The organism is Mesorhizobium sp. M0018 (genome assembly GCF_040323955.1).
Classification (GTDB): Bacteria; Pseudomonadota; Alphaproteobacteria; order Rhizobiales; family Rhizobiaceae; genus Mesorhizobium.
On sequence record NZ_JAMYVL010000001.1, the window covers coordinates 1 to 55300 of the forward strand.

Here is a 55300-nt window from a genome sequence, read left to right on the forward strand (position 1 = left end):
CGGGGCGCAGTTGCACCGATCCGATCTCGTCGCGGCAACTCCATCGCGCGGTTCAGGAAGCCGCCGAAGTCGCCGGCATCCGCAAGCGCGTCAGCCCGCATACGCTGCGGCACAGCTTCGCCACCCACCTGCTCGAGCAGGATGTCGACATCCGCGTCATCCAGGTGCTGCTCGGGCACAGCAAGCTCGAAACGACAGCGCTCTACACCAAGGTCTCGACCCGGACGATCCACGCGGTCGCAGGGCCGCTCGACCGGCTGATGGCCCTCATGGAAGGCAAGACGCCGTCCGGCTGAACCGGTGCGCGCCGACCTGGAGGTCGCCGATATCTTCCGTGCTGCCGGCCCCGGATACCGGGTCTCCCACGCCGGGCATCTGAGCCTGCAGCAGCTCAAGGTGTTGCAGCTCTGAGCTTCTGAAAGGTCCTGCACGAGGCGCGTCATGCCCACCGATAGCCAGTACATTTTCGAAAGTATCAAGCAGGGGTGCGTGATGCTTTCCGATGACGAGTTCGTCATAGACAGGTTGGTGAAGTATGTCGGCAATGGCAGGATCCGCTGGCACGTCGAATTCCGTGAGCATCGCATCGAGCTGTCGACCGGCCAGCTCAAGAAGCAGCCTGCCTTCCGCAGGAAGATACTCGAACAGGCTGGCGTGCTGCCGCCCCGGCGTGCCGGGGCCAGTTACAGGCGATGGGCACTCAATCTGAGGAAGAATGCCATCGAGCTTCCCTGGCGAGACAGGCCGGTCGACGCCGATTTCGCCATCGACAGGCTCACCAGCCACGGAGATGGGCGCTGGACGGTTGAATACCAGGGCAAGTCAATCAAGTTCACGTCAATCAAACTGCGCAGGCAAGTCAGTTTTCGCAAACGCATGCTGGCCAAGGCCAAGGTGCTGCCGCCCGAGTTGGCACCGTCCGCTTATCGAAAGTGGATGGACTGGCTCATTCACAACGCCTCCGAGGCTGCGCCGCTAGCCGGCGAGGCCTCGATGCCAGAGAAAAGCTGGCTTGACGATCTGCCAGAGCTAGCCGGCTGGTAAAATGAAGCACCGCCCCAAGCGACCAGCTAGCCTGAATATCTCAAAGTGAGGGGTGCATCGGACCCCGTCCTTGGATCTGATGACTCTTTGTTGCAAAAGCAGTTTCTCAGATTCTCGGGGCCGATGCACCCCTCACTTTGAGATATTCAGGCTAATACTTATCTTGGCGTATCTCGCTCGGTGCGGCGCACTTGCGCCTTGCACCGTCCGACTGGCATGTGCCATCCGGATTGCCGCTAGCTCACGCAGTCCGGGGCCTGGTCAGTCCAGAGCGGGATGCAGCTTCTTCGCTTCTTCGCTTCTTCGCTTCTTCGCTTCTTCGCTTCTTCAGGTTCGACATTGATCTTCGATTTTTCGATTGCCAGGGTATGTCGGGCGTTCCACGCACGACGAGTCGAACATCGGGATGCTTGCGCACCTCGATGGCAAATTTCGCCAGCAGGTTGATGCCGGAAGAGTTGAGAAAGGTCCCTCAGAGAGGGGCGACATGGGACCGCGACGGAAAAACTGAAATATTGGACCGTTTTCACTCGAGCCCGATCCACACAAAGCCGTCCTGCTTTCGGCAGGGATATACGATCAGCTTTGCGCGGTTTTTCGAAATGTCACCCAAATATTCAAGGCCCGCCCTGGTACCATCGTGCTCCAACTTCGCCCACTCCCTGATTTCGCCGGTAAGCAGGTCGAAACAACTCTGATGCCAGCGGCAGACCAGGCCAAGATCTGCGGTGATCGTGCTCTCCATGTGTGGGAGCTTCAGCTTTTCGGCCTGAGCGGAACTTCGGCGCTCGTAGAGCGGCAGATGAAGATGCGGGCAGGCATTGTTGAAGGCGCAATAGCTATCGGATCCGCGAACGACGACGATGTCGTAATCTTCAAAATCGAGAATCCGGCGTTCGTGGGGCTGAAGCTCGTCTTCGGCGAAAGCGCGAATCCACCTCCTGCCGCCCTGACGGATGGTTTCGCGAGGCCGTCTGGCATTCAGCTCGGCGTCAATTTCGGGCTTCAGCCTGACGATTTCGAACAGGCTTGTGCGCTCGCCGGTACCGCGAAGGCGTACCCTGACGAAGTCGCCGATTTCCACCTTGTCGGCGATCTGGTCGCGGAGGGCCTCGGATATCAGCAATCGCGTACCGGCATCTTTATTGGCGGCCTCGACCCGGCTGGCCAGATTTACAATGTCGCCGATGGCCGTGAGACGTTTGTGTCCAGCAAAACCCAATGTGCCGATGACGGCTTCGCCATAGTTGAGGCCGATGCGAATATCGAAATCGATGCCATACATCGAGGCAAAGAACGGCTTCAGACGATCAACTGTGGCGAGGGTCTGAAGTGCGGCGTTCACGGCGCGGAGCGGAGCGTCGGGCTGGTCGTCGATGCCGAATATTGCCATGAGGCCATCGCCGATCAGTTTGTCGATGAAACCGCCATTCTGCTCGATGATGTCGCCGACCTGGGCGAAGTAACGATTGAGCAGATACATCACGTCGTAGGGGGAAAGCCGCTCCGACAGCGCTGTGAAATCTACAATGTCGCTGAAGAAGACCGCAACATGCCTTGCTTCGCCGCAACGCGTCGCGGCAGAAGCGCCAAGCTGGCTGGTGATCATCATGTCGGTTTCGTCTAGCACCAGGCGTCGGACGCGAAGCTCGCCTTCCGGTCTGAGCTGACAGGCCAGCCGAACCTCATCGGCCAATCTCAACCGGTTCGCCATCAGGGTTTCGTCCGGATTCCGGTCCGGGCAAGCCTCAATGCCGTCGAGAACCCAAACGCGGCATGTCGAGCATTTCGCCCTGCCGCCGCATGCGTGGGCAAATGGCACGCCCGATCTGAGAGCCGCCTCAAGCAAGGTCTCATCTGCGGCCACGTCGAAACCCACTCTGTCGGGTAAAGCGGTTACTTTGGTCATATCACCGAACACAGGTCCGTCGCGTTAACTGGCTTGCCAGTGTAGCACCAATCGGCTCAGGCAATAGAATCATGCAAAATTCGAGCACCGACGAAGCCGAAATGGTTTCGTTGCGGGGACCGGACCATAAGACCGCTTGCATCGGCAGCGACCGCTTGCTGAGCGGACAACGAGGGTTCATCACGGCGCGGATCGTGTTGGTGTCCTCGCAGAGCAGAATCGGGCTTAGTCCAGATGCAACAACCACGCAGCAACGATGTACGCCCGCAATCAGCGCGGGAAGCGGATCATCTCGCTCTAATCGTCGAACTTCCGTCAATGGCGCGTCCCGCTGGTTCAAACACATGAGCCGGAGCAAGCCCGAAATGAGCATAACGACTGGCTGGGGTGGCAAGCGGAAGTCCAGCGTGAACGCGCGGAATAGTTGATTTGCGGACTTGAGCCGGCATTAGGTTGCGCAAGCTGTAGCGGCTGACCTTGGCGCGACCGAGACCAACGTCGGCGCTGACGCGCAGGGCCCGCTCTTGAAGCCAGTGGCCAGCGGGCTCTACGCCAACAATGGGCGCTTTCCAGAATGACTGGAACCGCACCATCGCTGACCAAACCTAAGCTTGGCCAGCGGAGCAATCACCTTTACGATTCGACCAGGATCACCAAGGACTCTGGAACCACTCCATCGAAGGCCATCGCATCCGCGGCTTCCTTGCTCTGCATAGCTTTCATCATGGCGTCCATGTCCGGAACGTCCATGAGAACGGCCACCCGAGTCGGATTTTGTGGATCTACAAATGTTCGTATGTTGGTCACGCCGAGCGGACCAAAAAGCTCTTTGCGCTTCGGCGAGTCGAGCCAGTGTTTTGCGCCCTTTGTGATGTTATGGTAGCCAATGACTGTCGGCATTGCATCCTCCCTATCGTAACGGCGAAGGCCCGGCATCAACCAAAAGTGCCAAGATCCATCCCGTCGAACGACGGAGCGCCGTTTCGGTTGGACTGTCAATTATTTCGTTAAAGGCGCGCGGAAGAACGATTCGGAGTGGGCGTTTCTTACGGACCGTTCGACCTCAATGAACCAGGATCGCGGTCACGCGGCTGTGGCTATTGACATGTGACAAGCGCAAACAGCCGGACAACAACAGCAAGGACTCGCGTGGCACATATCGGGATCCGGCGCTGGGGTCGGAAAGGGCAGTTGGGCGTAGGTGCCTGTCATGACCCGGCGGGCCAAGCTCGGGGTTATCGCTGAGGTGGAGGCCTCGGATGAGCGTTCTTACGAACGGGCGACCCAGCAACGTGACTGCCCACGAGATTGTTGAAGAGCTGATCCTACAAGCCCGTCGCGGTCAAATCATCTCCGTCAAAGAGACCATTACAGTGGTGCGCCGAGACGGGCCGCAAGTGGAAAGTGACTGCGCGCCGGTCGAGCTTATTGTAGAGATTGCCCAGCCTTTAGCCTGTTTGTCGCGTTCGACCTCCACGAATAGCGTCATGGCAACCCACTGGTTCAACCCCGAGAGGGCACTCTTTGCGCCAGCCAGTTATCCGATCCCGCTCAGAAATTTCTACCAACATTCCCGCCTTCCAAGGAACCAAGGAACAAATCTTCTCGGCAGGAGGTTCTATCCTCGACCATGGTTGAGGTCGACAGAAGGAAACAGAAGGCTATCGCCGACCTTGTGCGACGGTGGGGTCACATCAGATGGTCTCGGGCCGCTTCATTCCGCGGCCTCCAGCAAGCCGGCTTCTTCCTGCAAGCCGTGAAGAAAATCCGCGGCGCGCTGCGCGTGGCTGGCTGCGGTGAAGATCGCCCGCTTGTCGTTCTTAAGCACCTTCAGCCATGAGCCGATATAGGCGGCATGGTCGGGCCGGGTTTCGGGCGTCAGGTCGAGATCGGCGGACAGGAAGATCGAAGCAAGTTCAGCAACGAGTTCTTCCATCGCGTAGCCTTCGTCGCCCCAGCGCTTGCGGCCAAAATCCCGCTCCAGCCGCGAGGGGTGGCGCGTCCAGTGCGTGCACTCGTGCGCCAGCGCTGCGTAATAGCTTTCGGCATTGCGGAAGGTCTCGAACGGCGGCATCTGCACATGGTCGCTGCCCATGCTGTAATAGGCCTGATTGCCGCCGTGACGGATATCGGCGCGCAGCGCGGCGAAGAAAGTTTCCGCATGCTCGATGCGTGCTACCGGATCGAGGCGCTGTTCCGCCGGGGCATAGAATTGCGCCGGTAGGCCCTCGATCTGCTCGACATTAAAGACGGTGTAGCCCTTCATAAACGGGATATCCCGCTCCTGCTCCTCGCCGGTCGCTTCGTCCTTCTCTGTCCTGCGGATACGGTCGGCATAAACGACAAGATTGCCCCTCTCGCCCTTGCGGACATGCGCGCCCATCTCTTGCGCCTGTTTGAAGGTCATCCAGATCGGCGCGGCAAAGCCCTGCGCCATGGCTACCGACCAAAGCATGATGATGTTGATTCCCTGATAGGGCACGCCGTTATGACGTAAGGGCGGCGAAATCCGCCCGGCGGCGTGCTCCGCGTTCCAAGGCTTCAGCCATGGGCGCAGGCCCTGTTCCAGTTCGGCAACAATGCTCGCCGTCACCTTCTCATAAACATCTGCTTTCATTGGTTTTTCCTCCTAGTTTACGGTTGCGCAGCAGCTGCTGCTGCAACCGGACTAGGCCCCGCGCCAATGAGCGGGCGGAATGCGGTCAAGGCTGAAAATCAAAGGGTGGTGCGGCCCACAGCGGAGTGAGCACACGGCCTTTGATTTTCACGCGAATAGCGCCCGGCCTTGACGGCAGGGGGCGGCAGCCCCGGATCAAAAGAGAAAAGGTTGCACGGGCCGAAACGGCCCGTTCAGGTCACGGCCTGAAAGGGCGTGCTTGCGCGAGGGATGGAAGCCGGATGGCCGAAATCCCGGCGTAGCGCGGCGAAGCCGGAGTTCGGTTTACGAGAGCCCGGTCCTGCGTAGCTTCAGCGAAGCAGTACGCGCCCAGAATCCGGCGCCGTAATCGGGTTCGGTCGCTGTTCCGGTTTTTGCTGCGCCGCATGCGCCTTCCCTGAGGCCATGCGAGGTCACTGCGTACGGGAAAGCTGGCATTGGTGTAGCTGAGGAAGTGCGGCGCAATCGGTGGAAGTTTAAGATAACTGCCAAGGCATGAAAAGCATTGAAGGCACTCCCTGGCGGCTTGGCGGTCAGCTGCTCCTGGAACTTGGCGAAGTCGGCTACCTCCCAGTGCTCGGCGAGCTTTCCGTCGGCGATCCGATAGAATTGAAAAGCAGCGAAATCGACGCGATTGCCGGTCGCCTTGATCTCACCGAAGTCATTTTCACCTGGGTGCCGCTGACGCGATTCATGACCGCCACCCGATCGCCCTCGCCGATGATCTGCTCGATGGTCCAAGTGAAATCGGGAAAGCTGGACTTTAGGCCCTCGAGATAGCCGCGGATGACGTCGATGCCAGAGGATTGTTCATTCAGCTTGTCACCATAGTCCTGCGAAACAATGTCGGCGAGCTGGGTCAGATCACCGGAACATATCGAAATAGCGGCGGACGATGGCTTTATTGGCATCAGAATCGGACATGGGCTGCTGTACCCGGTTCCATTCGCTGGCAGGCTGCATCGTCGGCAGTGACCGTGCTGAGCCGCCTGTGACTCGAAGAGTCGAGTAGATGAACGAGCGCTGGCCACGGCGAGAGGCGGTCGCTTGGAGGGCGGTAGGTCTGGAAGGTTTGGCTTTTGTCTCGCTGGCCGAGAGGGACTTCATGCACGAGCGCAGCAACGGTTCAGGTGGAAAGCGTTTGGTCGTTGCCAAGACCATCGGCGACTTCTGAAATAGCGAGCGGGCGTGCTGGTCCTTCAGGGGATAATTCCCCGAGGGCCCCGGCGTAGCTGAATCTGGCGGGTACCGCAGCATTTCTTGAACTTCATACCTGAACCGCAAGGACATTGATCATTGCCGCCGAGTTGCAGCCGGCCGACCAGGGGCAGCAGCGCTGCTGAAGGCAGGAGCGCTGCCGCAAGGGCAGCCAACTTGCCCGAGATTCCCGGTACGACGAGGCGACGACCGGATTTGAACCCTCGCCACGCCCGTTCGGCCACATACTCCGGATCCACCTTGGGCAAGATGTTGAAGAGCGCCGTCTGATTGGCGCCTGATCTTGCGAGAAACTCCGTCGACACCGGGCCTGGTGCAACGCATGTGACCGTCACACCGGTTCGGCGCAATTCCTGGTGAAGCGCCTCTGAGAAGAAGCGCACGAAAGCTTTGCTGGCGAAGTACAGAGCCATATAAGGCCCGGGAACGAACCCGGCCACGGAACTGAGATTGAGCACCCCGCCCCGTCGGCGCGCCACCATTCCCGGCAGAAAATGGAGGGTCAGTTCTGTGAGGGAATGTATGTTGAGATCGATGATGCCCAGTTGATCATCAATAGGCAGCGCCGTCGTCGCGCCCCGCAGGCCATAGCCGGCGCTGTTGACCAGGACATCACAGACCAGGCCGTGTGTGGACAGAAAGCCCTCCATGCGCGTCGGCGCATCGCCTGCCACGAGATCCAACTCGAGCGTGAATGCCTCGCCGCCCGCCTCCCTAACCTCAGACGCCGCGGCGGCCAAACCCTCGGGCGAGCGGGCAACCAGCACAACCGCACCGCGCTCCCTTGCCGCGACGCTCGCAATCGCCCGGCCAATTCCACCCGAGCCGCCAATCACGACGATAGCTGGCCGGTATTCACAGTGCGAAATCACGTCGCGTTCCTCTGTCTTGCAGGAGCGGAAACTCCTTGACCGAGCAGCATCACTTCATTGGCGACAGTGCCGTTCAGGATCTTTTCGAATCTCTCCAGTGCTCGTGCGACGTTCGCTCCATCCATGACCCGGTGATCGTAGTGGATGCGGACATTCACCGATCCGTCTTTGCCGATCGGACCGTAGTTCAGAAGCGTGGTCAGTGGTGTCAGCGGGTTGAGTGATTCCGCACCGAGACCAGAATAGACCGACAGTTGGAAGGTACCGAAGTAATTTGCCCTTTGCCGGGCGATGTTCAACCCTAGCCACATAAGCAGCCACCTGACTGGCGCGGGCGCACCTGCCACCCGCAAGGCACGCCGAAACTCCGGGACCTCCAGGATCGGCCGTGATCGAGCCGCATGGATGGATCCCTCAAGTTCCGTGATGGAGTAGCGCTCCGGGCACTTGATGCAGCTCAGCAGAACGGCCGGCTCGCCATCATATTCGCGCTCGTGGGCAATCGAGGCTACGCTTGCCGGATACTCATAAAGCTGCGGCCAGGGCAACTTGACATAGGCGCGCCGCAGCTCCGGCATCTCTAGGGCAAGAAGCGCATATCCTTTCAGGAAGATCGCGGTCCAGGAGGGCCTGGTCTGCTGCGCCATTCTAGCCCTTACGAGTGGGCTGAGGTTCATCTGACGCTGCACCGCGACCCGTGGCACGCCGATCGAAAACCTCATCAGATCGCCAACAAGGCGCCGGGGCGCGGAAAGCTTGAGGGCTCGGCCTCGCATAAAACGTACCTCTAATAAAGATAAGGGACTATTCGCCTGGTCTTTTCCATATAGGCACGGTATTGCGGGCCGAAATTCTCCAGCATCATACGCTCTTCCTCGTCCACTCTCAGCAGGAAAAGGACTGCGAACCCAATCAAACCCGATATGCCCGCAATCCAGTTCGCCAGCAAAAAGACCTGGCCGAGGCCCATGAGCAGGAACGAGGTATACATCGGGTGGCGGACCAAAGCGTATGGTCCGGCGCAGATGAGTTCATGCCGTTCGCGAATCTCCAGCGTAATCGACCAGTTCCGGCCAAGTTCCTTATGGGATCTGCGAAAAACCCATAGCGCGGAGCAGAAGATGATTGTGCCGAGAGCCACGGCCCAAACGCTGGCCGGGTGGTCAGCCGCTGCGGGCATGCCGGTGACAACATAGAAGGCAGGCAGGATTGCGAGGCCAAACAGAGCAGATGCAAGCCCGACGATGTCGGAACGTGAGCGGTAGCCAGTTACAATTCGCACGCGCCTTGCCCGGCGCTCGAAGGGATACCGAATCACGTACCAAGCAACGATGCCGATCACCCAAATGACCTCGCCAAGTGAGGCTGCCGCAATGCTCACTTCAGGTCACCAGCGCCCTTTCTGCGATCGCGACTGTAGCAGCTGCCCCTGAGTATGGCCACTTCACCCATCGTCTCGATTTCGTCACCGGCCGACCTTCAGGCGCAGCGATCCTCTCCGAGTTAGCCCGCAGACGCGAAAGCCGGAGGGGCAGTACCGATCGCATTCGGTCCCATTCATCCCTCGAATCTTGGTTATGTATTCATCTCCCGAAGCTCGGTTATGAATTGTTGCGGCCGGAGCTGAATGGCGGGAGTCTTATATCCCATGGAATGAGCGATGTCCGCCACGAAGCCGTTGCAGTTCAAGACCGTCGCCTGCCAGACATGCGAGCTCGCCTGCAGCTTGCGGATGTAGGCAACGACTTTGTCGTATTCGGCCCGGGTCAATATGATTTGCCAGCTTGCGGATCTGTATGGTTCTTCCAGATCACCGTCGCTCCACCCGGTTTCGGCTGGCACCGGCACGATATGGCCCAGAACATAGGGAACCGCACTGTTCGAAGCCGGGTGAAGGCCCGCGACTTGGGGATCGATCATTCTCCCGGCCCGGTCCAGGCGCCCAAAAACTGCGTAGGTGTGGCCGTAGCTTAGGGCGTAGCGGGAGCGGAACTCGATGAAGTACCGCTCGTCGTTTTTTTGAGGCGCAGCTCCGCCATCGGCATAAGATACGAAATTCGGCTGGGGCGGCAGGTCTTTCGTCTGACATGCCGCTGCCGGGAGGGCCACCAACGCCACAAGCAAGAGACGGCTACTTAGAAGCGTCATCGCCGCGTCCATTCCCGAACTTCACAAAGCACAGACCTAATAACGGCCTATGCTCGCCAACCGCTATGAAGCCGGCCAAAGCCCCGGCTGCGTATGTATGGGGAAGGGCTTGGCACCCCTTCCCCATACAAGCCGGTCCTTACTTAATCACTGGTTGCTCTACCGGAGCGGGTGCCGGAGCCTTACCCTTTCCTTTGCCGATCCAGTCGTTCGCGCAGCCGCTCAGGCTGGCAACGGCGAGCACAGCAACCATTGCAATCAATATCCTGTTCATCAAGCAATCCTTTCCCCGGGGGCGGAATAGCCTATGGAATCGCCACAACTAAAACGATATGCAGCCCCGCGAAGTTAGCTGCGATCTACACCAACGCCTAGTGCAGAAATGACACAGTTGGCACCCGGTTGCCGGCGGCACCTTTGCGGTGACGTGCTGGCAGGGTTCACCATCCAACGAAGATCAGGCCTGCCCACCATCAAACAACCACCACCGTCGTGCCCAAAGGAGTACGGTCGTAGAGGTCAATGACGTCGTCATTTATCATACGGATGCACCCGTTCGATACCGCTGTGCCTATCGTCCATGGCTCGTTTGTACCATGTATCCGGAAGTGGGTGTCGCGCCCGTCTCGATAGAGATAAAGGGCACGCGCACCAAGCGGGTTGTTTGGTCCGCCAGGGACCCCCCCTGCATACTGCACCAGGCGCGGCTTGCGCTGCATCATGCTGGCGGTGGGTGTCCACGACGGCCAGTCCGCCTTGCGGCCGACGGTCGCTGTACCCTTGAAGGAAAGTCCCTGCTCGCCGACGCCAACGCCGTAGCGCGTCGCCCACCCGTCAGACTCGACGGCATAGAGAAAACGGTGCGAAGTATCGACGACGATCGTTCCGGCCGGCTCGTTTCCGTCGTACCGCACATGCTGCCGTCGGTAACGAGGATTCAGGCCACGCCTTGGTCCGAACGCGGATGAAATCGACGTGCATCCGGAGATCATCAGAGCCAGACTACCCAGCACGAGCCCCCGGCGCGCAATGTGGTGTTCTTCCATTTGTACCTGCTAGGAAACTGGTCATCTACCGCCGCCCTCGTCTCTACCATTCCGAGGCCTGCGGGCCAAGTCTCGCTGTGTGGTGGCAAAAATGAATTCACAGGATTAAACAAGCGAATTGGAGCGAAACTTCTTGCGATGACCGTCTGCCTCTGTTCGGTTATGTCAGAAATGGCATAGGACAGAGCCGATGAAGCCTGACTTCCATGGTAAAGTCGCGATTGTGACCGGCGCAGGCTCCGGAATAGGTGCGGCTGTTTCACGGCAACTCGCGCAAGAAGGAGCCGAGATTGTTGTCGCCGACCTTGATGCCGAGGCCGCGCGCTGCACAGCCGCCGAAATAAGCTCGCAAGGAGGCAGGGCCTACGACTTTGCGGTAGATGTCACGGATGCGGCAGCAGTGGAAAAGCTGATCGAGTTCACTGTCCAGAAATGCGGCGGACTGGATATGGCGGTAAACAATGCAGGTATCGACGGCATTCGAAAAGCAACGGCAGACTATCCGCTCGACAACTGGCACAAACTGATAAACGTTAATCTCAATGGCGTTTTCTACAGCATGAAGTACGAAATCGCCGCGATGCTGGATCGAGGCGGAGGTGCCATCGTGAACATGTCCTCTGTTCTCGGTTCCGTCGGCTTGCCAACTGCGTCCGCTTACACGGCAGCGAAACACGGGGTCGTTGGATTAACCAAGGTTGCGGCGATTGAATATGCTAGGATGGGCATCCGGATCAATGTCGTCGGCCCCGGCTGGATCGAAACGCCTCTTTTATCGGAGCAAATGGAGGCATTAGCCAGCCGGCGCATGGCGGGTCTTCAGCCGATGGGCAGGCGCGGGAAACCGGAAGAGGTAGCGGCTCTTGTGTGCTTCCTGTTGTCCGACCAGGCCAGCTTTATCACTGGGAGCTACCATCTGGTGGACGGAGCTTACACCGCCCATTAGTGCAGTGGAGACCGGTAACTTCTCTGGGGTGAGCGCGGCCACGATTTGTTAGCGTCGACTGGGCCATCACCATCTCTTTGGTTTCGGAGGTAGTGATGGGAATGGAGTGGACGATTTCGATCGAAGGGACGAACGAATTCGGCGACATCTGTCGCCGAGAGGTCCGGATCGACAAAAGCGATGAGCGTCTGCGTGAAGGAGACCTGGGCCTGTCGATCGACGACGGCAAGAAGATCATGGCCACCCTGCAAACAGCGGTTGTGACCCAGGAGGCGGAAGCCTACACCCTGTTTCGACGGGTCTGTCCGGATTGCCACAATCTTCGGCAACCGACAGCAAGTTCCACGTGCGGCTGTCGGCGGCGTGATGCGGCATCCGTCCGCGGCAGGGTATGAAATCGCGCAAAATCGTAAAGTGGCGCACAGCACGCGATTCGAACCGCCAACAGGCGCAGGGACTCAATTTAGCAAGTGAATTCAGTAGCAGCACTGTATTGGCGGTATCCCTCTCCCGCTACCATCACTACCTTTGTCCAACCCGGAGACATGGGTAACAGATTGTACTTAAGACATGGGTGACAACCTCGTGCCGAACGGGTTGTCGATGGTCTGCAAGGTCCTCTGTTCCAAGTCGATATACCCGAGATCGTAATGCATGATGAGCCAAATGCCGTCGTCGACCTCCTTGATTCCCAGCCTCTGACCGGCGAGCACGGTCGAGACGTTGATCTTCTTCCTGTGCATGCAGATGCGGCCGCAAGCGGTAACCAGGATGTCGCGGTCGTGGAAGGGGTATTCCAGTTCCGGCAGGCCGTCATAGGCTCTTGAGGACGGCGTGTAGAGCTCGGCCGGGGTGCGCATGGCGAGCGCCTCGTGTGGCCTTTCCTCATTGAATTCGCTGATGAAAGCGTCGAACCTCGCCTGCTGCTGGAGGATGTTCATGCCGGGCGGCCTGGTCGTCTCTTTCTTTAAGGTCAGATGCATGCGCTCGTGGCGGCCGTTCTGTTGCGGGTTGCCCGGCTGGATGCGCTCGATGACGATGCCGGGCCTGAGCCAGAACACCGACAGGCGCGAGAGATTGTAGAGGCCGTTAGGCGAAGCGAAAGGGAGCCCGTTGTCGGAGCGGATGGCGGCGGGCAGGCCGCGCTCCCTGAACAGCCGCACGAAGGCCTCGATGACCGGCGTCTCCTTTGTCGATTCAAGCGCTTCGCAGGCGAGCACATAGCGCGAGATCTGGTCGGTGACCGTCAGGGGGTAACAGTAGCTACCGTTGCCGAGCCTGAACTCCCCCTTGAAGTCGGTGCACCACAGATCGTTAGGGGCGGCGGCTTGCGACAATGGCGTGCCCACGGCCTTGCTCGCCCGGTTCCTCTTGCGGGCCTGGCTCACAAGGCCGTGACGGTCGAGCACGGCATGCACGGTGCTTTTGGCCGGGATACGCACATCACCGGCGAGCTTCCTGACCAGCAACTCCCTGATCTTGCGAGCGCCCCAATGCGGCTTCTCGCGCTTGGTCTCGACGATCAGCCGCTCGATCTGCTCGGGCAACTGGTTGGCGTACCTCACCGGCCGCCGCGAGCGGTCGCAAAGCGCCTCCAGCCCTTCCTCCCTATAGCGGTTGAAGATCTTGTAGCCAGTCTTGCGCGAAATCCCGAAATCCCGGCACACATCGCTCATGCCTTCTCCCGCGAGAAGGCGGGCAACGAAACGTAGACGTTCCTCCATCACCGAACACTCTCTCCACGGCATCAACACCTCCGGCCAAAAGCCAAAAGTGTTACCCATGTGTCCGGTACAAAACGTCACCTATGTCTCAGGCCGCGCAGGATAAGCTGTTGAAATAACAACAAAAAACTGAAACTTTGGTAGCGCCCTGTCCAAAAATCTTCAATGATTTCAGGGGCCGAGCCTGCTATCTGGTGGTGCCAACGAACGTCGCAGAGGCGCCGTAAGCGGTCTTTACCAAGCAGATGTCCTGATGTCGCCTTTGATACGCAAGTTCGAGACACCGCTGGTCATGCCGGCTGTTTAGCCAAAGCGGGTCAGCCCTTGAACGCCGGCAAGATAAGGCCCTTGACGCCGACATCGAGCGCGAACAATCCGCCCGGATGCTTCTGGCGGACGAAGTGACTGGCCGGACGCCGGAGTACGGCAGAGGTGACGTAGAGGATATCGAGGTCCTTGCCGCCGAATTCGCAGCAGGTCGGCAGGTCGGTCGGCAAGATCACGGTTTCCATCAGTTCGCCGTCGGGATCATAGCGGCAGACTTTGGCGGTCACTGGGATGGTCACCCAGTAGCAGCCTTCGGCATCTACGGTGGCACCGTCGGCGACGCCGCCGGTCGCCCTCATGTCGATGAAGGTGCGGCGGTTCTCGATCTCGCCGGTGGCGGCATCGAAATCATAGGCCCACACCGCGCCGGCATGGCTGTCGGAAAAATACATGGTTTTCGAATCCGGGCTCCAGGCGAGCCCGTTGGAGCATCCGATGCCGTCGATCATCTTGTGGACCGAAAGGTCTGGATCGAGCCGGTAGAGCGCGCCGATGAATTCGATCGGCTGGCCCGGCACCTCGAACATCGAGCCCGACCAGAAGCGGCCCTGGCGGTCCGGCTTGCCGTCGTTGAAGCGGGTCTTCGGCATATGCGCTTCCGGGTCGACGATCGCCTCGAACCTGCCGGTTGCCGGGTCGAAGAAATGGAAGCCGTTTGTCATGGTCAGCACCAGGCCGCCCTTCTCGCGCAGGCCAAGGCAGCCGAGATATTCCGGCGTCTCGAAGACCTCGTCCTTGCCGGTCGATGGATCGTAGCGATGGATCAGCTTCTTCCAGATGTCGATCCACCACAGCACGCCGGCCTTGGGGTCCCAGAGCGTGCCTTCCCCGAGCTCGGCCCTGGCATCGACGACACAGGTGATTTCGACCATGGTCAGCTCTCCTTTCTGCGCATCTTGCCGCCGAGACCGGCGAAGGTCTCGCTGCCGATCGACACGGTGAGCAGGATCACCGCGCCATAGACGATGAGCAGCGCTCCGCTCGACAGGTTGAGCGCCGGCAACAGGCCGGTGAGGATGGTGAGCACCATGGCGCCGGCGACGGTGCCGAGATAGTGGCCGCTGCCGCCGAGGATCGAGGCGCCGCCGATGGCGACTGCCGCGATCGAGGTGAACAGATAGGCGTCACCCATGCCGAGATAAGCCTGGCTGGAATAGCCGGTGAGCAACATGCCGGCGAAAGCGGCGGTGAGGCCGGAGATGACAAAGGTCAGGATGGTGGTGCGCGCCGTCGGCACGCCGGAGAATTCAGCGACCGTGGCGCTGGTGCCGAGCGCATAAAGATGGCGGCCGAATGCCGCCTTGGACAGCAGCAGCGTCGCCACCAGTGTCAGCGCGAGCCAGATCAGCGCGATGACCGGGAAGCCGCCGATGCGGCCGACCGACAGGAACTGGATCAAGGCCGGTGCCGAGGGTGTCGGCGAGCCCCCGGTCAGCACCAGGATCAGGCCTTGCAGGATGACATTGGTCGCGAGTGTCATGATGATCGGCGGCACGCCGAACCGGGCGACGCCGACGCCATTGAACAGCCCGATCAAGGCGCCGCCGGCGAACAGCAGCGGCATTACCCAGACCAGCGGCAGATCCCGACCGCCGCAGAGCAGCGCCATGACGATTGCCGCCGAGTTGAGCACCCAAGGCACCGACAGGTCGATGCCGCCCCCTATGATGACAAAGGTCTGGCCGAGCGCGACGATGCCGACAAAGGCGGCCAGCACGATAGTCGAGCGCATGTTGGATACTGAGAGGAAGCCCGGCGAGAACAAAGCCGTGACCAGCAGCAGCACAACCATGCCGGCATAGGCGAGTACGATGAGGCGGTTGCGGGCAAGGAAGGCGCTCATTGGACACGGTTCCTTGCGGCTTTTTCGGCAACGGAACTGGCAAGCACCGAGAGCAGGAGGATGATGCCGGAAGCGACCGGCTGCCAGTAGCTCGACACATGCAGGACGAAGACGAGATTGCCGATGAGGGTGAGCACGAAGGCGCCGATCACCGTGCCGGCAAGATGGCCGCGACCGCCGAACAGGCTGACACCGCCGATGACCGCGGCCGCGACCGAAGGCAGGATATAGTCCTTGCCGATGGTCGGCGAACCGGCGCCGGTCTGCGTCACCAGAAACAGCGCCGCGCCGGCCGCGAACAGGCCGGACAGGCCGTAGGTGACGAGGTTGACGCGGGTGATCGAAACACCGGACAGGAAGGCTGATTTCTCGTTGGAACCAGTCGCCTGGATGGCTATGCCGACACGCGTCGCGCGAAACCACCACCAGAACACGAGCAGCGCCAGCAGCATCCAGACCGGGCTCGTCAGGCCGACAAGCTGTGCCGAGGCGAAGCCGACCCACCAGCCGGGAACGCTGCCGCCATCGGTCGGCAGGATGATCATGGCGACGCCGTTGAGGATCGACCAGGTGGCAAGCGTCACCAGGAAGGGCTGCAGCTTGAGCAGCGAGATCAGCAGGCCGTTGAGTGCGCCGATCAGGAAGCCGAGTGCTAGGATGATCAGCGCCCAAAGTGCTGTGGCCGACGGATCATCGGTGAAGCGCGTCGCCGCGATCACCGTGCCGAGGCTGATCATGCCGCCGATCGACAGGTCGATGCCGCCCCGCACCAGCACGATGGTCTGGCCGGTTGCCGCCAGCATCAGCGTCATAGCCGCGGCCGTGTCGAGGTTGAGTTCGTCCAGCGAAAAGACACCGGCCTGCAGGCTGCCATAGATGGCAACGATCAAGGCCAGCATGAGGGAGGCGACAAGGAACGGCGCGCGGTCGAGCAGGCGGCCGCGCCAGTCGATGCCGGGCCTCGTCCATTTCATTTCGGCAGGTCGTTGCGCCATCCCCACAGTTTGCTCCGCGGACATCACCATGCCTCAAGCCGCCTCGCTGTCGAGCATGGCGGCGCGCAAAATGCCCGCCTCCGAGATGCGGTCGCCTTCGAGCGTCGCCGCGATGCGGCCATTGCGCATCACCAGCACCCGGTCGGCGACATGGACCAGTTCCGGCATGTCGCTGGAATGGAACAGGATCGCATAGCCCTTGGCCGCGAGGTCGCGCATCAGCTGAAAAATCTCGCCCTTTGTGCCGACATCGACGCCGCGCGTCGGATCGTACAGCAACAAAACGCGCGCCTGCGTGAGCAGCATCTTGCCGAAGATCACCTTCTGCTGGTTACCGCCGGACAGCGTGCCGGCGAGCTGTTCCGGCGTGCCTGCCTTGATGCGCAGGAAGTCGACCATTTCCTTGACCAGAGCCAATTCCTTTTGTCGGCTGAGCAAGCCATTTTCGGTAAAACGCCTGATAACGGACAGGGTCAGGTTCTCGCGCACGCTCTTGGTCAGGAGCAGGCCCTGCCCGCGCCGGTCCTCCGGCACCAGCGCAATGCCATCCTTGCCTGTCAGCGCCTGGCGCGGATTGCCGATCGAGACCGGCTTGCCCCAGAGTTCGAGGGTGCCGCTCGCCTTGCTGGCGCCGAACAGCGCCTGGAACAGGTCGCGCTGGCCGTGGCCCTGCAAGCCGCCAACACCCAGCACCTCGCCTTCGCGCAGCGTGAAGTCGACGCCGGAGAGCCGGCTGCCGCTGGAGAAGTTCCTGACCCTCAGCGCGATGTGGTCTGTCGCTGTGGACACACGCTCCGGATAAAGCCTGTCCAGATGGCGGCCGATCATCTGCGTGACGATCTCGTTGTCCGACACGGCGTTCGCCTCGTGCGCGGCGACGGTGCTGCCATTGCGAAAGATGGTCAGCCGGTCGGCGATGGCGCGCACCTCGGCCATGCGGTGCGAAATGAAGATCACCAGCCGGCCTTCGGCCGCCAATTGCCGCGTCAAATTGAGCAGCCACTCCGCCTCCCGCGCCGGCAGCGCCGAGGTCGCTTCGTCAAGGATCAGGATGCGCGGGTCCTTGGCCAAGCCCTTGGCAATCTCGACAATCTGCCGTTCGGCCAGGGTCAGCCGCCGCAATTCCTGGTCGGGACGCAATGCCGGAAAACTATATTTGTCGAGCAGCGCCAGCGTCTTGCGGCGCATCTCGCCGCGGTTGACGATGCGCAGCAATGTCCGTGGTTCGTGACGGAACCAGATATTCTGTTCGACGCTGAGATCGGGGATCAGCGACAGTTCCTGGAAGACGGCGGCGATGCCGAGCGCCTGGGCGGCGTCCGGATTGGCCGGGCGATAGTCCTGGCCATCGACCAGGATCGAGCCGCCGTCGTGCTGCACGGCGCCCGACAGGATCTGGATGAAAGTGCTTTTGCCGGCGCCATTCTCGCCGAGCAGTGCGTGCACCTCGCCGGCGCGGGCACTGAACGTCGCCTCGCTCAGCGCGACGATGCCGCCATAGCGTTTGGACAAGCCTTTGACGGTGACGAGGTCCATGAATGCGCCTTCGAAAAGCTCTCCCGACACCTTGCGCCGCCGGGAGACAGGGGCGTTTGACAGGAGTTTACTTGGTACCGGCGGCTTCCGCAGCGGTGATCTCGACCCAGTCGGGCGTGATCGGCAGCGTCAGGCCGGGCGCCTGGTCCGGAAATGCATTCTTGCCGATCGCGATCTTGATCATCTTGGTGCCCGGGTAAAGCTTGGACTCGAAGGGATCGGTGGTGACGAAATCACCCTTGACCGAGACGGAGCGCTCGGCGGGCTTCTTGCCGGTGTCGAGAATGTCGACCGCGAGCTTGATCGCTTCCGAGGAGAGATAGGCAGGATTGGAGCCAAGGATGCACTTGGCGCCTTGCGTCTGCGCGCAAGTAACGGCGGCGACATTGTAGGAGAAGCCGACGACCGGGACGATCGGGCGGCCGGCATCCTTCAGCGCCTGGATAGCGCCGGAGCCATAGCCTTGCGTCATGATGCCGTCGATCTTCGGATTGGCGGCAAGCAGGGCCGCGACACCCGACTGTTCCGGACCGAGTGCATAGTTGCCGTTGTAGTAGCCGACGACCTTGATGTCGGGATATTTGGCCAGCACCTTTTCGTAGCCTTCCTGCAGCTGTGCCGAGATCGGCGCCCCGGCGAGGCCCCGGTCGAGGATGATGTTGCCCTTGCCGCCAAGCTGCGTGGCCATCCACTCGGCCATCACCGAGGGAATGCGATCCCAGTCGGAAGCGACCGCAAAAGCGCAGGGTTCGGTCACCACCTGGTCGAAGCTGATGACGACGATACCGGCGTCGCAGGCCTTCTTGATGGTCGGATTCAAGGCCGAGTCCGAACCGGCATCGACAAGGATGGCGTCCGGCTTCTGGCGGATGATGTTGTTCAGCGAATTGATCTGCGCCTGGACGGTGTTCTCGACATTCTCGATCTTGAGGTCGACGCGGCCCTTCAGCGGCCCCTTGTTCACCGAAACGTTGGCGACACGCTCCATCTGCTGGCGCCAGTCATTGCCGACGAAATTGTTCGAGAGATAGATGGTGTAGGTCTTCTTGTTCTCGGCGTGGCTCGGCGCGGTGCTCACCGCGATTGCGGACATGGCAAGAGCTGCCAATCCGCCGCAAACTGTCTTCAGTTTCATGATCTCTCCTCCTTCGTGTTTCCTGCATCAGCCGGTGACGGACTTCGCCATCTTGATGGGTGCTGCACATAAATTGATACCGGTACCAATGCGCCTTGTCAATTTAAGCCAAGGCGCATTGGAGGAGCCTCGAGGCGACCATTTCGCCGCCGATCGGCAGACGTCGTTCATTTGGCGCCGGCGGCCTCGGCAGGGGTGATTTCAACCCAGCCCGGGCTGACGGGAAGAAACAGGCCTGGCGCCATGTCCGGAAAGGCATTCTTGCCGACCTCTATCTTCTGCATGGTCGCGTCGGGATACAATCCTGACGGGACCGGATCGGTGGTGAGGAAGGCGTTGCGCAGCAGGATCTTTTTCTCCGCCGGCTTCTTGCCGTCGAGTATCTCCACCGCCAGCTTCAAGGCCTCGGCCGACAGATAGGCAGGGTTGGGTGCAAGGATGCACTGGGCGCCCTGGGTCTGCGCACAGGTCGTCGTCGTCAGGTTGAACGGACTGCCGGTGATGGGAACGATCGGACGACCGGCGTCCTGCAGCGCCTTGATCGCTCCGGCGCCGTAGCCCTGGACGAAGATGGCGTCGACTTGCGGGTGCGCCGCCAGCAGGCTGGCGACGCCGGCTTGTTCCGGTCCCAGCGCATAGTCGCCGTTGAAATAACCGACCACTTCAATGCCGGGATATTTCTTGATGACTTCCTCGAACCCACCCTGCAGCTGGGCGGAGATCGGAGCACCGGCAAGTCCGCGATCAACGAGGATCTTGCCCTTGCCGCCGAGTTTCTTGACCAGCCATTCGGCCTCCACGCGCGGTGCGCGGCCCCAGTCGGACTCCATCGTGTAAGCGCAGGGCGCGCTGACGATCTGGTCGAAGGCGATGACCACGATGCCGGCCTTGCAGGCCTTCTCGATCGTCGGGTTGAGCGCTTCGCCGGAGCCCGCGTCGATGACGATGGCGTCGGGCTTGTTGCGAACGATGTTGTTGAGGGAATTGATCTGCGCCTGGACCGTGGTCTCGACCACCTCGACCTTGAGGTCGACGCGACCGGCAAGCGGCGGCTTCGTGACCGCGATGTCGGCGCTGCGCAGCATCTGCTGGCGCCAGTCGTTGCCGACGAAATTGTTGGACAGATAGATGGTGTAGGGCTTCTTGTCCTGTGCGTTGGCCGGCACGGTATCGATCGACAGCAAAGTCGTCGCGATCACCGCAAGGCCGGCGAAGAATGCGCCTGCTTTCATGATTTTCCTCCTCCCGTGTTTGGTGTCAGCCGCGCGAACGCCGCTGCCTATCAAGTGCCTTCGCCGCACACCCCCTTATGGACAGACTTTGTTTTGTGCACGCCGCTACCCCAGAACCACTGTGCACTCGGGCGACACGCACCAGGCAAATGCTCGACGTCGGATGCGGCTGCGCATCCACGTTCGATCGTGGTTCCCGGCGCAGCCTCCATCCTAGCTATGATGCTATTATAATTTTATAAAGCTGTCCATGACCGGAACCAGGAAATCGACGCGCGCCAATGCCGCCGATCGGGTTCAGGCCAGATCGTTTGGCGCGTCGTAGCTGATGCTGAAGAGATCGGCCGGATGCCGCGCGATGGTGAACTCGATGCTCTGCTGGTCGGCCGACTGGTAGAGCATCTCCACACTCAGCACCGCACTGCCGAGAGCGATGCCGAGGTCGTCCGCGATGACCTCATCGGCGATCTCGGCGCGGACCGTGACATGCGCGACGTCCAGCCGCAGGCCGAGATGCCGTTGCACCGAACGAAAGATCAGCACGTCGGAAAAATCCTCCCGCTTCAGCTTCGCTCCGACAGTTGGCGGGAAATAGCTGGTGATCTGAGCTTTCTTCTGCTCACCCACCGACAGGATGCCGCGCAAGCAGTAGCCCGCTTCGTCCTTGCCCATGCCGAAATGGCGCTGGAGCACGGGCGAAACCTCCTTGCGATAGGATTTCACCGTCAGTTGCGCGTCCTTGGTGAAGGCCGCCATGTCGGCGAAGTTCTTGAATTTCCAGCTCAGGTTGACCGATGGACTGCGCGCCGTGACCACAGCCGGTTTGGCCGACCGCTTCCTGATCAGCCCGTCGGCCTCGAGGTCACGCAACGCTTGCCGTACGGTGATCAGGCTGACGCCGAAATGTTCGGCGATGGTCGCCTCCTTCGGCAGTTCGCCGCCGACGGGAAAGGTGCCGTTGCCGATCGGCTCGCGCAGGATGTCGGCGAGCTGGCGGTAAAGCGGGCCGTTGGCGCGACCAAGTGTGCGCTTGGGAAGACTGTCGATGGTGGGAACGGAGTGATCCATGTGCCTCGTCGCGCCTGTGTCGAAGCTTTTATAATAGCTTCCTGCGCCGGAGGCTATTGCATGTCACCCAAAAGTGGCTCCGGTTTTGGGATCAAAAAACAAGCCCGACGATCATCAACCGTCTCAGACGAAGAGCCGAAGCGGATGCTCGATCGCGGCTTTCAGGCTCGAAAGCCATAAGGCCGCCGCTGCCTCGTCAATGCTTCCCGTATCCGCCATCAGCAGGCACTCGGCGTGATCGCCTGATGTGTCGAGCGAGACGGTCAAGCGCATGGCGCGGGCTGGCAGAAGCGGCATCATGAGCGGCCTGACGTCGCTTGCCGGCAACACCCGCAGGGACAATGCGGCAGGTTTTTCCGCATCGTCACGACTGTCGGCCAAAGCAGTGAGCCGCGTCTCCCACAGCGATGTCAGAGACATTTCGGGGATCATGTCGAACACGGCTTGCCGGCCCGCCAGTTCCAGCGCCACGGATGCCGTGCCGATCCTGGCGGCGTCCGGTATCTCGGCAAATGCTCTGCCCGCCGCGCGCAGCAGCACGTCGTCAATGTCGAACAGCCTTCCAGAGCTCTCCAGTGCCGCCAGCAGGTCTCGCAGCGCGCGGAGGGCAACGGACGTCGCAAAGGCAGCGATCCGGGGCGCAGCAGTGGAAGGCTCCGCCGCTGGGGCGGCGATATCAGGCGAAACGACCAGCGTGGCAGCCGGAACGTAGCCGGTGACATCGGCAGCGAGGATGCGGCCACCGGGGCCGCTGCCGCGAAGGACTTCGAGCGGCAGCGCACGCTCGCGCGCCAGGCGGCGGGCGTATGGGGAAACGGCGAGACGCCTTGCCTGCGCCGCCATTGCGTTCATTTCAAATACTCTGAATTGACGCAGTTGGTCAGCCGCCCCTCCGCAAGATATGCGTGCACGACCTCGATCGATTTCAGCCGGAGATCGCGCATCGATGCCGGGCTGTAGAAGGCGGCGTGGGGGGTGACGATCAGGCGGTTGGCGATCCATGCTTCGCGGCGTCGCCATGCCGCCAGCAACGGATGTTCGAGATCGCCGGGTTCGCTTGGCAGCACGTCGAGCCCCGCGCCGGTGACGGTACCCGCGCGCATGGCTGCTTCGAGCAAGTCGAGATCGACGATCGGGCCGCGCGCGGTGTTGATCAGCACAAGCCCGGGCCTGGCCGCGGCGAAGGCCGCCGCGCCAAGCAGCTTGCGGGTTTCCTCGCTCAATGGCGTGTGGACGCTCACCACATCCGCGCGCGCCATGAGCTCGGCCAACGAATGGACCCGCTCGTAGCCTGTCGACAAGTCGACGCCGGACGACAGATGCGGGTCGTAGAACACCACCTTCATGTCGAAGGCGGCTGCGCGGCGGGCCGTGGCGAGGCCGATGCGGCCAAGTCCGACAATGCCGAAGGTGGCGCCCTTATGCCGGCGCACCAGCGGCGCTTTGGAGAAATGCCAGCCTTCGGCGCCATTGCCGGTGAGTTCCGCGCCATAGGCGGAGGTGCCGCGCGTCAGCGCCAGCATCAGGCCGATGGCGTGGTCGGCGACTTCGGTTGTACCATAGTCCGGCACATTGCAGGCCGGTATCTTGCGCGCGCCCCAGCCTGCCGTGTCGATGTTGTCGAAGCCGACGCCCGAGCGTACCACGATCCTGGCCTTGGGAAACGCGGTGGGAGCGGCAGCGACATTGTGCGTCGGCGAATAGTTGATGACCGCATCGGCGGTTTCGCAGGCCGACGGATCGAGCATGGCTGGCTTGTGATTGGTCGACCTGGCGAGGATGAACTCGATGTCGGGATAGTGCTCGCGCTCGAGTTCGGCTTCATCGGCGGCTTGCCAGTTGGCGCACAGGATCTTCATGCTTGCCCTTCGGATTTTACAGGGAGAGTGGTGACTATTTCTTGATGCCGCCAATGCGGCCACCCATCGGCACCACGGCGCCGACCGGCTGGTCGATCACGGCAAGCGTGCCGCTGACTGGCGCCTCGATCTCGACCACGGCCTTGTCGGTCTCGATCTCGGCGACCAGTTCGCCTTCCTTGACCGCATCGCCGACCGCTTTCCGCCATTTGATGACGGTGCCTTCGCTGACGGTGAGATCGCCGAACGGCATCGTCACCGGCTCGTCGTCGCCGGCGGCGGCGGGTGCCTGGGGCGCAGCGGGCGCAACCTTGGCGGGAGCAGGTGCCGATTTAGCCGGTGCGGCACTTTCCAGGCCGACCGTGTACCAGTGATCGGGAATCGGCGGCTTGCCGGCGATGACGTCGCGCACGCCCTGGACGATGCGCTCCATGTCGACCAGCATGGCGCGTTCCAGTACGGGCGCGAAGGGATGTGAGGTCGGCGCGGTGTGCAGCCTTCCGGGCGGAGCGTCGAGTTCATCGAAGGCAAGTTCGTTGATGGCTTGCGCGATCTCGCCACCCAGGCCGCACATCGCCCAGGCCTCGTCGACGATGAGCAGGCGATGGGTCTTGCGCACGCTGGCGACGATCGTCTCGATGTCGAGCGGCATGATGGTGCGCGGATCGATCACCTCAGCTTCGATGCCTTCGGCCGCCAATGCCTCCGCCGCTCCAATCGCGCGCTGCACCATCTGCCCTGCGGCAACGACGGTGATGTCGGTGCCGGCCCGCGCGATGCGTGCGACGCCGAACGGGACAAAATGTTCGCCAAGCGGCACCTCGCCCTTGGAGGCGAACAGCGCCTTGGGTTCGAGCATGATGACTGGATCGCCGGCCCTCAGCGCTGTCTTCATCAGCCCCTTGGCATCGGCCGGGCTCGAGGGAACGCAGACGATGAGGCCCGGCATATGGGCGAAGACCGGATGATAGATGCCGCTGTGGTGCGGGCCGGAACTGCGCAGCGCGCCGGCGCCGACGCGCACCACCATCGGCGCGCTCATCAGTCCGCTGGTCATGTAGCGCAACTTGGCGGCCTGCAGGAAAATCTGGCCGGCGGTCTCGAAGGCGAAGTCGGCAAACATCAGGTCGGAGACCGTGCGCGCGCCGGTAGCCGAGGCGCCGACGGCGGCGGCGGTGAAGCCCTGTTCGGAGATCGGCGTATCGACCATGCGCTCGGCGCCGAACTCCTGCCAGAGGTTTCTGGTGTGGGCGAAGCTGCCGCCACGCTCGCCGATGCCTTCGCCAAAATAGAGGATTGCCGGATTGGCGCGCATTTCCTCGGCGATGCCGTCGCGTACCGCCTCGAGCCAGCCTTGCGTGCGCGTCTCGCCGACGGCGCGCGGCTGCAGCGCTGCCGGCGGGTTGATCGGATCGGCAAAGACATGCAGGCGCACCGTTGCCGGGTCGGGCTCGGGCGAATTGCGGGCAAAGCTCAGCGCTTCCTCGACCACCTTGTCGATCCGCGTTTCGATGGCGGCGAGAGCTTCCGTGTCGGCGATGCCATAGTCCTCGACCAGCTTCTTGCGGAACATGTCGATCGGATCGCGCCTGATCCAGGCGTCGAGTTCTTCCTGCGTGCGGTAGGTGCCGATGACTGGATCGCCCTCATGGTGGCCGACGGTGCGATAGGTCTTGGCCTCGATCAGCGTCGGACCTTTGCCGGCGCGGGCGCGCTCAGTCGCTTCCTTCATTGCGAGCCAGACGGCGAAGACGTTGTTGCCGTCGACGGCAACGCCTGGCATGCCGTAGGACGCGGCCCTGGTGGCGATTTCGGGATTGAGCGTGACGGATTTCAGCGGCGTGGCGGTGGCGTAGAGATTGTTCTCGCAGACGAACACCGCCGGCGCGCGCTGCACGGCGGCAAAGTTAAGCGCCTCGTGGAAGCCACCATGATTGGCGGCGCCATCGCCGAAGAAGGCCACGCCGATGTCGTCACGGCCCTGCTGGCGGGCGCTCATACCGATGCCGACCGCATGGCCGATGCCGGCGGCGACGATGCCATTGGTGCCAAACAGGCCGACCGAACGGTCGTAGAGATGCATAGTGCCGCCACGGCCGCCGCAAATGCCGTCGACCTTGCCGAACAGCTCCGCCATCACACGTCCGGGGTTGGCGCCCTTGGCCAGCGCGTGGCCATGGCCACGATGGGTTGATGTGACCCAGTCGGTCGGCCTGAGATGCGCGCAGACGCCGACGCCCGTCGCCTCCTCGCCGATATAGAGATGCAGGAAGCCGGGCGTTTCGCCCTTGCGGCAGGCGATTTGGGCGATGCTTTCGAAGCGGCGCAACAGCACCATGCGTTCGAACAGATCGAGCAGAATCTTGCGGTCGGGGAGGTTTGGCGCACCCCTGGACTCCTCGCGCGTGCGCGCCGCAGACATTGCCACCAAAGCCTCCCTGAATACGTCTGACGCCGGACGGCAGAGCGCCGGCGGCGAGCTTGTTGGTCGCCCGCTTCGGCGCATAATAGATTATAATAGCATAATGTCTACCGACACTGAACAGAGGCGCGCGGGCGCTAGATTTTGGTGATCCGGACCGTGGCGTCGGGACGCTCGAACAGCTCCGGCCGCAAGCTGAGACCGAGCCCCGGCCCCTCCAGCGGCACGACATGGCCGTCGCTGACCAGCGGAATGTCGGCGACGATCTCGGTGTACCAGCCGGTGAAATAGGCCCGCACCGCTTCCTGATAATTGACGTTCGTCAAGGTCGCCGACAGGGCGCAACTGGCGGCATAGACGATCGGCCCGGTACAGTCGTGCAAGGTGACCGGCAGTTCGCTGGCTTCGGCCATGTTGGCTATCTTGCGAGCCTCGGACAGACCACCGCACCAGGCGAGGTCGATCATGATCACCGAAGCGGCGCGCTTGTCGATCAGTTGCTTGAACATCTGCCGCGACGCGAGCCGCTCGCTGGCGGCGATCGGGATCGAGGTATGGCGGGCAAGCTCGGCCATGGCGTCGAGCTCGTTGTAGCGGATAGGCTCCTCCAGCCAGGCGACGTCGTAGGCTTTCAGCGCCTCGGCGATGCGCAGCACCGGCGGCAAGGTCCACAGGCCGTGCAGTTCGACCATGATTTCCATGTCGCGGCCGACGGCGTCGCGGATTTTCTGGAACGGCTGCAGCGCGCTGTCGAGGTCGGCCAGCGAAATGCGCGTACCGTTCGAGGCCTCGGCGGCAATGTCGAACGGCCATATCTTCATCGCCTTGATACCTTCGAATTTCAGGCTTTTGGCGAGGTCGCCGGCATTGTGGCGCCAGGCGAGCAGATCCTCATACGGGCCTTCGTTCGAATCGCCTGCCTTGAGCGACCAGTCCTCGCCGCGCTCGAACAGAGCGTTCTTCTTCGTGGCGCGGACATGTTTGTAGCCGGCGCAAGTGTTGTAGATCGGCACGGTCTTGTGGGTACGGCCGCCAAGCAGCCGCCAGACCGGCTCGCCGAGCGCCTGGCCATATATATCCCAGAGTGCGATGTTGACGGCGGAATTGCCACGCACCTCGGCGCCGGAATCGCGCGCGCCGACATAGACGCTGCCCAACGTACGGTCATGCAGTTCGATGTCGCGCGGGTCCTTGCCCAGAAGGTAAGCGGCGACATTGTCGTGGATGTAGGAGGCGACCGGCCCCGGCGCCCAGAAGGTCTCGCCGGTGCCGATGAGGCCGGCATCGGTGTGGACGCGCAGCCAGAACAGGAACGGGAACTCCGCCAGTTGCAGCGTTTCGAGCGCGACGACTTTCATTTTTTCCTCCCTGTACCGACCGACCGCTCGGTCGGCGGACAATAGCACATCCCCGTTGACAGCCATTTATGGTACCGGTATCAATTTCGTCAAGATGGCCACCGGGAGGGTGCTCGCATGCCTGCCGAAATTCTCGATACCACGCCACGCAGAGCGCTGGTCACGGGCGCCGCCGGCGGCCTCGGCCGCGAGGTGGCGATACAATTGGCGGCCCGTCGATGCGCGGTCGCCATCGCCGACATCAACGCCGAAGGCGCGACCGAGACCGCTCGCCTTGTTCGGGAGAAAGGCTCCGAGGCCGAGACGATCATCGGCGACTTCACCAGGGAAGGCGCGCCGGAGGCAGCTGTCGAAAAGGTGGTCGCGCGTTGGGGCGGTATCGACATCCTCGTCAACAATGCCGGTTATGGTGTGATCGAGCCGTTCCTCGACGCCACTTACAAGTCCTGGACACGCACGCTGGCGCTCAATGTCACGGCACTTGCCATGGCCTGCAAGGCGGCTGGCCGGGTGATGCGCGAGCAGCGTTCGGGGCGCATCATCAACATCACCTCACCCGGTTCGCGCATGGCGCTGCCCGACTACACCGCCTACACGGCGAGCAAGGCCGGCGTCGATTCCATCACCCGCGCCGCGGCGGTTGCATTGGCGCCCTACGGTGTACTGGTCAACAGCCTGGCGCCGGGCATGATGGACACCGAGATGCAGCGGTCGACCGAGGTCGACCTCGCCCGCGCCAATGGCCGCGACGACCTGCAAGCCTTCCTCGACGAGCGCACCCGACGGATCCCGCTCGGCCGACGCGCCGAGATTTCCGAAGTCGCCGAGGCCGTCGTCTGGCTCTGCCTCGATTCGCCCAAATACATGACCGCTGAGCGCCTCAACATGTCGGGCGGGCTCGACAAGGACTGACCTTATGTTGCGAAATTCCCCACCCGGCAGTGCCGATATTGGCGCGCTCGAACGCAAGGCGACACGGCTGCGCCGGCACATGCTGACCATGGCGCGCGGACAGGGCCAAGGCTATATCGGCCAGGGCCTCGGCATCGCCGATGTGCTGGCCGCGCTCTACTTCCACGAACTGCGCTACGATCCGCAGAATCTGGTATGGCCCGATCGCGACCGCTTCCTGCTGTCTACCGGACACTATTCCATTGCACTGTGGGCGGCGCTGGCCGAGGCCGGCATCATCCCGGTCGAGGAACTCACCACCTACGGCGCCGACAATAGCCGGCTGGAAATGTCGACACTCGACACCACGCCCGGCGTCGAGGTCATCGGCGGTTCGCTCGGCCATGGTTTGGGACAAGGCGTCGGCCAGGCGCTGGGCTTGCGCGTCGACAAATCCGACGCGCGCGTCTTCGTCGAGTTGTCCGATGGCGAAATGCAGGAAGGCTCGACCTGGGAAGCGGCGATGTCGGCCAGCCATTTCAGGCTCGACGGGCTGGTGGCGCTGATAGACTGCAACGGCATACAGGCCGATGGGCCGGCGGTGCTCGAGATGGAACCGGTCGCCGACAAATGGCGCGCCTTCGGCTGGCAGACATCGGAGATTGACGGCAACAACATGAAGGCGGTGGTCGGTGCGCTGGCCGGCGCACGCGACCGCAACGGCAAGCCGAAGGCGATCGTGCTGCGCACATTGCCGGGCAAGGGCGTGCCGCGCATTGAGACCAGCGAGAAATCGCATTTCTTCCGCATAGACATGACGCAGTGGGACGGCATCATCGCCGAGTTCGAAAAGACCGTGGGAGCAACCCAATGAGCAGCACGGCGATTGAGCCCGGACGCACGCTGCCCATGGGCCAGGACGAAGCGGTCGGCGGTGGCCAACGGAGCGTGGAGGCACCGTTCGGCAAGGCTTTGGCGCGGCTTGGCCAGAGCCGCCCCGACATCGTCGGGCTGACCGCCGACCTCGGCAAATACACCGACATATTGCCGTTCCGCGATGCCTTTCCGGAACGTTTTTTCAATGTCGGCATGGCCGAGCAGAATCTGGTCGCCGTCGCCGCCGGACTGGCGCGCACCGGCAAGGTGCCTTTCGCCACCACCTATGGTGTGTTCGCGACCCGGCGCGCCTATGATTTCGTCGCCATCGCGCTCGCCCACTCCAGCCTCGACGTCAAGATCGTTGCCGGACTGCCGGGATTGACCACCGGCTATGGCGGCACGCATCAGGCGATTGAGGACCTGGCGCTGATGCGCATGATCCCCGGCCTGACCATCATCGACCCCTGCGATGCCACCGAGATCGAGGCTGCGACCGACGCGATCGCCGAGCATCGTGGTCCAGTTTATATGCGGCTGCTGCGTGGCAACGTGCCGGTGATATTTGAAGCTGGCTATCGCTTCGAAATAGGCAGAGCGCGACAGCTTCGCGAAGGCTCGGATGTCGGCATCATCTCGACCGGCTTGATGACCGAGCGAGCGCTGGACGCGGCGGAAGCCTTGCGCAAACAAGGCATCTCCGTCGGAGTGTTGCACGTGCCGACGATAAAACCGTTCGACGCCGAGGCGGTGGCCGAATTTTCGACCGGCTTCAACCATATCGTCACGGCGGAAAACCATGTTGTTGTCGGCGGCTTGGCGAGCCTTGTGGTCGAGACCTTGTTCGATGCCAGCATCGCGAAGAAGGTAACGCGCATCGGCCTGCCCGACCGCTATATCGAATGCGGCGCGGTGCCGACCTTGCAAGCGAAGTACGGCCTGACGACCGAGGCCGTCATCGCAACGATCGCCGCCCTGAATTAGGACTGCCGCATGAAGATCACAGAGATCGAGACCTTTGCCGTCGGCGCGGGCTGGAAGAACTGGCTGTTCGTCAAAGTGCATACCGACAAAGGCATCCACGGCGTTGGCGAAGGCACGCTGAACGGCTTCATCAAGACCACCGAAGCCGGGGTGCACGAGCTCAAGCATCTCGCCATCGGCCAAGACCCGCGCCGCATCAATGCGCTGGCCAAGCGCTTGCTGGACAGCGTTTCGCTCGATGGCGGCCATATCCACCGCACGGTGATCGCGGCGATCGAGGTCGCCTGTTGGGATATCCTGGGCAAGAGCCTCTGCGTGCCGATCCACCAGTTGCTCGGCGGCCAGGTGCGCGACAGCGTGCTCGGCTACGCCAATGGGTGGTACCGCACCGAACGCATGCCGGAAGCCTTCCTCGAGGCCGCCAAAGCGGTTTTGGCCAAGGGTTTTAAGGCATTCAAACTCGACCCTTTCGGCACCGCGCAAGGGTTTATTTCGCGCGAGGAATTGGACCTCTCCTACGCTATCTGCCGGATGCTGCGCGACAGCTTGCCCACGGACACGCTGATCCTGATCGACGTGCATGCCCGCTTCACCGAGATCGCGGCGCTTCAGACAGCCCAGAAATTTTCCGATCTCGACATTTACTGGTGGGAGGAGCCGACCTCGCGCGACCGGCAGGAGACCGTGCATGAAGTGGCGCATCGCTCGCCGATCCCGGTTGCGACCGGCGAGATGTACGACACGGTCGGCCAGTTCTACACGCTGGCCGCCGGCGGCGGCGTCAACATCTTCCAGCCTGAGCCGATGTCGCTCGGCGGCATCGGGCCGTCGATGCAGGTGGCCAATCTGGCGCTCGCGCATGGCAGCCATATCGCGCCGCACCAGAGCGGTGGACCGGTGGCTACGGCGGTGTGCCTGCAGCTCGCGGCAGCGGTGCCGAATTTCCTTATCCAGGAGCATTTCGACGCCTTCAACGACCCGTGGACACGCGACCTGGTGACCTGGCACCCAACCGTCAATCCCCACAATGGCCACCTGTCGTTGCCGGACGCGCCGGGGCTCGGCATCGATCTCAACATCGATGCGATCAAGGATCATCCCTACGATCCCGATGCCTATCTCAACGTCCACGCCGAAGGCTGGGAAAAGCGCCTCGGACGACGTGAAGAGACCGGCAGGAAGAAACCCTGATCAGGCGCTTTCGCGGTCGACGATCTCGAAGCCGAGGCTGGTGATGGTCGGCACCTTGGTGTCGCCGCCGAGCCTTGCCAGCAATTGCCGCACGGCGCGCCGGCCCATCTCGTAGCGGTTGACCTTTACCGTGGTCAGCGGCGGATAGAGCTGCGCGGCCAGATCCATGTCGCCATAGCCGGCAATCGCGATCCTGCCCGGCACCGCCCAGCGGCGGCGGTGGCACTCCTGCACGGCGCCGACGGCCAGCGTGTCGCTGGAGAAGAAGATGGCATCGATATCCCTGTGACGGGAGGTCAGCGTCACCAGCGCCTCGGCGCCGCCTTGCGCGGTGATCGGCACCTCGACCTCCATGTCGGCATGGTTCTTGATGCCGAGTTCGGTGAGCGCGGCATGATAGCCGGTGCGGCGCTGCTGTAGGCGATCATTGCCATGGATCGGCGTCGAGACGAAGCCGATGCGCTTGTAGCCCTTGGCGGCCAGATGCATGGTCATGGCATAGGCCGTCTCGAAGTTGGAGACGCCGACCACCATGTCGATCGGCTTGCGGCCCTTGATTTCGGAAATCTCGACGATCGGCGCACCGCTGCTCCTCAGAAGCCCGCGCGCCGCCTCGCTTTGTACGAAGCTCTGCAGGATCATGCCGACCGGGCGCCAGCCAAGCAGGTTGCGGATCGATTTCTCCTCGGCCTCCTGCGTGAATTCGCCTTGCACCAGAAGCATCGAGTAGCCGCTCTCATGGCATTCGTCCGACATGCCTTGCACCTGTTCGGCAATGCCCGAATTGATCAGCGGCGGCACCACCGTGCCGATCATGCGGCCATTGCCGCGCATGCTGGAGGCCAGCCGGTTGGGCACGAAGCCGGCCTGCTCGATAGCCTCAAGCACTTTCGCGCGCGTCTCGGGCGAGACCATGTCGGGATTGGACAGCGCCCGCGATACCGTCATCGGCGCGACACCAACGCGCTTGGCGATCTCGCGGACACCAAGGCGCTGCCGCTTCTTCTCGCCCGCCGGCGGCTCGTCGACCATCACCATGCTCCAAGAGAGCGCGATCCGTCAGCAATGTCCCGCGGACCGCGGCGTAAACGCCCATTCATAGCGGTTGGCGCGAATGCATTCCAGCGATGGAGCTGGCTATGCACTGCCAGGAAATTCGCCGTTGACAAGTTATAATATTATAATCTTAATGGCCAAGAGGAGTGCGCCAGGATCGGCACAGGTGAATGGAGCCGGCCGCAAGAGCCGGCGACAGGCGCCGCCAGGGAGGTCAGGATGAACAGCGCGGCTGAGGTGAGCGCGCCGCTCCGGGACGCGCGATCGTTCCGGCGGCGACTGATAGGCTTGATTGCCGTCGGCGAAGTCGGCGTGCTGGCGGCCATGGCGTTGCTGATCGCCTTCTTCTGGCTGATCGAACCGGCCTTCCTGTCGGAGCGCAACATCCGCGCCATTCTCAACGTCGTCTCCTTTGTCGGCATCATCGCCATCGGCCAGACCATCCTGCTGGTCGCCGGCGAATTCGACCTGTCGGTCGGCTCGGTGGCCGGGTTGTCCGCCGTGATCGCCGCCAAGCTGATGACCGCGGCCGCCCTGCCGGTGACCGTCGGCGTTCTCGGCGGCGTTGCCGTCGGTGCCCTGATCGGCCTGCTGAATGGCCTGATCGTCGTCAGGGTCGGCATCCCCGCCTTCATCCAGACGCTCGGCATGCTGTTCATCGGCCAGGGCCTGATCCAGGTGGTGACGGGCGGTTATCCCGTCTATCCGCTGCCCGAGGCGATCAACACGATCGGTGGCACAGATCTCGCCTTTGGGCTGGGCTGGAGCTTTGCCTTCTTCATCGTCGCCGCCATCCTTGCCGACTTCGTGCTGCGGCGCACCGTTCTCGGGCGCAACATGTATGCCACCGGCGGCAACAAGGAAGTGGCGCATCTCGTCGGCATCAAGACCAGCGCCTACAAGATCGGCGCCTTCATCACCGTCGGCGCGCTGTCGGCGATCGCCGGCATGTTCGTCATGGCCGATCTCGGCAGCGGCGGCACTTCGATCGGCAGCGGCTGGGAACTGACGGTCATCGCCGGTGTCGTGGTCGGCGGCGTCAGCCTGTTCGGCGGCGCCGGCACGGTGGCCGGCGGCGTCGTCGGCATTCTCATGCTGAAAGTGGTGCAAAGCGGCCTCGTCGTCATCGGCGTCAACTCCAACTGGCAGCAGATCGCGGTCGGCGTGATCATGGTCATGGCTGTCGGCCTCGACATCGTGCGCCGCCGCTATTTCATCGCCGGCGCTTGAGAGGCCGTGGACATTGCACCGGCAAAATGCCGGCCAACCAAGGGAGGTAAGACATGAAAATCCATTTGAAAAAGAGGGTGATCCGAGCCGCATTGGTAGCGGCGGCCGTTGCCACCTCGCTGGGCTCGGTGAGCTTGGCCCGAGCGGCGGACATCCACCTGCTCTGGGTGCAGGCGATGAAGGATCATCCCGTGCACCGGCTGATGCAGGCCGGTTTCCTCAACAAGTGCAAGGAGCTCGGCTACACCTGCGAGGTCGTCGGCGACCCGAGCGCCACCAACTGGGACATCCCCGCAACGCTGCCGCTTGCCGAAGCCGCCCTCGCCCGCACCAAATACGATGCCATCGGCGTCTACGGTCCCGATCCGGCCATCTATTCCTACATCTCCAAGCTGGCCAAGGAGGGCTTCCCGATCGTCACCTGGCACGTGCTGCCGCCCGAAGGGACCGTAAACGGGCTGAAAGCGGCAACGGGCGAGAACATCGCCGAGGCCGGGACCAACGCCGCGATCGCCATCGGCGACAAGCTCGGCGGCAAGGGCACGGTGGCACTGACGCAAGGCGCCTCCAACGACACCGAAAACGCCATGTCGGATGCCTTCCGCAAGACCATCGCCGCGAAATATCCCGGCATCAAAGTGCTCGACACCCAGATGGAAGGCTTCGAACCCTCGGCGGCGGAAGCCAAGGCGGTGGCGATCCTGCAAGGCAATCCCGACGTGACCGCCGCCTTCGGCACTACCGGCAACAGCATCCAGACCTGGTCGGGGGCGGCCGGCAAGGCCGGGCGCGATGTCGTCATCATCGGCATGGATTATATTCGGCAGAACCTCGATCTGGTAAAATCGGGCGCCGCCTACGGCATCGTCGCGCAGCCGCTCTATGAAGAGAGCGCCAAGGTCGCCGAGCTGCTGGGCGATCTGGCCCAGGGCAAGACCGTGCCCTACAGCAATCCGCTGCCGGCCAAGGTGATCACATCAGCCGACCTCGCCCCCTACTACAAGATGCTGGACAGCGCCGGCCAGTAACAGCTCCCGCCCGGTCCGCTTGCGCGGGCCCGGTGCCTTTTGAGAGGATCGCCGTGTCCAACACCGCCCAAGCGCCTCTGTTCTCGGCCCACGCAATCGCCAAGAATTTTGGCGGCGTGCAAGCACTGCGTGGTGTCGACTTCGATGTGACATCGGGCGAAATCCATGCCCTGCTTGGGCAGAATGGCGCCGGCAAATCGACCCTGGTGAAAATCCTCAACGGTGTGCATCCGGCCGGCTCCTACACCGGCGCCATCCAACTTGACGGACGGCCGGTCAGTTTCGCCTCGCCTGCCGATGCGCGGTCGAACGGCGTCGGCTATGTGCCGCAGGAAATCGAGGTGCTCGAGCAGCTTTCGGTCGCCGAGAACGTCTTTGCCGGCCGGACCGGTCTCAGTGACGGCATGCTCGTCCACCAGCGCCAGCTCGAGCAGCGCGCCGGCGCGATCTTTGCCGAGCTTGGCATCGACATCAATCCCCGGGCCTATGTCGCGTCGCTGACCTCGGCGCAGCGCCATCTGGTGATGATTGCGCGCGCCATCGTGCTGAAGCCGCGCGTGCTGATGCTGGACGAGCCGACGGCCTCGCTGTCGGGCACGGAAGTCGACGCGCTGTTCAGCGTACTGCGGCGCCTGAAGGCGCAAGGCGTGGCGATGATCTACATCACCCATCGCCTGCCCGAAGTGCTCGCCATCTGCGACCGCGCCACCGTGCTGCGTGACGGACAAGTGGCGGTACGCATCGCAAGGGAGGATTTCGATGCCGAGACCTTCATCTTCTCGATGTCGGGCCAAAGGCTGCATCGGCTGTTTCCCGAGCATGTTGCACCTGTCGGCGCGCCGACCGCGCTGGAGGTCCGCCGTCTCACTGTCGCCGGCCACAGCGGCGCTGTTCATGGCGCGAAGGATATCAACCTCTCGGTGGCCGCCGGCGAGATCGTTGGACTGGCGGGGCTGCTCGGTTCCGGCCGCAGCGAGATCCTGCACGGCATCTATGGCCGGGTGCCGGCCGAGGGCGAAATCCGTGTCGCTGATCAGCCTGTAGCGATCAAATCGCCAAGCAATGCCCGCGCCGCCGGCATCGCCTTGTTGACCGAGGATCGCAAGCGCGACGGCCTGCTGTTCAACCTGCCGGTCGGCGCCAACATCACCATCGGCAATCTCGCGCCCCTATCGCGGCATGGCATGGTGCGTGGCGGACTGGAACGCAGCTCGATTCTCGCCGCCATGCGCGCGCTCAACGTCAAGGCATCGTCGCCGCAGACCGCGGTCACCCATCTTTCGGGCGGCAACCAGCAGAAGCTGCTGTTTGCCCGCGTGCTGATGCGGGCGCCGAAAGTGCTGCTGCTCGACGAGCCGACCAAGGGCGTCGACGCGGCAACCCGGCACGAGATCTACCGGCTTGTGGTTGAGCTCGCCGAGAAGGGCGTGGCCTTGCTCATCGTCGCTTCCGAGCTTGAAGAACTGATCGGCCTTTGCGACCGTTGCCTCGTCGTTGCCGATGGCCGCATCGTCGACGAATTCGGCCGCGGCGAAGGCGGCGAAGACCGCGTGCTGCGCTCGGTGACGGCAGCGCAAGCGGAACGCCACGCGATAGCTTCACAGGTCTCTGCATGATCTTTGCCGGCAAACGCGTTTTCGTCACGGGGGCTGCGACCGGTATCGGCCGGGCGACAGCGGAGTACCTTGCCGCCGAAGGTGCCAAGGTCTTTGGCGCAGGGCTGGATGGCGAAGAGGGAAACGCGCTCGCCGGTCGCTATACCGGAAGCCAGCTGATCTTTCACCAGAGCGACCTCACCCGCGAGGCCGAGGTGCAGGCGGCCGTGGCGGCAGCGACAGGGCGGTTTGGCGGTCTCGACGCGGTCATCAACTGCGCCGGCATCTATCCGACCGGCAAGCGGCTTGAAAAGCTTTCCGACGAGGAGTGGGACAGGACCATCGCCGTCAATTTGACGGCCATCTTTCGCGTCTGCCGCGCGACCTTGCCGCTGCTGCGCGCGGCTGGCGGCGGCTCGATCGTCAACATCGCCTCCGTGCATGCCGACGCAACGGTTCCCGGTGTGCCTGCCTATGCCGCGACAAAGGCGGCGGTCGTCGGCCTGTCGCGGCAGATGGCGCTTGACTATGCCGTCGACCGTATCCGCGTCAACGCCGTGCTGGTCGGTTCCGTCGCCACGAGGATGACGCTGGACGGGCTGGAAGCGGCCGGCGGTGCGGAAGCACTGGGCCTGTCCTTCGAGCCCAACAGGATCGCGCGCATCGCCAACCCTTCGGAGATCGCCACGGCAATAGGCTTCCTGATCTCCGATGCCGCGTCCTTCGTGACCGGCAGCGCCATGCAGGTGGATGGCGGGCTACTGGCGCGGCTGCTCTAGGTGTTAACCGCAAAGGGCATGAACAAGACTGTGCCAGCAGCGTTCTCGCCGGGGCCAAGCACGATCACGCCTTCGTTCGGATCGTCCCATCTGCCCCGGTTGAATGCGCCGGAGGCGTTGGTTTGCGGCTCGACGCAGAAATACGGTTTTGTGGGATCGGCATAAAGCATCAGATGCTTGAAGACGGGATCCGCAGCGATCCGCAACCCGACGCCGCGTGACGGAAAGCGAAGGGTCGCTTCGCCGCTCCAGCCGCCATAGTCGTTGTTGCGCCAGCCGCCCGACAAGGGCCGAGTCTCGGCATAGTCGAGTTCGGGTGGAAGCGTGATCCGATCACCGGAAATGCTCTCCGGTCCTTCGAGATAGAAGTGCCTGGCCTTGAACTGCAGCGTCACGTCCGGGTTGCGATCGAACCAGGGATGCAGGCCAAAGCCGAACGGCATGTCGACCAGCCCAGTGTTGGTCAGTGTCATGGTCACGCTAAGGCCCTCCTCGGAGACTACGAAAGCCTGCGTCGCGCGGTAGGAATAGGGCTCCGGTCCCGCGGCGATGTCCAGCGACAGCGTCGCGTCGATGGCGCCTGCCTTGGTGACAGTCCAGGCGTGTTGCCAGCCGCTGCCATGCACGTTGAATTTTTCCGGCGGATTGTTGGGCAGGACCTGCCAGCGTTTTGCTGCGAACTCGAAGGCGTTTCCGGTGATGCGGTTGGCGTAGGGCATCATCGGGAACATGGCGACGCCAAGCACATTGCCGGCGTCAAGATCCTCCTTCGAAAGCCGGCGCATGAGATCGATGCCGTGCCAGCGCAGCGAACTGACGCTGCCGCCGATTTGCGGCACCAGGGCGACCTCAAGCGCTTCGGCCTTGAGCGTCAACCGATCAGAAATTACGCCCATAGCCTGCCATCCATCCACCATCGACACCCAGCATCTGGCCGGTCGCATAGGTGTTCAGTGGATCGCAGAAGAACAGCACGGCCGCAACTGCTTCCTCGATGCTGCCGGCGCGGCCGACCGGTGTGTGGCTGAGCATGGCCTTGTCGCCCGAAACCATGGTTTCATCCTCGACCGTGCCGACGCCGACGGCATTGACCAGCACCTTAGGGCCGAACTCCATGGCCAGCGTGCGCATGCCGGCAAGGATCGAGGCGTTCTCCATGGAAAAGCGCGGATGGCGGCGCATTGGCATGCCGGCGGTCACCGACAGCAGGAAGACGATGCGCCCGCTGCCGCGCTCGGTCATGGTCACGGCAGCCTTGCGCGCATCGGCGTAGTGAGACCGCGGATCGCGCGTCGCCGATCCTGGCCACAACGCGCAGGAGATCAGCAGGATATCGGCGGCCCGTGCATGGGAACCCTCGACCAGATGGCCGCCATTGGCCTGCAACGCGGCAAGTGCGGCCTCGGCCACCGGATTGGTGTCGCCATCGACTGCGTAAGCAGTGCCCTCGAGATCGATTTCCATGCCCGCACTCACATCATGTATCCTGCTGTCCAGCCGCCATCGACGGCCAGCACCTGGCCGTTGATATAACTGGCGATGGGGGAAGCAAGGAACAGCACCGCCTCGGCGATCTCCTCCGGCCGGGCCGGCCGGCCAAGCGGCACATGGGCGAGGAACTCCTCGGTACGTCCGGCGAACTTGCCGTCCTCGCCATAGAACAGTTTGGCGGTGAGCGCTGTCATCACTGAACCCGGCGCGATCGCATTGGTCAGGATGCCCTTTTCGCCCAGTTCAATCGCCATCGAGCGCGTCAGGTGGATGATGCCGGCCTTGGCGGCGACAAACGGGCTCTGCAGGCGCATCGCCGCCAAGCCGACCACCGAGGCGATGTTGACGATGCGGCCGCCTCTGCCGGCGGCAAGCATCGGCACAAGCGCCGCGCGGCTCATGATGTAGAGGCCGTCGAGATCGATGCCGGTGATGCGATCCCATTCCTCGACTGGAAATTCATTGATGGTGACGCGGTGCGCCAGTGTGTTGACGCCGGCATTGTTGACGAGAATGTCGAGGCGGCCGTAGCGCGCCATGGTGGCGGCGATCGCGTCGTCCACCGAAGCCGGATCGCGGATGTCGACGGCACAGGCCATCGCGCTGCTCAGGGTTGCCGCTACGCGCTCGGCGCCTTCCATGTCGATATCGGCGACAACGATTGCAGCATCATTGTCGGACAGCCGTTTGGCGATAGCGCTGCCGATCGCTCCCGCTGCACCAGTGACCAGCGCTGTCTTACCTCTCAAATCGCATCGCATGCGTCATTCCCCACCTTCGATCAGAATTATGCTATTATAATGCTATAGGCTTCACAACAGAGCAGATTCGAACCGGAAGGAACGTCACAAACGCATCGCATAACATTGCCTGAGGTGCACGAGGCACGCAGCGTCGGCTTCACCAGTAGCGGGCGCCGGTCCGACCCCCCGCAGGAATAGACAGCCGCTTGACACGAGCCTTCTGAGGGTAAGGCACTCCTTGCGCCAGATTTGTAGCCAGGACGGCCTCGTCAGCCGCTGCAGCGAAGTCGGAACTGGCAGCGCGATGAGTGGGGGGAAAGGCGGTATCCCTCTCCCGCTACCATCACTACCTTGTCCAACCCGGAGACATGGGTAACAGATTGTACTTAAGACATGGGTGACAACCTCGTGCCGAACGGGTTGTCGATGGTCTGCAAGGTCCTCTGTTCCAAGTCGATATACCCGAGATCGTAATGCATGAAGCTGACGAGCCAAATGCCGTCGTCGATCTCCTTGATTCCCAGCCTCTGACCGGCGAGCACGGTCGAGACGTTGATCTTCTTCCTGTGCATGCAGATGCGGCCGCAAGCGATAACTAGGCCAAAGGATTGGGCAAGGAAATTCAGCTCCCTCAGCCTCTGACGATCATCCGCTCTACAGCCGTCCCTCCTGCGGCCAGCTTCATCAGATCGGTGTCGAAATTGACATCGGCAGCGCTGCGCTCCGCGCGCGCCGCATTGCCTGCGAACTGGTGTTGATAGCCTTTCCATGCCGCGTCCGCGATGGATCGGCTGGTGCCACTCAACAGGAACTGGGTGAGCTCGGTAGCAGCTCGATCGATGCGACCGCCGAGCTCCGGCGACCCCCAATCTTCCGGGGCAGCAAAGATCGACGTCGGCACGGGAAAAGTGCGCAGAAACGCGAAAAGCGGGCGCATCTGCGCGTCCGCGACCATCGCATGGCGAGCGGTGCCGGCCGTCGCGGCGAGGATCACCGGTTTGGCAATGAGCAAATCGTTGTCGAGGATATCGATGAACGACTTGAACAGCCCGCTGACACCGGCCTTGTAGACTGGCGTGGCGGCAACGACGGCATCCGCGCCGGCAAGCGTTTCGATTACGGACTGCACCTTGGCCTCGGGAAATCCGGCCACCACGGCACGCGCAATATCGACTGCAAGCGGAGCCAGGTCGATGACGCTAAGGACGGCGGTCTTTCCCGTACCAGTGATATGTTCGATGCTCTTCTGTGCGATGCGGTCGGCCAGCATCCGCGTTGTCGAGGGATCGTTTACGCCTGCGTTCACGACGACGAGCCGCACGGGCTTCCCCCTGTTCTCGATGGTCTTCGTCATCTCTCTAATCCTTTCCCTGAAGACACCACCGGGGGCCTACCGCTTTGCGACATTGCCGGACCGGGCGGCCTGCCCCGCGACCAGCGGGGCGCGCGCTGTAACGTTTTCGTCAGTATCGTGATACGGCCGGACATCCGTCAGGTTGTCTCCGCGATTGGCATTCGGACGCGGCTGGCGCGGCGCCTGGTCTCCATACTTGACTTCCACCAGGCTCCGGTGCGTCGGGGCTATGGCGGCGCCCGGCGAGCGTCGCGCCGCCATCTCCTTGCGGAGCACGGGCACCACCTCAGTGCCCAGCAGCTCGACCTGCTCGAGAGCCATCTCCAGCGGCAATCCCATGGCGTCGAGAACCCAGAGTTGCCGCTGGTAGTCGCCGAAGGCTTCCCGGAAGCTCAGCGTCCTGTCGATGACCTCCTGCGGGCTGCCAACACTGAGCGGCGTATCGCGCGAATATTCTTCCAGCCGATAGGTCTTTCCGTAGATGGGGCTGCCTTCGAAATAGGGCCGGAATCGGCCGTATGCGTCCTGCGAGCGCTTGGCGATGAAGGCATAGCCACCAAGCCCGACGACGGCCTGCTCCTTGGTGCCGTGTCCGTAATGCTCGAACCGCTCGCGGTAGAAGTTCACCAGCGGCAGGAAGTGCAGGTTGGGCGCAAGGATGTTGTTGGCGAAATAGCCGTTCCCGTAAAAAGCCGCCTGCTCGGCGATCTCCGGAGTGCGGATCGAGCCGTGCCAGACAAAGGGAGGAACGTCGTCGAGCGGACGCGGGATCGACGTGAAGCCTTGCAGCGGGGTCCGGAATTTGCCTTGCCAATCGACAACGTCCTCGCGCCACAGCTTGTGGAGCAGATTGTAGTTCTCGAGCGCCAGTGCGACGCCGTCACGCATGTCCTGCCCAAACCAGGGATAGACCGGCACTGTATTCCCGCGGCCGAGCATCAGGTCCATCCGCCCCTTCGAGAGATGCTGCAGCATCGCGTAGTCTTCCGCGATCTTCACCGGGTCATTGGTCGTGATGAGCGTCACGGCGGTGCTGAGGATGATGCGCTGCGTCTGCGCGGCGATATGGGCGAGCAGAGTCGTCGGCGAGGACGAGAAAAAGGGTGGGTTGTGGTGCTCGCCGATGGCGAAGACATCGAGCCCGACCTCGTCCGCCCGCTTCGCGATCTTGACGATCGCATCGATCCGCTGCGCCTCGCTCGGCGTGACGCCTGTGATCGGGTTGCGCGTTACGTCGCTGACAGAGAAGATTCCGAATTGCATTTTGAAGCTCCAGGGGCTCGATGTCGGTAGATGTCTGCGTCAAGGGGTCGTGATCCGCGAGTGGCGGGCCGGCCTACCCTCTTCGTGACTCGCCATGCTCAGCGAGCCGGGATCTTGGCTTTCCGCAGCCGGGCCCAGGCAATGAACAAGGACAAGGCGAGCAGCGTCAGGTTGATGGGCAGCATCTTGGCCGTCTCGCCGAGCAGCGCATGCGTGATGATCGCCCCCACCTGTATGAGTGAAAGCCCGACAGCCGCCAGCGGCGTCAGCCAGGGCTTGATCCGCGTCGCGGCCGGCAGGATGAGACCGACAGCGCCCAGCACTTCGAGAGTGCCGATCAGCCGTGTGACGGCTTCCGGTACATGGGTGACGAAGCTCATGCTCGCGGCGAGCGCGTCGATGGGCTGTGTCAGTTTCGCGCCACCGGCTGCCAGATAGAGGAGAGCCAGGAGCGCCTGTGCGATCCACAGCGCCAGGCTCCAACGATTGATGGGGCCGCGAACGGCGCCGGTTTGAGTGTTCATTTTGATCGTCCTTTTCGAAAATAGGGAAATTGGCGGCGGGAGAGCCGACTATGCGGGGCTCGTCGGTGCTGCCGGTGGAACAGGCGGGAAAAATCGGCCCTGTCAGAGGCTTCCCCGCCGCTCCAACCGTGCTCGGCCTGGCGCTTCAGGCGGCCTTTGCGGCCGGACCCTGCAGCTTCGCAAGCTCCTCGTAATACCAGTACACCAGCGCGCGGGCCTTGTCGGACACCGGCCCCGCCCAGTCGCGGAAGAGTTCGGTAACGACAGCCAAGGCCGTACTGGGGACCGCCCCGGCATGAGTGAGCCGCTGGATCGCCGTGCTGTGGGCAAGCTGCGACCGACCGCCGACGGCGTCGACCGGGAAAGCCACGTCATGGCCGTCCTTGAGCGCATCGATGACCGGGAAAGCAAGGCAGATCTCGGTCCAGAGGGCGCCGATGATCAGCCGTCTGCGGCCGGTCTTCTCGACCGCGGCGCGAAAGGCCGGATCTTCCCACGAGTTCATTGTCGAGCGATCGATCACCTCGATGCCGGGCAGTTCGGCGAGGATCGCCGGAACCGTGAGGCCGTTGACACCCATGTTTGCACCGACCGTCGAGAGAATAATGGGCATGTCGAAAGCCCGTGCAGCCCTGATCAGTAGCCGCACGTTGAGCTCGACCAGGTTGGCCGGCGTTTCGGATCGGATCTGGCTGAACATTTCCGGCTGGTAGTCGATCAGCACCAGCGCAGATTCTTCGTATTTCCACACGTCTTGCACGCTCATCTATTTCTCCATGGGGTTGGTCCGGCGCGGCTATGCCGGATGAACTGACCCACAAAGGATGGCGTTCCTTGACGGCTTAAGGTAGCCTCCGGTTTTGCGATTGATTGTTGCTGAAAGCGGAACGCGATGGAGATTGAAGACGTCAGGACTTTCGTGGAGATCGCGGAGGGGCGAGGCATATCGCCTGCCGCGCGGCGGCTGGGCGTCGCAAAATCCGTCGTCAGCCGCCGACTGGCTCGGCTGGAGGAAACGCTCGGAAGCCAGTTGCTCTCTCGCACGACTCGCGGCGCCGCCTTGACGGAGGCCGGCGCGACGTTCCGTGACCACGCCACTCGCATCCTCGGCGAGTTCGAGGCGGCACAGGATGCGATAGCACCCGATGGCGCGGTGCGCGGGCTGCTGCGTATCGCCGCGCCCCTGTCTGGCGGGCCGAGGCTTGTCGCCCCGGTTCTTGCCGAACTCGCTCGACGCCATCCCTTGCTGCATGTTCATGCAGCCTACAGCGATCGTTTCGTGGATCTGATTTCCGAGGGCTTCGACGCGGGAATCAGGGCGGGATTTCTGCCTGACTCGAGCCTGATCGCCAGACGCATTCGGCCCATATCCGGCATGCTTGTCGCCAGCCCCGCCTATGTCGCCGGGCATGGGGCACCGCAAACGCTTGGCCAACTCGCGGATCACGAGTGCCTGTTGCAGGGGACCGAAGCATGGCGGTTCGTCGAGGGAGGCAAAACGATCGCGGTCCATCCTCACGGTCGTTTCAAGGCGGATAACGGCGAAGCGCTGCTTTCGGCGGCGCTGGCCGGACTCGGCGTGGCGGCCCTGCCGGATTTCCTGATCGAGCCCCACATCGCCTCCGGTGCGCTCATCCCCCTGCTTGCCGACCACACGGTGGTCGCGGCAGGGCTTTATGTGGTGCGTCCTCCCGGCGACTTCCCGCCACGCAAAGTCAGAGCGCTGATCGACATCATGCTCGAATATCACGCCGGCTGAGGACGGGCGCCCGACGGCCAATGGAGATCGGCGGCTGTGCACTCTGCGGACCCGGCCGAAGGCTATGGTTAGTATTCGATCGAGACACTGGCAGAACTCGCCTTCAAGCGGCTCAAGAGCGGCATGGGCACCCATAAGCTTCCTGCACGCGATGAGCGGCTCGTCCGAAGCTGGCTCATGGCCCATCTGATCCTGGCGCTGATGATCGACGAGCCCGATCACGCGCCGCTACAAGGTCGCCGTCGGCCGACCGCTTTTCCGCCTGGCCGAAAAGCACCGTACGGATAAGGCCACAAATACGAAATTGGAGACGCCGGAAGGCCATTAGGTGTCTCTCCAGCGAGACAGACTGTCTTATTTCGATGACTTATGGCGCGGATTTCGAACGCATACCTTCTGCCAAGAAGGAGAACCTACATGATCCAATCCGCTGATCTCAAGCGCGGGGCCTCCACATCCGAACCGCTTGCCCCCGGCCGAGCCTTACGTCTTCAAGCCTATGGCGGCCCCGAATCGCTGACAGTCGATAGCGTATCCGCGCCCGAGCCGGGTCCGGGCGAGGTCTTGGTGTCGGTCAAGGCCGCCGCGGTAAACGGTATCGACTGGAAAATCCGTGAAGGCTACCTCCGCGAGCGCTTCAAGCTGACCCTGCCCGCGACGCTTGGCATCGAAATGGCCGGCGTCGTGCTTCGGACCGGCCCCGGCGTCACAGGCGTGAAGCCCGGGGATCGGGTTATGGCCGCCATCGGTGGCGTCGGAGCCTACGCCGACCATCTGGTCATCAACGCCGAGAAGCTCGTCCTGACGCCGGCATCACTGTCCGACGTGGAGGCGGCGGCCATTCCGGTCGCGGCGATGACAGCCTGGCATGTCATTCAGGCGGCGGATTTCGACCTCTCCGGACGGCGGGTGCTGATCCATGGCGCAGCCGGCGGCGTGGGCGGCTTTGCCGTCCAGTTCGCCAAGGCGGCCAGAGCGACGGTCTTTGCCACGGCCTCGACCAATAGCCTGCCACATGTCCGGGCGCTCGGCGCGGACGAGGTGATCGAATATCGGCAGCAGAACTTCGAGCTGCTTGCGCGCGACATCGATTTCGTCGTCGACCTCGTCGGTGGTGAGGTCGTGAACCGCTCCTGGGCAGTCCTGTCGCCCGATGGCCTTCTCGTAAGCATCGCCGCCACGGACCTCGCATCACGTACGCCGCCAGGCCGCCGCGGCGTCTTTTTATCGAACAAACCTGATACCGCGCGCCTGACCGCGATCGCCCAGCAGGTCGCCGTCGGCGCCCTGCGATCGACGATCGCCGACGTGGTGGGCTTCGATGATTTGGCTTCCGCAATCGAGCGCAATCGCACCGGCCACGCACCCGGCAAGATCGTCGCTGATTTCACCCGCTGATCACCAAGTTTTCAACTTTCAAGGAGTTTATCATGACGACTATCTGGAGTCCGGTCCGCGTGGGCCAAATGGACCTGCCCCACCGCCTGGCCTTGGCCCCGATGACTCGCAGCCGTGCCGAGTTCAACGGCGTACCGGGCGAGCACGCCGCTGAATACTACGCCCAGCGCGCCTCCCTTGGCCTGCTGATAACCGAGGGTGTGCAACCCTCGGCCGATGGCCAGGGCTATTTCGCGACGCCGGGGATCCACGCACCCGAACATGTCGCCGGCTGGCGCAAGGTCACCGATGCGGTTCACGCAAAAGGCGCGAAGATCTTCCTGCAGCTCATGCATGTCGGCCGCATGTCGCACCCGGACAACACGCCGCATCACCGTCAGCCCGTCGCCCCATCGGCCGTCGCGCCCGGTGAGCAGATGTTCACTGCGAGCGGCATGCAGCCCATCCCCGAGCCGCGCGCGCTGACGACCGAGGAAGTCGCCGCCACGGTGCAGGACTTCCGGCGGGCCGCGCGGCTGGCTATCGATGCCGGCGCCGACGGCGTCGAGATTCACGGCGCCAACGGCTATATCGTCCATCAGTTCTTTGCGCCGAACGCCAATCACCGGACCGACGCCTATGGCGGGCCGATCGCTAACCGCATTCGGTTCGCCGTCGAAGTGGCGCAGGCTGTCGCCGATGAGATCGGCGCCGATCGCACCGCTATCCGCCTTTCGCCAGGCCTGCCTTTGGGCGGGCTTGATGAAGGTCCGGAGAGTCCTGCGCTCTATCGCGAACTGGTCGCCGCGCTGGCACCACTGAAGCTGGCCTATCTCCATCTGATGTATGGCGGGGGCGACGAGTTCCTCGCCGACATCCGCCGTGCGTGGCCCACGACCCTGATGGTGCTGCGGCTTGGCCGCACACGCGAAGCCCTGGACCAGGACATCGTCTCGGGCCAGGCAGACATGACCTCGATCGGCCGTTGGGCTTTGGCCAATCCCGACTTCGTCGAGCGTCTGCGGTTGGGCGCGCCCGTCAACGAGCCCGATCCATCCACCTTCTATGGCGGTGGCGCGGCCGGCTACACGGACTATCCGCGGCTTGCGGGCTGATGCGTCGGCTGCTGTAGTTCATCGGACTGCAGCAGCCACCTTCTGGCGGTCGTCGCTTGCGTTATTGGATCAAGCTGGCCCGCGACGTGGGTGATGGCGTTGGCCGACAGAAGGTAACCGTGGCGGCTTCAAATCCGAATGAACGCTGCCAATTCGTCGGGAGTTCCTTTTGGGAACGCTCCTCTCAGATGGTCGAGAAAGGCGGAAACGCGGGCATTCAACAGGCGCCGCGACGGGTAGAGCGTCCACAGTGCCGTATCGGGACCATCCACGTCCCCCCAATGCACCAACGTGCCGGCGGCCAGATCATGACTCACGAGCGATACCGGCAACCGTGCCGCACCCACGCCCATGACGACCGCATCGCGAACCATGATGATCGACGACAGGCTGAGCACCGGGGTGAACGCGATCGTCGTCGGCCCCGTGTCCGGTTTGATATTCCACAACGAGAGTCCTCTGTCCGAGCTCCGCACGACAGCGGGAGCGGCGTCTCCGTCTCGCGGTCTCGCCACTTGCGGGCTCGCCACGATCACAAGCCGATCACGCATGAAGACCCGTCCCACCAGGCTTTCATCGGAACGCGGATTGACGCGAATGGCCAGGTCATACCCTTCTTCGACCATGTCGACTGCACGGTCTTCGGTCGTGACTTCAAGGATAACGTCGGGATATTTGAGCGAGAAGCCTGCCGCCAGCTTACCCATCGCAAGTTGAGAGAAGAGCAACGGTGCACTGATCCGCAAATTTCCACGCGGTTCCCGGTCTCCCGACGCAATCGCTGCGGCCGTCTCCTCCACTTCCGTCAGCAAGCGACTGGTTCGCTCATGCAGGTCCTTTCCCTCCTGCGTGAGCTTCAGGGTACGCGCCCCGCGCTCGAACAAGCGTAGGCCCAAGCTATTCTCCAGTTCTGCGGCGCGCCGCGAGAGCGTCGCCTTGGGGCGCCCTGTGGCGCGCGCGGCTCGCCCGAATCCACCATGACGTGCAACCAGATTGAAGTCGGCTAGGGCGAGCAGGTCCATGTGTTCCACCAGTGAGACAGGGTGTCTACAAATGGCAGCTTCCGGTGCGTTTGTGGACTCTTAAATAGCGCTAACGATCTGATAAAAGCAGGAGTGACCACATGACTATCCTCGTCACCGGTGCAACCGGAACCGTCGGCCGCAATGTCGTCGATCAGCTCATCAAGCGCGGCGCTAATGTGCGCGCGCTCGTCCGCGATCCCTCGAAGGCCAATTTACCAGCCGCCGTTGCCCTCGCCGAAGGCGATCTGCTTGACGTCGATGCGCTGCGCACGGCCTTCTCGGGCGTGTCCACCCTGTTCTTGCTCAACGCCGTGGTGCCCGACGAGTTTACCCAGGCGCTGATCGCCCTCAATCTGGCCCATGAGGCCGGGATCAAGCGGATCGTCTATCTGTCCGTGCTTCACAGCGACATCTACGTGAACGTGCCGCATTTCGCCGGTAAGTTCAGTGTCGAACGCATGCTGGAGCAGCTGGGCTTCAACGCCACCATCCTGCGGCCTGCATACTTCATCAACAACGACTATTCGGTGAAGGACGTGGTGCTCGGTCACGGTGTCTATCCGATGCCGATCGGTGACAAAGGCATCGCGATGGTCGACGCGCGCGATCTCGGTGAGATCGCAGCCATCGAGCTGGTTCGCCGTGAGCAGGCAAGCGAGCCGCTTCCTCTCAAGCGGATCAATGTCGTTGGTCCCGACACGCTGACCGGTGCCGATGTCGCCGCCATCTGGTCGAATGTTCTTGGGCGGACGATCCACTATGGCGGCGACGATACCGCTGGGTTCGAGCAAAACCTCCGAAATTACGCACCGAGCTGGATGGCGCTCGACATGCGTCTCATGGCCGAGCGCTTCCTTGTGGTTGGCATGGTCCCTGAGGCAGGGGATGTTGATCGATTGACCGGCATGCTGGGTCGCCCGCTGCGCTCCTATCGCGACTTCGCAGCGGAAATCGCTGTTTTGGCTTGATCATTCCGCATGTCTGAATATCGGCCTGCCGGTGCGCTTGCAACGCCGGCGGCCGAACGGGGTCATGCGGCGGCATATTCGAGCGCGCATAGCCGCCCCACGGCCAACCCGCAGTGCATCCGGCAAAAGGCATTTGCCATGACCAATACCGTGTTCAAGCCCATCGTCTACCTGCTCCATGGCTGCCCGTTCTGCATGAAGGTTCGCGTGTGCCTGCTTGAGGCGAGACTGCTCGACCAGGTCGACATCCGGCTGGTCGAACAGGGCAGCAAAGAGAAGTGCCAGATCACAGAGAAGCTCGCCGCGCACCTGCCCAAGGTCGGCTTTCCAACTGTCGAGCTAACGCCGGGACAGTATATGACGGAATCCGACGAGATCATCGCCTGGTTTGCCAAGGGCGCCGCCATCGACATCGCGACGCTGCCGACCTTCCAGGATTATGTCGGCGGTATTTTCAAGGACCACATCAGCCTGTACCGCGAGAACATGCGGCTCAAGCAGCAGGCGGTCTGAGAGCCGGTTCGAAACTGGGTGTTTGACACCGGACCTTGATGGTGCAGTCTCTTCGCCAGTGGGAGAAGCGCTTTGGGTCGGGTTCACCACGGGAGCGTACTTGTTCACCTATGTGGGCGTCCGGAAGGCAGTCCGCGGCAATATTGTCGGATATGCTTTCTGTTCAGATGCCTCGATTACCGCGGAAGGCAAAGCGAAACGCGCGTTGTGCATGTATTCGCACGGCAATCCGCGCGACCATATCGACCATTCCTGCCATTGCCGCGCGTTCTGGGTGTTTATGAACGCGGGTGTAAGGCAAGTCCTGGCCTGTTCGACCGTTGGCGCCATCGTGGCTGCCTGAATTGCAGCCAAAAGCGCGGCGGGGCAAATCAACGCGGTCTTCCCTATCTGAATGTCGGTAGAGGCAGCAGCGTGAGACAAGTGGCGCCGCTTATCAGAGCGCCGGTATCCTGGCCATTCGCCTGTGACAACCCTCACTGGTCAGGTCGCATCACACTGCCCTGTTTTGCGTTGGTGCACGGCCGCCGCCGTCGGCGACGAGCACAGCACCGGTGACGAAGGAGGCGGCATCGGAAGCCAGGAACAGACAGCAGTTGGCGATCTCAGACGGTTCGGCGATACGCCTGAGCGCAATACGGCCGGTGAGCGCGGTGAACTCCTCGTCGGGCGTCGAGCCGTTGGCCGCTGCCGCCACTTCCATTTCGTAGACGCTCATCGGCGTGCGCACCCAGCCAGGCGCCAACGCGTTGGCGCGGATGCCGTCGGGGCCATGTGCAAAGGCGAGCGAGCGGGTGTAGGAGACGAGTGCTGCCTTGCTGGCCGAATAGGCGGCATTTTGGCCGCTGGCGTTGAAGGCGCCGACGGAGGCGATGTTGACGATCGCGCCGCCGCGCTTTTTCATGAGCGGCAGTGCGGCGCGGCAGACCATCATGGCGCCCGTCACATTGACCGCAAAGCTGCGCGCCCAGGTCTCATCGCTCAGGCTCTCCGGCTCGTCGAGGATCATCACTCCGGCGGCGTTTACGACGATATCAAGACACCCGCCGCAGGCGTCGATAGCACGTGCGACATCGTCTGCGCTGGTGATGTCGCCGAGCACGGCGGCACCGCCGCTCGCCTTGACGGCGCCGTCCAGTCCCTCACCGCCGAGGCCGAAGGCGATGACTTCGGCGCCGTGCCGGCCGAACAATTCGGCAGTGGCGCGGCCCATTCCGGTGGCAGCACCGGTGATCAGCGCCTTGCGGCCTTCGAGGCATCGGCTCATGTCAGCCCCCAATGGCGCTCGACGGCGAAGCCGGTTTCCGGCAGCGTTGAGCCGCCGTCGACGACGATCGTCTGGCCGGTAGTGTATTTGGCCTGCTCCGAGGCGAGGTAGAGCATGGCATAGGCAATGTCGTCCGCCTCGCCGAGATGGCCAACGGGGATGTGTTGGCCGAGGCGCCCGGCAACTTCCGGCGCGCTCATCGTGCCCCTGCCCGGCTTGGCTATGAAGCCCGGCTCGACACCGTTGACGGTAATGCCGTCGCGCGCGAATTCGAAGGCGGCACCCCGAATGAAGGCGTTGACGCCGGCCTTGGCGGCCGAGTAATGCGCGCCGCCGGCCATCGCCAAGCGCGCCGACACTGAAGAGGTGACAAGGATGCGGCCGAAGCCGTTCTTGCGCATCACCGGCACTGCTGCCTGCGCCAGCCAGAAGCAAGGCTTGAGGTTAAGCGCCAGCGCTTCATCGAGCTTGTCCTCGTCAAGATCCTCAATCGAGGCCCAGGGACAGCCGCCGGCATTGTGGACGACGATGTCGAGCCGGCTCGCCTGACGTACGATGTCGCCGACCAGTGCGTGCAGCCTGGCGCGGTCGAGCACAGCAAGCGGAACCGCACGCACATCAAGCTTGCGGGCGGACAATTCGGCGGCCAGCGCTTTTGCCATATCGAACGTTCGATTGGCGATGACGACACTAGCACCGGCCTCGGCGAAGCGGGTGACGATCGCAGCACCGATGCCGCGTCCGCCGCCGGTCACCAGCGCCACCTTGCCGCTGAGATCGAATGGTTTCGCCATCGCTCAGACGACTCCGGCGCCACGCACGAGATCAATGAAACGGGTGAAGACCTCGGCGTGGCGGTCGACATCGGCCTCGGTCGTCGCCGGACACATCAGGAACATGGTGTGGAAGGGCGTCACCAATATGCCCTCGTTCATGTAGAAGGCGTGCAGCAGCGTCTCGAGATCGCCGCGCCGGCCGGCGATGACGTCGGCGCCGTTCCGCGGCGGATCGGGCATGAACATGATCTCGGCGCGGGCGCCGATCTGCGTCACATGCCACGGCAACTTATTGGCGTTTATGATGCCACGTGCCATCTCCGCCAGCCGCGAGGCTCTGCCGATCATGATTTCGAAGTTGGCGGGCGTGAGCACCTCTTCCAGCACAGCGCGCATCGTGGCTACGGTGAGTGCGTTGCCGGCCAGCGTGCCGCCGATGCCGAGATGCGCCGACTGGCGCACGCGCGGATTGACCATCGGCACGATGGCCCACAACCGCTCGGCGATCGCCTGCGAGACGCCGAAGATGCCGGCCGGAATGCCGCCGGCGATGGCCTTCCCGGCGACCAGAATGTCCGGCTCCAGCCCATGCTCGGACGAATAACCGCCGGGTCCGCTGGAGATCGTATGCGTCTCGTCAATGATCAAGACCGTGCCGGTGCGGCGGGTGATCTCGCGCAGGGCGTCATGAAAGCCGTCGGCGACCGGGATCATGCCGAAATTGGTCATCAGCGGCTCGGTCAGCACGCAGGCGACGTCGCCAGCCGAGAGTGCCGTTCCGAGCGCAGCGACATCGTTGAACTCGACCACCCTCGATACGGCCGAATGGTCGACACCGTTGGGATGGATCATGTTGCGCAGGCCGACACGGCCGTCGCGGATCTCGACATGCGCTTCCTCGACGCTGCCGTGATAGCAGCCGGAAAAAACCAGCACCTTGTCGCGGCCGGTGATCATGCGGGCGATGCGGATGGCGCCGCGATTGGCGTCGGTGGCCGAGGTGGTCAGCGTCCAGTAGGGCAGTCCGAAGCGACGATGCAGCTCAGTGCCAACCCACAGGCTGTCCTCCGTGGGCAGCATCATCGTTGTGCCGTTCTGCAACTGGCGCAGTGCGGCGCAAGTCACCGCCTCCGGCGCGTGGCCGCACATGCCGCCAGTGTCGCCAAGGGCGAAGTCGACATAGTCGTGACCGTCGATGTCTCTTATATGGGCGCCGCTGGCCGACGCGGCATAAACCGGGAAGCCGCCGGCCCAGCGCCGCATCCAGTGCGAGGGTCCGCCATAGAGGAAACGCTGCTTGCCCTCTTCCCAGGCCGCCGCTGAGCGCGGATGCGTGTCACTGAAGCGCGCCTGCTCGCGGTCGAGCAGCTCACCAATGGTCGTTGAATGCGAATCGCTTCTGCTGGCAGCCATCACAGCGCTTAACTCTCCCTGCCGCGCGATTATTTTGGGGCGCGCGCGTTCCAATCTGGTTCACTATTTGAACCAGCATTTTGTATGTTATAGACTGCAAGGCGGGTCGGCTGCTGTCAAGTTAATTCACACGCGAAGTATCTCGGAGAATCGATAATGAGCACAGTCGGCAAGGCGGTTTCGCTGCTGGAGCTGTTCACGGTGGGTGAACCGGAGATCGGCCTCTCCGACCTCGCCCGCAAGGCCGGTCTCGACAAAGCCACCGCAAGGCGCCTGCTGCTAGCGCTTTCCAACCACCGGCTGATCGAGCAGGAGCCGAAGAGTCGCCGCTACCGGCTGGGCGCCGGCCTGTCGCGGCTGGCCCGCATTCGCGACGCACATTTCCCTTTCGTCCGCGTCGCGGCGCCTGTGGCGCGAGAGCTTTCGCTCGAAACCGGCGAGACCGTGCATCTGTCGGAATTCAGCGCCGGGGCGCTGCTGACCGTCCATGTTGAGCTTTCCACCAAGGCCAACCGCGTCAATGTCGATGTTGGCCAGGTGCTGCCGCTGCACGGCACAGCGTCCGGCGTCGCCTTCCTGGCCGCTTCAAGCCCGGATGTGGTCGGCGCCTATTTCAAAAAGCCGCTGCAGGTGTTCACCCGGCATACGGTGACGCGGCCGGACAAGGTTGTGGAGGCGATACGGCTTGCCGCCACGCGCGATTACTCTCGCAGCGCACAGGGCTATGAGGAAGGCGTGCACAGCATCGCCGCGGCGATCCTCGGCGCTGACGGCCAGCCGATCGGCACCTTGGCGGTGGCTTCGCCCGTCTCACGCGTCGACGACGCGACCGCAGCCACACAGGGCAGGGCAGCAATCAAGGCAGCACGGTTGATCACGGCGCGTCTCACCGGCGAACCTTAGCCTTGCATCTCCGCGACGGATGCATCGGGCATGCCCTTGCGCCATAATCTCGCAAAATCGGGCGGAACGAGCGGCTGCCCTCCGCCCGGATATCCGCAGAGCGAAGACGCTCGCGCAATGCCGCGAGCGGCTCATATAGCCGGCGGTCAGATTTCTGCTGCCCAAAGATCAGTTTCCGATCGGTTCGACCGGCTGGTCGGAACACGCTCAGGGCGTTGGACGGACTTTCTCGAAAGAGGAACTCGGGGCGACTTCGCTGTACACGGTGGCGAGACGACGCCCGCGAGCAGACATCAGCCGTTGCGGAAGAGGTTTCGAGGCCGCTGCCTGCCGTTCTGAGAAAGCATCTCGACGAACCGTGCAACCTTGGGCGGGCGGAACCGGCCGGCCGGATACACGGCATGGATGCCGCCGGTAGGCAGCGTCCAGGCAGGTAGAATCGGCACCAGCCGGCCAGCCGCCACATGATCGCCGACAAGAAAATCGGGAAGGATCGACATACCGGCGCCCGCTAGGGTTGCCTCCAGCACGGCCGGGGTGCTGTTGATCGTCATGCCGGGCTTCATGCGGACTGTCCGCAGTTCATGATCCCCCCGGGTAAACCGCCACACCAGCGGCTCCTTCAGCGCGACATTCGCGACAAAGGGGAGGCCGGACAGTTCCTCGGGCTCGCTCGGGGACAAGTCTCCGGCTATGTCGGGCGCGGCGACCAGAAATTGCCGGAATGAGCTGATCCGGCGCGCCTGCAGGCTGGAGTCGGTAAGCCAACCTACGCGAATCGAAAGGTCGACCTGGTTGGCGACCAGATCCATCCTGGCGTCCGAGAGGATGAGATCGACCCGGCATGCCGGATAGATTCGACAGAACTCGGCTGCCAGTGGCGCGACGGTGATCGCGCCGTAATCGTTGGACGCGGTGATCCGCAGTACGCCCAACGGCTGAGCATTGGTCTGGGCAAGTTCGGCGAAGGCCTCTTCTGCCTCGCTCAGGATCATCACGCATCGCGCGTGAAGCTGCCGGCCTGCCTCGGTCGGCTCGACCCTGCGCGTCGTGCGCAGCAGCAGGCTTGTCTTCAATTCCGCTTCAAGCCGCGCAACCTGTTGGCTGACGACTGTCTTGTTGACGCCTAGCCGATCGGCCGCGCGAGTGAACGAGCCCATGTCCACCACGGCCGCGAAGTACGCCAGTCTGTTGAGGTTGATCGCTTCCATGCTCGCCTGCTCCGATTGTGCGCTTATACCTCACATTGAATCCAATTCATCGATATTTATCGTCCAATCGAAACGGTCCATCCTTCTGTGCGTCGGGCAACCGGGTCCGCGCAGGAGGAAAAGCAGAGTGACGATCGAGGCTTTTCCCGCAATGGGCCACGTCTACGAGGCTCGCTTCGGCGACCTCGCCTTCCATCTGCAGTTCGATGCCGAGGCACCTTCATGCGCTTGCCTCCGGAGGCGGCCAAGTTCGCCAAGGCGGAGGCCGTCCGCGACCGGGCGCTGGAAGTTCGGCCAGGGGTGTTCATGGTCTGGACCGAGGTTGCCGGGACGACCGTGGGTCCATGTCGGGGACTGCGAGAACGGTATCGTCCACACCACGATCACTCGGCCCTATCTGAGCTTCCTGAATTTATCCGGCGGCTGGACCCGGCCGACTCGATCTCAATATCGCGCGCACCCCGATTTCTTCAGCGCCATCCAATCCGAGAGGACACCCACATGCTTACGAGGAGACAAGTCATGAAAACCACATTTGCCATCAGCGCCGCTGCCGTCTTCGCCCCTGCCGATATCGGCCGTGCGGCTGGAACCGGACTTGCCTGGAAGCATTTCCCGGCCGGCCCAAAC

57 protein-coding genes and 2 pseudogenes (1 of these 59 cut by a window edge) are annotated in these 55300 nt (G+C 62.7%); 21 read left to right on the plus strand and 38 right to left on the minus strand.

The genetic code is table 11. The features are described from left to right. Together NKJ81_RS00005 and NKJ81_RS00010 are read left to right on the plus strand one after the other, a co-directional pair. Positions 1-296 (plus strand): tyrosine-type recombinase/integrase (locus tag NKJ81_RS00005; RefSeq protein ID WP_352539223.1); only part of this gene is annotated, 296 nt, incomplete at its 5' end. Between the two features lie 145 nt (positions 297-441). After that, positions 442-1044, plus strand: a complete 603-nt coding sequence (locus tag NKJ81_RS00010; protein WP_352539224.1) for a hypothetical protein — start codon at positions 442-444, stop codon at positions 1042-1044. A 241-nt stretch (positions 1045-1285) separates the two neighbouring features. On the opposite strand, the pseudogene NKJ81_RS00015 reads toward NKJ81_RS00010, so the two are convergent. The 6 genes and pseudogenes from NKJ81_RS00015 to NKJ81_RS00040 all read right to left on the minus strand — a co-directional run. Further along, positions 1286-1510, minus strand: a pseudogene (locus NKJ81_RS00015) (hypothetical protein); the annotation flags it as partial. Between the two features lie 60 nt (positions 1511-1570). Further along, positions 1571-2953, minus strand: coding sequence for an adenylate/guanylate cyclase domain-containing protein (locus NKJ81_RS00020; RefSeq protein WP_352539225.1), 1383 nt, complete (start codon positions 2951-2953; stop codon positions 1571-1573). A 633-nt stretch (positions 2954-3586) separates the two neighbouring features. Continuing rightward, positions 3587-3853, minus strand: a complete 267-nt coding sequence (locus NKJ81_RS00025; protein WP_352539226.1) for a hypothetical protein — start codon at positions 3851-3853, stop codon at positions 3587-3589. An 814-nt stretch (positions 3854-4667) separates the two neighbouring features. Beyond that, positions 4668-5570, minus strand: coding sequence for an ArdC family protein (locus NKJ81_RS00030; RefSeq protein ID WP_352539227.1), 903 nt, complete (start codon positions 5568-5570; stop codon positions 4668-4670). Positions 5571-5894: 324 nt separating this feature from the next. Further along, positions 5895-6260: an ester cyclase gene (locus NKJ81_RS00035; protein WP_352539474.1), complete on the minus strand. Its 366-nt coding sequence runs from the start codon at positions 6258-6260 to the stop codon at positions 5895-5897. Then, positions 6173-6520 carry an ester cyclase gene (locus NKJ81_RS00040; RefSeq protein ID WP_352539228.1) on the minus strand — a complete coding sequence of 116 codons (348 nt, stop codon included), beginning with the start codon at positions 6518-6520 and terminating at the stop codon, positions 6173-6175. Before NKJ81_RS00040 ends, NKJ81_RS00035 begins: the two co-directional genes overlap by 88 nt. 101 nt (positions 6521-6621) lie before the next feature. Here NKJ81_RS00040 and NKJ81_RS00045 point away from each other — a divergent pair, with 101 nt between their 5' ends. Then, complete coding sequence (locus NKJ81_RS00045; RefSeq protein WP_352539229.1) at positions 6622-6783, plus strand: hypothetical protein; 162 nt, start codon at positions 6622-6624, stop codon at positions 6781-6783. A gap of 25 nt (positions 6784-6808) precedes the next feature. Here the strand turns inward: NKJ81_RS00045 and NKJ81_RS00050 are convergent, their stop codons facing one another. From NKJ81_RS00050 to NKJ81_RS00075, 6 genes are all read right to left on the minus strand, one after another. Continuing rightward, positions 6809-7699 (minus strand): SDR family NAD(P)-dependent oxidoreductase, encoded by an 891-nt coding sequence (locus NKJ81_RS00050; protein WP_352539230.1) that lies wholly within the window; start codon positions 7697-7699, stop codon positions 6809-6811. Beyond that, positions 7696-8475: a hypothetical protein gene (locus tag NKJ81_RS00055; RefSeq protein WP_352539231.1), complete on the minus strand. Its 780-nt coding sequence runs from the start codon at positions 8473-8475 to the stop codon at positions 7696-7698. Before NKJ81_RS00055 ends, NKJ81_RS00050 begins: the two co-directional genes overlap by 4 nt. A gap of 11 nt (positions 8476-8486) precedes the next feature. Further along, on the minus strand, positions 8487-9074 hold the full coding sequence (locus NKJ81_RS00060) for a protein-S-isoprenylcysteine O-methyltransferase (protein WP_352539475.1): 588 nt from the start codon (positions 9072-9074) through the stop codon (positions 8487-8489). 200 nt (positions 9075-9274) lie between these two features. After that, complete coding sequence (locus NKJ81_RS00065; RefSeq protein WP_352503882.1) at positions 9275-9847, minus strand: hypothetical protein; 573 nt, start codon at positions 9845-9847, stop codon at positions 9275-9277. Positions 9848-9986: 139 nt separating this feature from the next. Then, on the minus strand, positions 9987-10121 hold the full coding sequence (locus NKJ81_RS00070) for an ABC transporter (protein WP_352503875.1): 135 nt from the start codon (positions 10119-10121) through the stop codon (positions 9987-9989). 199 nt (positions 10122-10320) lie between these two features. After that, the gene (locus NKJ81_RS00075; protein WP_352503876.1) at positions 10321-10893 is read right to left on the minus strand and encodes a L,D-transpeptidase; all 573 of its coding nucleotides are present in this window, start codon (positions 10891-10893) and stop codon (positions 10321-10323) included. A gap of 190 nt (positions 10894-11083) precedes the next feature. Between NKJ81_RS00075 and NKJ81_RS00080 the strand changes: the two genes are divergently transcribed. Continuing rightward, positions 11084-11839: an SDR family NAD(P)-dependent oxidoreductase gene (locus NKJ81_RS00080; protein WP_352503877.1), complete on the plus strand. Its 756-nt coding sequence runs from the start codon at positions 11084-11086 to the stop codon at positions 11837-11839. A 95-nt stretch (positions 11840-11934) separates the two neighbouring features. Next, on the plus strand, positions 11935-12234 hold the full coding sequence (locus tag NKJ81_RS00085) for a hypothetical protein (RefSeq protein WP_352503878.1): 300 nt from the start codon (positions 11935-11937) through the stop codon (positions 12232-12234). A gap of 168 nt (positions 12235-12402) precedes the next feature. On the opposite strand, the gene NKJ81_RS00090 is transcribed toward NKJ81_RS00085, so the two are convergent. From NKJ81_RS00090 to NKJ81_RS00145, 12 genes are all read right to left on the minus strand, one after another. After that, positions 12403-13587, minus strand: a complete 1185-nt coding sequence (locus tag NKJ81_RS00090) for a helix-turn-helix domain-containing protein (RefSeq protein WP_352539232.1) — start codon at positions 13585-13587, stop codon at positions 12403-12405. Positions 13588-13880: 293 nt separating this feature from the next. Then, positions 13881-14762, minus strand: coding sequence for an SMP-30/gluconolactonase/LRE family protein (locus tag NKJ81_RS00095; RefSeq protein ID WP_352539233.1), 882 nt, complete (start codon positions 14760-14762; stop codon positions 13881-13883). 2 nt (positions 14763-14764) lie between these two features. Then, the gene (locus NKJ81_RS00100) at positions 14765-15733 is read right to left on the minus strand and encodes an ABC transporter permease (protein WP_352539234.1); all 969 of its coding nucleotides are present in this window, start codon (positions 15731-15733) and stop codon (positions 14765-14767) included. After that, positions 15730-16728, minus strand: a complete 999-nt coding sequence (locus NKJ81_RS00105; RefSeq protein WP_352539235.1) for an ABC transporter permease — start codon at positions 16726-16728, stop codon at positions 15730-15732. Before NKJ81_RS00105 ends, NKJ81_RS00100 begins: the two co-directional genes overlap by 4 nt. Before the next feature lie 33 nt (positions 16729-16761). Beyond that, on the minus strand, positions 16762-18264 hold the full coding sequence (locus NKJ81_RS00110) for a sugar ABC transporter ATP-binding protein (protein WP_352539236.1): 1503 nt from the start codon (positions 18262-18264) through the stop codon (positions 16762-16764). A 67-nt stretch (positions 18265-18331) separates the two neighbouring features. After that, the gene (locus NKJ81_RS00115; protein ID WP_352539237.1) at positions 18332-19399 is read right to left on the minus strand and encodes a substrate-binding domain-containing protein; all 1068 of its coding nucleotides are present in this window, start codon (positions 19397-19399) and stop codon (positions 18332-18334) included. 167 nt (positions 19400-19566) lie between these two features. Beyond that, a complete protein-coding gene (locus NKJ81_RS00120) occupies positions 19567-20631 on the minus strand; it encodes a sugar ABC transporter substrate-binding protein (protein WP_352539238.1) in 1065 nt (354 codons plus the stop codon). A 297-nt stretch (positions 20632-20928) separates the two neighbouring features. Next, complete coding sequence (locus NKJ81_RS00125) at positions 20929-21699, minus strand: GntR family transcriptional regulator (RefSeq protein WP_352539239.1); 771 nt, start codon at positions 21697-21699, stop codon at positions 20929-20931. A 123-nt stretch (positions 21700-21822) separates the two neighbouring features. Next, positions 21823-22551 (minus strand): E3 binding domain-containing protein, encoded by a 729-nt coding sequence (locus NKJ81_RS00130; protein ID WP_352539240.1) that lies wholly within the window; start codon positions 22549-22551, stop codon positions 21823-21825. Next, the gene (locus NKJ81_RS00135) at positions 22548-23558 is read right to left on the minus strand and encodes a C-terminal binding protein (RefSeq protein ID WP_352539241.1); all 1011 of its coding nucleotides are present in this window, start codon (positions 23556-23558) and stop codon (positions 22548-22550) included. The genes NKJ81_RS00130 and NKJ81_RS00135 overlap by 4 nt, the downstream gene beginning before the upstream one ends. Positions 23559-23592: 34 nt before the next feature. Next, positions 23593-25980, minus strand: a complete 2388-nt coding sequence (locus NKJ81_RS00140) for a thiamine pyrophosphate-dependent enzyme (protein ID WP_352539476.1) — start codon at positions 25978-25980, stop codon at positions 23593-23595. A gap of 137 nt (positions 25981-26117) precedes the next feature. Beyond that, positions 26118-27338 (minus strand): mandelate racemase/muconate lactonizing enzyme family protein, encoded by a 1221-nt coding sequence (locus tag NKJ81_RS00145; protein ID WP_352539242.1) that lies wholly within the window; start codon positions 27336-27338, stop codon positions 26118-26120. 117 nt (positions 27339-27455) lie between these two features. On the opposite strand from NKJ81_RS00145, the gene NKJ81_RS00150 reads away from it, so the two are divergent. Genes NKJ81_RS00150 through NKJ81_RS00165 form a run of 4 tightly spaced genes read left to right on the plus strand, consistent with a single transcriptional unit; the run spans position 27456 to position 31280 of the window. Continuing rightward, a complete protein-coding gene (locus tag NKJ81_RS00150) occupies positions 27456-28250 on the plus strand; it encodes an SDR family NAD(P)-dependent oxidoreductase (protein ID WP_352539243.1) in 795 nt (264 codons plus the stop codon). Between the two features lie 4 nt (positions 28251-28254). Then, a complete protein-coding gene (locus NKJ81_RS00155; RefSeq protein ID WP_352539244.1) occupies positions 28255-29103 on the plus strand; it encodes a transketolase in 849 nt (282 codons plus the stop codon). Then, positions 29100-30089 (plus strand): transketolase family protein, encoded by a 990-nt coding sequence (locus NKJ81_RS00160; RefSeq protein ID WP_352539245.1) that lies wholly within the window; start codon positions 29100-29102, stop codon positions 30087-30089. Before NKJ81_RS00155 ends, NKJ81_RS00160 begins: the two co-directional genes overlap by 4 nt. A 9-nt stretch (positions 30090-30098) precedes the next feature. Beyond that, positions 30099-31280, plus strand: coding sequence for a mandelate racemase/muconate lactonizing enzyme family protein (locus tag NKJ81_RS00165; protein ID WP_352539246.1), 1182 nt, complete (start codon positions 30099-30101; stop codon positions 31278-31280). On the opposite strand, the gene NKJ81_RS00170 is transcribed toward NKJ81_RS00165, so the two are convergent. Beyond that, positions 31281-32312, minus strand: coding sequence for a LacI family DNA-binding transcriptional regulator (locus NKJ81_RS00170; RefSeq protein ID WP_352539247.1), 1032 nt, complete (start codon positions 32310-32312; stop codon positions 31281-31283). Between the two features lie 243 nt (positions 32313-32555). Between NKJ81_RS00170 and NKJ81_RS00175 the strand changes: the two genes are divergently transcribed. The 4 genes from NKJ81_RS00175 to NKJ81_RS00190 are packed head-to-tail and all read left to right on the plus strand — an operon-like array spanning position 32556 to position 36968. Further along, on the plus strand, positions 32556-33566 hold the full coding sequence (locus NKJ81_RS00175) for an ABC transporter permease (protein ID WP_352539248.1): 1011 nt from the start codon (positions 32556-32558) through the stop codon (positions 33564-33566). Between the two features lie 53 nt (positions 33567-33619). Then, positions 33620-34594 carry a sugar ABC transporter substrate-binding protein gene (locus tag NKJ81_RS00180; protein ID WP_352539249.1) on the plus strand — a complete coding sequence of 325 codons (975 nt, stop codon included), beginning with the start codon at positions 33620-33622 and terminating at the stop codon, positions 34592-34594. Between the two features lie 53 nt (positions 34595-34647). Next, the gene (locus NKJ81_RS00185; protein WP_352539250.1) at positions 34648-36210 is read left to right on the plus strand and encodes a sugar ABC transporter ATP-binding protein; all 1563 of its coding nucleotides are present in this window, start codon (positions 34648-34650) and stop codon (positions 36208-36210) included. Beyond that, positions 36207-36968 carry an SDR family NAD(P)-dependent oxidoreductase gene (locus tag NKJ81_RS00190; protein ID WP_352539251.1) on the plus strand — a complete coding sequence of 254 codons (762 nt, stop codon included), beginning with the start codon at positions 36207-36209 and terminating at the stop codon, positions 36966-36968. Before NKJ81_RS00185 ends, NKJ81_RS00190 begins: the two co-directional genes overlap by 4 nt. On the opposite strand, the gene NKJ81_RS00195 is transcribed toward NKJ81_RS00190, so the two are convergent. The 8 genes and pseudogenes from NKJ81_RS00195 to NKJ81_RS00230 all read right to left on the minus strand — a co-directional run bounded on the left by NKJ81_RS00195 (position 36965) and on the right by NKJ81_RS00230 (position 43109). Further along, positions 36965-37864 carry an aldose 1-epimerase gene (locus NKJ81_RS00195; RefSeq protein ID WP_352539252.1) on the minus strand — a complete coding sequence of 300 codons (900 nt, stop codon included), beginning with the start codon at positions 37862-37864 and terminating at the stop codon, positions 36965-36967. The genes NKJ81_RS00190 and NKJ81_RS00195 overlap by 4 nt on opposite strands. Next, a complete protein-coding gene (locus NKJ81_RS00200) occupies positions 37848-38432 on the minus strand; it encodes an SDR family oxidoreductase (protein WP_352539253.1) in 585 nt (194 codons plus the stop codon). Before NKJ81_RS00200 ends, NKJ81_RS00195 begins: the two co-directional genes overlap by 17 nt. An 8-nt stretch (positions 38433-38440) precedes the next feature. After that, complete coding sequence (locus tag NKJ81_RS00205; protein WP_352539254.1) at positions 38441-39208, minus strand: SDR family NAD(P)-dependent oxidoreductase; 768 nt, start codon at positions 39206-39208, stop codon at positions 38441-38443. Positions 39209-39588: 380 nt separating this feature from the next. Next, positions 39589-39801: pseudogene (locus NKJ81_RS00210) on the minus strand (hypothetical protein); the annotation flags it as partial. 32 nt (positions 39802-39833) lie between these two features. Then, positions 39834-40556 carry a CE1759 family FMN reductase gene (locus NKJ81_RS00215; RefSeq protein WP_352539256.1) on the minus strand — a complete coding sequence of 241 codons (723 nt, stop codon included), beginning with the start codon at positions 40554-40556 and terminating at the stop codon, positions 39834-39836. A 36-nt stretch (positions 40557-40592) separates the two neighbouring features. Next, complete coding sequence (locus NKJ81_RS00220) at positions 40593-41819, minus strand: CE1758 family FMN-dependent luciferase-like monooxygenase (RefSeq protein ID WP_352539257.1); 1227 nt, start codon at positions 41817-41819, stop codon at positions 40593-40595. 98 nt (positions 41820-41917) lie between these two features. Beyond that, the gene (locus tag NKJ81_RS00225) at positions 41918-42343 is read right to left on the minus strand and encodes a DoxX family protein (protein WP_352539258.1); all 426 of its coding nucleotides are present in this window, start codon (positions 42341-42343) and stop codon (positions 41918-41920) included. A gap of 145 nt (positions 42344-42488) precedes the next feature. Continuing rightward, positions 42489-43109 carry an isochorismatase family protein gene (locus NKJ81_RS00230; protein WP_352539259.1) on the minus strand — a complete coding sequence of 207 codons (621 nt, stop codon included), beginning with the start codon at positions 43107-43109 and terminating at the stop codon, positions 42489-42491. Between the two features lie 126 nt (positions 43110-43235). On the opposite strand from NKJ81_RS00230, the gene NKJ81_RS00235 reads away from it, so the two are divergent. From NKJ81_RS00235 to NKJ81_RS00245, 3 genes are all read left to right on the plus strand, one after another. Further along, the gene (locus tag NKJ81_RS00235) at positions 43236-44102 is read left to right on the plus strand and encodes a LysR family transcriptional regulator (protein ID WP_352539260.1); all 867 of its coding nucleotides are present in this window, start codon (positions 43236-43238) and stop codon (positions 44100-44102) included. A 369-nt stretch (positions 44103-44471) separates the two neighbouring features. Continuing rightward, entirely contained in the window at positions 44472-45500 is a 1029-nt protein-coding gene (locus NKJ81_RS00240; protein WP_352539261.1) for an NADP-dependent oxidoreductase, read from the plus strand. Positions 45501-45532: 32 nt separating this feature from the next. Next, on the plus strand, positions 45533-46594 hold the full coding sequence (locus tag NKJ81_RS00245; RefSeq protein WP_352469672.1) for an alkene reductase: 1062 nt from the start codon (positions 45533-45535) through the stop codon (positions 46592-46594). Between the two features lie 128 nt (positions 46595-46722). Here NKJ81_RS00245 and NKJ81_RS00250 read toward each other — a convergent pair whose 3' ends face one another. Next, a complete protein-coding gene (locus tag NKJ81_RS00250) occupies positions 46723-47616 on the minus strand; it encodes a LysR family transcriptional regulator (protein WP_352469671.1) in 894 nt (297 codons plus the stop codon). A 101-nt stretch (positions 47617-47717) separates the two neighbouring features. Here NKJ81_RS00250 and NKJ81_RS00255 point away from each other — a divergent pair, with 101 nt between their 5' ends. The 3 genes from NKJ81_RS00255 (at position 47718) to NKJ81_RS00265 (ending at position 49443) form a co-directional block, all read left to right on the plus strand. Continuing rightward, entirely contained in the window at positions 47718-48587 is an 870-nt protein-coding gene (locus NKJ81_RS00255; protein WP_352469670.1) for an NmrA/HSCARG family protein, read from the plus strand. Between the two features lie 138 nt (positions 48588-48725). Further along, positions 48726-49100, plus strand: coding sequence for a glutathione S-transferase N-terminal domain-containing protein (locus NKJ81_RS00260; RefSeq protein WP_352539262.1), 375 nt, complete (start codon positions 48726-48728; stop codon positions 49098-49100). A 100-nt stretch (positions 49101-49200) separates the two neighbouring features. Then, entirely contained in the window at positions 49201-49443 is a 243-nt protein-coding gene (locus NKJ81_RS00265; RefSeq protein ID WP_352539263.1) for a hypothetical protein, read from the plus strand. 150 nt (positions 49444-49593) lie between these two features. On the opposite strand, the gene NKJ81_RS00270 is transcribed toward NKJ81_RS00265, so the two are convergent. From NKJ81_RS00270 to NKJ81_RS00280, 3 genes are read right to left on the minus strand one after another with little or no spacing between them, the layout of a single operon-like run. Then, on the minus strand, positions 49594-50367 hold the full coding sequence (locus tag NKJ81_RS00270) for an SDR family NAD(P)-dependent oxidoreductase (protein WP_352539264.1): 774 nt from the start codon (positions 50365-50367) through the stop codon (positions 49594-49596). Continuing rightward, a complete protein-coding gene (locus NKJ81_RS00275; protein ID WP_352539265.1) occupies positions 50364-51161 on the minus strand; it encodes an SDR family oxidoreductase in 798 nt (265 codons plus the stop codon). The genes NKJ81_RS00270 and NKJ81_RS00275 overlap by 4 nt, the downstream gene beginning before the upstream one ends. 3 nt (positions 51162-51164) lie before the next feature. Further along, positions 51165-52556, minus strand: a complete 1392-nt coding sequence (locus tag NKJ81_RS00280) for a transaminase (protein WP_352539266.1) — start codon at positions 52554-52556, stop codon at positions 51165-51167. Between the two features lie 156 nt (positions 52557-52712). Between NKJ81_RS00280 and NKJ81_RS00285 the strand changes: the two genes are divergently transcribed. Continuing rightward, the gene (locus NKJ81_RS00285) at positions 52713-53459 is read left to right on the plus strand and encodes an IclR family transcriptional regulator (protein ID WP_352539267.1); all 747 of its coding nucleotides are present in this window, start codon (positions 52713-52715) and stop codon (positions 53457-53459) included. A 293-nt stretch (positions 53460-53752) separates the two neighbouring features. Here NKJ81_RS00285 and NKJ81_RS00290 read toward each other — a convergent pair whose 3' ends face one another. Further along, positions 53753-54670 (minus strand): LysR family transcriptional regulator, encoded by a 918-nt coding sequence (locus NKJ81_RS00290; protein ID WP_352539268.1) that lies wholly within the window; start codon positions 54668-54670, stop codon positions 53753-53755. Positions 54671-55171: 501 nt separating this feature from the next. Here NKJ81_RS00290 and NKJ81_RS00295 point away from each other — a divergent pair. Further along, positions 55172-55300, plus strand: the beginning of a protein-coding gene (locus tag NKJ81_RS00295; RefSeq protein WP_352539269.1) for an MBL fold metallo-hydrolase. The gene runs 771 nt beyond the window's last position; 129 of the gene's 900 nt are visible here — the first part of the coding sequence; it begins with the start codon at positions 55172-55174; its stop codon lies beyond the right edge, outside the window.

Excerpts from the sequence above, each read along its gene's own strand:
- NKJ81_RS00150 (WP_352539243.1), top strand. The coding sequence starts at position 27,456 with ATGCCTGCCGAAATTCTCGATACCACGCCACGCAGAGCGCTGGTCACG.
- NKJ81_RS00275 (WP_352539265.1), bottom strand. The coding sequence starts at position 51,161 with ATGGCGAAACCATTCGATCTCAGCGGCAAGGTGGCGCTGGTGACCGGC.
- NKJ81_RS00165 (WP_352539246.1), top strand. The coding sequence starts at position 30,099 with ATGAAGATCACAGAGATCGAGACCTTTGCCGTCGGCGCGGGCTGGAAG.
- NKJ81_RS00030 (WP_352539227.1), bottom strand. The coding sequence starts at position 5,570 with ATGAAAGCAGATGTTTATGAGAAGGTGACGGCGAGCATTGTTGCCGAA.
- NKJ81_RS00080 (WP_352503877.1), top strand. The coding sequence starts at position 11,084 with ATGAAGCCTGACTTCCATGGTAAAGTCGCGATTGTGACCGGCGCAGGC.
- NKJ81_RS00025 (WP_352539226.1), bottom strand. The coding sequence starts at position 3,853 with ATGCCGACAGTCATTGGCTACCATAACATCACAAAGGGCGCAAAACAC.
- NKJ81_RS00045 (WP_352539229.1), top strand. The coding sequence starts at position 6,622 with ATGAACGAGCGCTGGCCACGGCGAGAGGCGGTCGCTTGGAGGGCGGTA.
- NKJ81_RS00285 (WP_352539267.1), top strand. The coding sequence starts at position 52,713 with ATGAGCACAGTCGGCAAGGCGGTTTCGCTGCTGGAGCTGTTCACGGTG.
- NKJ81_RS00130 (WP_352539240.1), bottom strand. The coding sequence starts at position 22,551 with ATGAACGCAATGGCGGCGCAGGCAAGGCGTCTCGCCGTTTCCCCATAC.
- NKJ81_RS00230 (WP_352539259.1), bottom strand. The coding sequence starts at position 43,109 with ATGAGCGTGCAAGACGTGTGGAAATACGAAGAATCTGCGCTGGTGCTG.
- NKJ81_RS00120 (WP_352539238.1), bottom strand. The coding sequence starts at position 20,631 with ATGAAAGCAGGCGCATTCTTCGCCGGCCTTGCGGTGATCGCGACGACT.
- NKJ81_RS00280 (WP_352539266.1), bottom strand. The coding sequence starts at position 52,556 with ATGGCTGCCAGCAGAAGCGATTCGCATTCAACGACCATTGGTGAGCTG.
- NKJ81_RS00225 (WP_352539258.1), bottom strand. The coding sequence starts at position 42,343 with ATGAACACTCAAACCGGCGCCGTTCGCGGCCCCATCAATCGTTGGAGC.
- NKJ81_RS00115 (WP_352539237.1), bottom strand. The coding sequence starts at position 19,399 with ATGAAACTGAAGACAGTTTGCGGCGGATTGGCAGCTCTTGCCATGTCC.
- NKJ81_RS00260 (WP_352539262.1), top strand. The coding sequence starts at position 48,726 with ATGACCAATACCGTGTTCAAGCCCATCGTCTACCTGCTCCATGGCTGC.
- NKJ81_RS00270 (WP_352539264.1), bottom strand. The coding sequence starts at position 50,367 with ATGAGCCGATGCCTCGAAGGCCGCAAGGCGCTGATCACCGGTGCTGCC.
- NKJ81_RS00200 (WP_352539253.1), bottom strand. The coding sequence starts at position 38,432 with ATGGAAATCGATCTCGAGGGCACTGCTTACGCAGTCGATGGCGACACC.
- NKJ81_RS00250 (WP_352469671.1), bottom strand. The coding sequence starts at position 47,616 with ATGGACCTGCTCGCCCTAGCCGACTTCAATCTGGTTGCACGTCATGGT.
- NKJ81_RS00090 (WP_352539232.1), bottom strand. The coding sequence starts at position 13,587 with ATGCCGTGGAGAGAGTGTTCGGTGATGGAGGAACGTCTACGTTTCGTT.
- NKJ81_RS00040 (WP_352539228.1), bottom strand. The coding sequence starts at position 6,520 with ATGCCAATAAAGCCATCGTCCGCCGCTATTTCGATATGTTCCGGTGAT.
- NKJ81_RS00220 (WP_352539257.1), bottom strand. The coding sequence starts at position 41,819 with ATGCAATTCGGAATCTTCTCTGTCAGCGACGTAACGCGCAACCCGATC.
- NKJ81_RS00180 (WP_352539249.1), top strand. The coding sequence starts at position 33,620 with ATGAAAATCCATTTGAAAAAGAGGGTGATCCGAGCCGCATTGGTAGCG.
- NKJ81_RS00105 (WP_352539235.1), bottom strand. The coding sequence starts at position 16,728 with ATGGCGCAACGACCTGCCGAAATGAAATGGACGAGGCCCGGCATCGAC.
- NKJ81_RS00245 (WP_352469672.1), top strand. The coding sequence starts at position 45,533 with ATGACGACTATCTGGAGTCCGGTCCGCGTGGGCCAAATGGACCTGCCC.
- NKJ81_RS00065 (WP_352503882.1), bottom strand. The coding sequence starts at position 9,847 with ATGACGCTTCTAAGTAGCCGTCTCTTGCTTGTGGCGTTGGTGGCCCTC.
- NKJ81_RS00070 (WP_352503875.1), bottom strand. The coding sequence starts at position 10,121 with ATGAACAGGATATTGATTGCAATGGTTGCTGTGCTCGCCGTTGCCAGC.
- NKJ81_RS00160 (WP_352539245.1), top strand. The coding sequence starts at position 29,100 with ATGAGCAGCACGGCGATTGAGCCCGGACGCACGCTGCCCATGGGCCAG.
- NKJ81_RS00155 (WP_352539244.1), top strand. The coding sequence starts at position 28,255 with ATGTTGCGAAATTCCCCACCCGGCAGTGCCGATATTGGCGCGCTCGAA.
- NKJ81_RS00140 (WP_352539476.1), bottom strand. The coding sequence starts at position 25,980 with ATGTCTGCGGCGCGCACGCGCGAGGAGTCCAGGGGTGCGCCAAACCTC.
- NKJ81_RS00100 (WP_352539234.1), bottom strand. The coding sequence starts at position 15,733 with ATGAGCGCCTTCCTTGCCCGCAACCGCCTCATCGTACTCGCCTATGCC.
- NKJ81_RS00135 (WP_352539241.1), bottom strand. The coding sequence starts at position 23,558 with ATGAAGATCCTGTGCGCCAACTGGCAAGCCGCCGATGAAGCCGAACTC.
- NKJ81_RS00175 (WP_352539248.1), top strand. The coding sequence starts at position 32,556 with ATGAACAGCGCGGCTGAGGTGAGCGCGCCGCTCCGGGACGCGCGATCG.
- NKJ81_RS00255 (WP_352469670.1), top strand. The coding sequence starts at position 47,718 with ATGACTATCCTCGTCACCGGTGCAACCGGAACCGTCGGCCGCAATGTC.
- NKJ81_RS00145 (WP_352539242.1), bottom strand. The coding sequence starts at position 27,338 with ATGAAAGTCGTCGCGCTCGAAACGCTGCAACTGGCGGAGTTCCCGTTC.
- NKJ81_RS00190 (WP_352539251.1), top strand. The coding sequence starts at position 36,207 with ATGATCTTTGCCGGCAAACGCGTTTTCGTCACGGGGGCTGCGACCGGT.
- NKJ81_RS00085 (WP_352503878.1), top strand. The coding sequence starts at position 11,935 with ATGGGAATGGAGTGGACGATTTCGATCGAAGGGACGAACGAATTCGGC.
- NKJ81_RS00020 (WP_352539225.1), bottom strand. The coding sequence starts at position 2,953 with ATGACCAAAGTAACCGCTTTACCCGACAGAGTGGGTTTCGACGTGGCC.
- NKJ81_RS00240 (WP_352539261.1), top strand. The coding sequence starts at position 44,472 with ATGGCGCGGATTTCGAACGCATACCTTCTGCCAAGAAGGAGAACCTAC.
- NKJ81_RS00195 (WP_352539252.1), bottom strand. The coding sequence starts at position 37,864 with ATGGGCGTAATTTCTGATCGGTTGACGCTCAAGGCCGAAGCGCTTGAG.
- NKJ81_RS00125 (WP_352539239.1), bottom strand. The coding sequence starts at position 21,699 with ATGGATCACTCCGTTCCCACCATCGACAGTCTTCCCAAGCGCACACTT.
- NKJ81_RS00170 (WP_352539247.1), bottom strand. The coding sequence starts at position 32,312 with ATGGTCGACGAGCCGCCGGCGGGCGAGAAGAAGCGGCAGCGCCTTGGT.
- NKJ81_RS00075 (WP_352503876.1), bottom strand. The coding sequence starts at position 10,893 with ATGGAAGAACACCACATTGCGCGCCGGGGGCTCGTGCTGGGTAGTCTG.
- NKJ81_RS00055 (WP_352539231.1), bottom strand. The coding sequence starts at position 8,475 with ATGCGAGGCCGAGCCCTCAAGCTTTCCGCGCCCCGGCGCCTTGTTGGC.
- NKJ81_RS00215 (WP_352539256.1), bottom strand. The coding sequence starts at position 40,556 with ATGACGAAGACCATCGAGAACAGGGGGAAGCCCGTGCGGCTCGTCGTC.
- NKJ81_RS00110 (WP_352539236.1), bottom strand. The coding sequence starts at position 18,264 with ATGGACCTCGTCACCGTCAAAGGCTTGTCCAAACGCTATGGCGGCATC.
- NKJ81_RS00095 (WP_352539233.1), bottom strand. The coding sequence starts at position 14,762 with ATGGTCGAAATCACCTGTGTCGTCGATGCCAGGGCCGAGCTCGGGGAA.
- NKJ81_RS00235 (WP_352539260.1), top strand. The coding sequence starts at position 43,236 with ATGGAGATTGAAGACGTCAGGACTTTCGTGGAGATCGCGGAGGGGCGA.
- NKJ81_RS00290 (WP_352539268.1), bottom strand. The coding sequence starts at position 54,670 with ATGGAAGCGATCAACCTCAACAGACTGGCGTACTTCGCGGCCGTGGTG.
- NKJ81_RS00010 (WP_352539224.1), top strand. The coding sequence starts at position 442 with ATGCCCACCGATAGCCAGTACATTTTCGAAAGTATCAAGCAGGGGTGC.